Origin of the sequence: Gibbsiella greigii (genome assembly GCF_039540155.1) — a bacterium.
Classification (GTDB): domain Bacteria; phylum Pseudomonadota; class Gammaproteobacteria; order Enterobacterales; family Enterobacteriaceae; genus Gibbsiella; species Gibbsiella quercinecans.
On sequence record NZ_BAABEM010000052.1, the window covers coordinates 171418 to 218849 of the forward strand.

The 47432-nt window shown below is 57.0% G+C and carries 43 protein-coding genes (1 of these 43 running past the window's edge); 21 read left to right on the plus strand and 22 right to left on the minus strand.

Annotation, left to right across the window (positions count from 1 at the left end):
• The 8 genes from AC559G_RS24495 to AC559G_RS24530 form a co-directional block, all read left to right on the plus strand.
• Positions 1-449, plus strand: partial view of a lipoprotein gene (locus tag AC559G_RS24495; RefSeq protein ID WP_279023034.1) — the 3' portion only. It extends 130 nt beyond the left edge of the window; 449 of the gene's 579 nt are visible here — the last part of the coding sequence; the start codon falls outside the window, past its left edge; it ends in the stop codon at positions 447-449.
• A gap of 54 nt (positions 450-503) precedes the next feature.
• The gene (ampG, locus tag AC559G_RS24500; RefSeq protein WP_498915261.1) at positions 504-1982 is read left to right on the plus strand and encodes an MFS transporter; all 1479 of its coding nucleotides are present in this window, start codon (positions 504-506) and stop codon (positions 1980-1982) included.
• Between the two features lie 427 nt (positions 1983-2409).
• Positions 2410-3369 (plus strand): cytochrome ubiquinol oxidase subunit II, encoded by a 960-nt coding sequence (gene cyoA, locus AC559G_RS24505; RefSeq protein ID WP_498915263.1) that lies wholly within the window; start codon positions 2410-2412, stop codon positions 3367-3369.
• Positions 3370-3373: 4 nt separating this feature from the next.
• Positions 3374-5365 (plus strand): cytochrome o ubiquinol oxidase subunit I, encoded by a 1992-nt coding sequence (cyoB, locus tag AC559G_RS24510; protein WP_438599905.1) that lies wholly within the window; start codon positions 3374-3376, stop codon positions 5363-5365.
• Positions 5355-5969, plus strand: a complete 615-nt coding sequence (locus tag AC559G_RS24515) for a cytochrome o ubiquinol oxidase subunit III (protein WP_095845610.1) — start codon at positions 5355-5357, stop codon at positions 5967-5969. The genes cyoB and AC559G_RS24515 overlap by 11 nt, the downstream gene beginning before the upstream one ends.
• Positions 5969-6307 carry a cytochrome o ubiquinol oxidase subunit IV gene (locus tag AC559G_RS24520; protein WP_095845611.1) on the plus strand — a complete coding sequence of 113 codons (339 nt, stop codon included), beginning with the start codon at positions 5969-5971 and terminating at the stop codon, positions 6305-6307. Before AC559G_RS24515 ends, AC559G_RS24520 begins: the two co-directional genes overlap by 1 nt.
• A gap of 17 nt (positions 6308-6324) precedes the next feature.
• Positions 6325-7215, plus strand: coding sequence for a heme o synthase (cyoE, locus tag AC559G_RS24525; protein WP_438599906.1), 891 nt, complete (start codon positions 6325-6327; stop codon positions 7213-7215).
• 187 nt (positions 7216-7402) lie between these two features.
• Positions 7403-8767 carry an MFS transporter gene (locus AC559G_RS24530; protein WP_498915265.1) on the plus strand — a complete coding sequence of 455 codons (1365 nt, stop codon included), beginning with the start codon at positions 7403-7405 and terminating at the stop codon, positions 8765-8767.
• A 48-nt stretch (positions 8768-8815) separates the two neighbouring features.
• Here AC559G_RS24530 and AC559G_RS24535 read toward each other — a convergent pair whose 3' ends face one another.
• Positions 8816-9307 (minus strand): YajQ family cyclic di-GMP-binding protein, encoded by a 492-nt coding sequence (locus AC559G_RS24535; protein ID WP_438599908.1) that lies wholly within the window; start codon positions 9305-9307, stop codon positions 8816-8818.
• Between the two features lie 321 nt (positions 9308-9628).
• Here AC559G_RS24535 and panE point away from each other — a divergent pair, with 321 nt between their 5' ends.
• Positions 9629-10540: a 2-dehydropantoate 2-reductase gene (panE, locus tag AC559G_RS24540; protein WP_438599909.1), complete on the plus strand. Its 912-nt coding sequence runs from the start codon at positions 9629-9631 to the stop codon at positions 10538-10540.
• Positions 10503-11093 carry a protein deglycase YajL gene (yajL, locus tag AC559G_RS24545; RefSeq protein ID WP_346078768.1) on the plus strand — a complete coding sequence of 197 codons (591 nt, stop codon included), beginning with the start codon at positions 10503-10505 and terminating at the stop codon, positions 11091-11093. Before panE ends, yajL begins: the two co-directional genes overlap by 38 nt.
• A 56-nt stretch (positions 11094-11149) precedes the next feature.
• On the opposite strand, the gene thiI is transcribed toward yajL, so the two are convergent.
• Entirely contained in the window at positions 11150-12598 is a 1449-nt protein-coding gene (gene thiI / locus AC559G_RS24550) for a tRNA sulfurtransferase (RefSeq protein ID WP_498915267.1), read from the minus strand.
• 187 nt (positions 12599-12785) lie between these two features.
• Between thiI and xseB the strand changes: the two genes are divergently transcribed.
• The 3 genes from xseB to dxs all read left to right on the plus strand — a co-directional run bounded on the left by xseB (position 12786) and on the right by dxs (position 15949).
• Complete coding sequence (gene xseB / locus AC559G_RS24555) at positions 12786-13049, plus strand: exodeoxyribonuclease VII small subunit (protein WP_095845618.1); 264 nt, start codon at positions 12786-12788, stop codon at positions 13047-13049.
• A 5-nt stretch (positions 13050-13054) separates the two neighbouring features.
• Positions 13055-13957: a (2E,6E)-farnesyl diphosphate synthase gene (gene ispA, locus AC559G_RS24560; protein WP_498915269.1), complete on the plus strand. Its 903-nt coding sequence runs from the start codon at positions 13055-13057 to the stop codon at positions 13955-13957.
• 126 nt (positions 13958-14083) lie between these two features.
• Positions 14084-15949 carry a 1-deoxy-D-xylulose-5-phosphate synthase gene (dxs, locus tag AC559G_RS24565; RefSeq protein ID WP_498915271.1) on the plus strand — a complete coding sequence of 622 codons (1866 nt, stop codon included), beginning with the start codon at positions 14084-14086 and terminating at the stop codon, positions 15947-15949.
• A gap of 77 nt (positions 15950-16026) precedes the next feature.
• Here the strand turns inward: dxs and pgpA are convergent, their stop codons facing one another.
• The 6 genes from pgpA to nrdR all read right to left on the minus strand — a co-directional run bounded on the left by pgpA (position 16027) and on the right by nrdR (position 20145).
• Complete coding sequence (gene pgpA / locus AC559G_RS24570) at positions 16027-16521, minus strand: phosphatidylglycerophosphatase A (RefSeq protein WP_498915273.1); 495 nt, start codon at positions 16519-16521, stop codon at positions 16027-16029.
• Positions 16522-16529: 8 nt separating this feature from the next.
• On the minus strand, positions 16530-17507 hold the full coding sequence (thiL, locus tag AC559G_RS24575) for a thiamine-monophosphate kinase (protein ID WP_498915275.1): 978 nt from the start codon (positions 17505-17507) through the stop codon (positions 16530-16532).
• 51 nt (positions 17508-17558) lie between these two features.
• On the minus strand, positions 17559-17975 hold the full coding sequence (nusB, locus tag AC559G_RS24580) for a transcription antitermination factor NusB (RefSeq protein WP_095845623.1): 417 nt from the start codon (positions 17973-17975) through the stop codon (positions 17559-17561).
• A gap of 20 nt (positions 17976-17995) precedes the next feature.
• On the minus strand, positions 17996-18466 hold the full coding sequence (gene ribH / locus AC559G_RS24585) for a 6,7-dimethyl-8-ribityllumazine synthase (RefSeq protein WP_279023008.1): 471 nt from the start codon (positions 18464-18466) through the stop codon (positions 17996-17998).
• A gap of 107 nt (positions 18467-18573) precedes the next feature.
• Positions 18574-19683 (minus strand): bifunctional diaminohydroxyphosphoribosylaminopyrimidine deaminase/5-amino-6-(5-phosphoribosylamino)uracil reductase, encoded by a 1110-nt coding sequence (gene ribD, locus AC559G_RS24590; RefSeq protein ID WP_498915278.1) that lies wholly within the window; start codon positions 19681-19683, stop codon positions 18574-18576.
• A gap of 12 nt (positions 19684-19695) precedes the next feature.
• Positions 19696-20145, minus strand: a complete 450-nt coding sequence (nrdR, locus tag AC559G_RS24595) for a transcriptional regulator NrdR (protein WP_095845626.1) — start codon at positions 20143-20145, stop codon at positions 19696-19698.
• A gap of 189 nt (positions 20146-20334) precedes the next feature.
• On the opposite strand from nrdR, the gene AC559G_RS24600 reads away from it, so the two are divergent.
• Complete coding sequence (locus AC559G_RS24600; RefSeq protein ID WP_498915280.1) at positions 20335-20892, plus strand: SadB/YajI family lipoprotein; 558 nt, start codon at positions 20335-20337, stop codon at positions 20890-20892.
• A gap of 74 nt (positions 20893-20966) precedes the next feature.
• On the opposite strand, the gene secF is transcribed toward AC559G_RS24600, so the two are convergent.
• The 5 genes from secF to queA all read right to left on the minus strand — a co-directional run bounded on the left by secF (position 20967) and on the right by queA (position 26558).
• Positions 20967-21935, minus strand: a complete 969-nt coding sequence (secF, locus tag AC559G_RS24605) for a protein translocase subunit SecF (RefSeq protein ID WP_279023003.1) — start codon at positions 21933-21935, stop codon at positions 20967-20969.
• A 10-nt stretch (positions 21936-21945) separates the two neighbouring features.
• Complete coding sequence (gene secD, locus AC559G_RS24610) at positions 21946-23793, minus strand: protein translocase subunit SecD (protein WP_346078751.1); 1848 nt, start codon at positions 23791-23793, stop codon at positions 21946-21948.
• Between the two features lie 24 nt (positions 23794-23817).
• Entirely contained in the window at positions 23818-24150 is a 333-nt protein-coding gene (gene yajC, locus AC559G_RS24615; RefSeq protein WP_279022999.1) for a preprotein translocase subunit YajC, read from the minus strand.
• A 151-nt stretch (positions 24151-24301) separates the two neighbouring features.
• Entirely contained in the window at positions 24302-25426 is a 1125-nt protein-coding gene (tgt, locus tag AC559G_RS24620; RefSeq protein WP_438598263.1) for a tRNA guanosine(34) transglycosylase Tgt, read from the minus strand.
• A 61-nt stretch (positions 25427-25487) separates the two neighbouring features.
• A complete protein-coding gene (gene queA, locus AC559G_RS24625) occupies positions 25488-26558 on the minus strand; it encodes a tRNA preQ1(34) S-adenosylmethionine ribosyltransferase-isomerase QueA (RefSeq protein ID WP_438598264.1) in 1071 nt (356 codons plus the stop codon).
• Positions 26559-26678: 120 nt separating this feature from the next.
• Here queA and AC559G_RS24630 point away from each other — a divergent pair, with 120 nt between their 5' ends.
• The 3 genes from AC559G_RS24630 to ggt all read left to right on the plus strand — a co-directional run bounded on the left by AC559G_RS24630 (position 26679) and on the right by ggt (position 30076).
• The gene (locus tag AC559G_RS24630) at positions 26679-27260 is read left to right on the plus strand and encodes an acyl carrier protein phosphodiesterase (RefSeq protein WP_498915284.1); all 582 of its coding nucleotides are present in this window, start codon (positions 26679-26681) and stop codon (positions 27258-27260) included.
• A 232-nt stretch (positions 27261-27492) separates the two neighbouring features.
• A complete protein-coding gene (locus AC559G_RS24635; protein ID WP_095845634.1) occupies positions 27493-28095 on the plus strand; it encodes a peroxiredoxin C in 603 nt (200 codons plus the stop codon).
• 217 nt (positions 28096-28312) lie between these two features.
• Positions 28313-30076 (plus strand): gamma-glutamyltransferase family protein, encoded by a 1764-nt coding sequence (gene ggt, locus AC559G_RS24640; protein WP_498915286.1) that lies wholly within the window; start codon positions 28313-28315, stop codon positions 30074-30076.
• Positions 30077-30347: 271 nt separating this feature from the next.
• Here the strand turns inward: ggt and malZ are convergent, their stop codons facing one another.
• The 7 genes from malZ to phoB form a co-directional block, all read right to left on the minus strand.
• A complete protein-coding gene (gene malZ, locus AC559G_RS24645) occupies positions 30348-32228 on the minus strand; it encodes an alpha-glycosidase (protein WP_498915288.1) in 1881 nt (626 codons plus the stop codon).
• Positions 32229-32428: 200 nt separating this feature from the next.
• Positions 32429-33835: a proline-specific permease ProY gene (gene proY, locus AC559G_RS24650; protein WP_438597423.1), complete on the minus strand. Its 1407-nt coding sequence runs from the start codon at positions 33833-33835 to the stop codon at positions 32429-32431.
• Positions 33836-34004: 169 nt separating this feature from the next.
• Positions 34005-35324, minus strand: coding sequence for a branched-chain amino acid transport system II carrier protein (gene brnQ, locus AC559G_RS24655; protein WP_438597422.1), 1320 nt, complete (start codon positions 35322-35324; stop codon positions 34005-34007).
• Positions 35325-35772: 448 nt separating this feature from the next.
• Positions 35773-36879 (minus strand): cobalamin-independent methionine synthase II family protein, encoded by a 1107-nt coding sequence (locus AC559G_RS24660; protein WP_438597421.1) that lies wholly within the window; start codon positions 36877-36879, stop codon positions 35773-35775.
• A 174-nt stretch (positions 36880-37053) separates the two neighbouring features.
• Positions 37054-38031, minus strand: a complete 978-nt coding sequence (locus tag AC559G_RS24665) for a PstS family phosphate ABC transporter substrate-binding protein (RefSeq protein ID WP_498915291.1) — start codon at positions 38029-38031, stop codon at positions 37054-37056.
• 14 nt (positions 38032-38045) lie between these two features.
• Positions 38046-39362: a phosphate regulon sensor histidine kinase PhoR gene (phoR, locus tag AC559G_RS24670; RefSeq protein ID WP_498915293.1), complete on the minus strand. Its 1317-nt coding sequence runs from the start codon at positions 39360-39362 to the stop codon at positions 38046-38048.
• A 30-nt stretch (positions 39363-39392) separates the two neighbouring features.
• Positions 39393-40082 carry a phosphate response regulator transcription factor PhoB gene (phoB, locus tag AC559G_RS24675; protein ID WP_095845642.1) on the minus strand — a complete coding sequence of 230 codons (690 nt, stop codon included), beginning with the start codon at positions 40080-40082 and terminating at the stop codon, positions 39393-39395.
• Between the two features lie 281 nt (positions 40083-40363).
• Between phoB and sbcD the strand changes: the two genes are divergently transcribed.
• The 3 genes from sbcD to AC559G_RS24690 all read left to right on the plus strand — a co-directional run bounded on the left by sbcD (position 40364) and on the right by AC559G_RS24690 (position 45155).
• Positions 40364-41596: an exonuclease SbcCD subunit D gene (gene sbcD, locus AC559G_RS24680; RefSeq protein WP_498915294.1), complete on the plus strand. Its 1233-nt coding sequence runs from the start codon at positions 40364-40366 to the stop codon at positions 41594-41596.
• Positions 41593-44844, plus strand: a complete 3252-nt coding sequence (gene sbcC / locus AC559G_RS24685) for an exonuclease subunit SbcC (RefSeq protein WP_498915296.1) — start codon at positions 41593-41595, stop codon at positions 44842-44844. The genes sbcD and sbcC overlap by 4 nt, the downstream gene beginning before the upstream one ends.
• 62 nt (positions 44845-44906) lie before the next feature.
• On the plus strand, positions 44907-45155 hold the full coding sequence (locus tag AC559G_RS24690) for a hypothetical protein (protein WP_498915298.1): 249 nt from the start codon (positions 44907-44909) through the stop codon (positions 45153-45155).
• Here the strand turns inward: AC559G_RS24690 and AC559G_RS24695 are convergent.
• Both AC559G_RS24695 and AC559G_RS24700 read right to left on the minus strand, forming a co-directional pair.
• Entirely contained in the window at positions 45152-45601 is a 450-nt protein-coding gene (locus AC559G_RS24695) for a lysozyme inhibitor LprI family protein (RefSeq protein ID WP_498915300.1), read from the minus strand. The genes AC559G_RS24690 and AC559G_RS24695 overlap by 4 nt on opposite strands.
• Positions 45598-46506, minus strand: coding sequence for a DUF8812 domain-containing protein (locus AC559G_RS24700; RefSeq protein ID WP_498915302.1), 909 nt, complete (start codon positions 46504-46506; stop codon positions 45598-45600). Before AC559G_RS24700 ends, AC559G_RS24695 begins: the two co-directional genes overlap by 4 nt.
• A 347-nt stretch (positions 46507-46853) precedes the next feature.
• On the opposite strand from AC559G_RS24700, the gene AC559G_RS24705 reads away from it, so the two are divergent.
• A complete protein-coding gene (locus AC559G_RS24705; RefSeq protein ID WP_498915304.1) occupies positions 46854-47039 on the plus strand; it encodes a hypothetical protein in 186 nt (61 codons plus the stop codon).
• The last annotated feature ends 393 nt before the right edge of the window (positions 47040-47432 follow it).

Genomic DNA, 47432 nt, shown 5'->3' on the forward strand with positions numbered 1-47432 from the left:
CCATCAGCATTAACGGCGCAGACCAGCGCCCGGATCAGGCACTGGCGAAAGTTAACCGCGACGGCCAACTGATCACCCTGACGCCTTCGCGCGATCTGCGCTTCCTGTTGCAGGAAGTGCTGGAAAAACAAATGGGCGCACGCGGTTACATGATTGGCCCTGATGGGCAGGCCGATCTGCAAATCGTGGTGAACAACCTGTACGCTGACGTTTCTGAAGGGAACCTGCGCTACAACATCACCACCAAGGCGGATATTTCAATCATCGTTCAGGCGAAAAACGGCAGCAAACAGGTGAAAAACTACCGTTCAACCTATAACGTGCAGGGGGCCTTCACCGCCAACAACGACAAGATCACCAGCGCGGTCAATACCGTTCTGGGCGATGTCATCGCCGATATGGCGCAGGACACCAGCGTCAGCGATTTCATCAAGCAGAACGCGCGTTAATCAGTCAATGCCTTATTGCCGCCCGGCACATCGGGCGGCGCAGACAAGGATCCCATGTCGAAACAGTATCTGAATATCTTCACCCAGCGTAACTCCGCCATTCTTCTGCTGATGGGCTTTGCTTCAGGCCTGCCCCTGGCGCTGACCTCCGGCACGCTGCAAGCCTGGATGACCGTTGAAAACATCGATCTGAAGACCATCGGCATTTTCTCGCTGGTCGGGCAGGCGTATGTGTTCAAGTTCCTCTGGTCGCCCTTTATGGATCGCTACACGCCGCCGTTTCTCGGCCGGCGGCGCGGCTGGCTGCTGATCAGCCAACTGCTCCTGGTGGCGGCCATTGTGGCGATGGGCTTTATGCAGCCCGCTCAGCATCTGTGGTGGCTGGCGGCGCTGGCCGTGCTGGTGGCCTTCTGTTCCGCCTCGCAGGATATTGTGTTCGATGCTTATAAAACCGACCTGCTGAGCGCGGAAGCGCGCGGCGCCGGTGCGGCGATCTCGGTGCTGGGCTACCGGCTGGCCATGCTGGTGTCCGGCGGGTTGGCGCTTTGGCTGGCGGATCGCTACCTCGGCTGGCAGGCGACCTACTGGCTAATGGCCGCGCTGATGCTGATCGGCGTCGCCGCCACCCTGATGGCGCCCGAACCGGATGAGCAAGTGCCGGTGCCGCGCAGTATGGAACAGGCGGTGGTCGCGCCGCTGCGGGATTTTTTCGCCCGCAATAACGCCTGGCTCATCCTGCTGCTGATCGTCATGTATAAGATGGGGGATGCCTTCGCCGGCAGCCTGAGCACCACGTTTTTGATCCGCGGCGTCGGCTTCGACGCGGGGGAAGTGGGCCTGGTGAACAAAACCCTTGGGCTGTTCGCCACTATCGTCGGCGCGCTGTTCGGCGGGGTGCTGATGCAACGCCTGACGCTGTTCCGCGCCCTGATGCTATTCGGCATCCTGCAGGCGGTATCAAACGTGGGATATTGGATCCTGTCGGTGACCGATAAAAACATCATCACCATGGGCAGCGCCATCTTTCTGGAAAACCTGTGTGGCGGCATGGGCACGGCGGCCTTTGTCGCCTTGCTGATGACCCTGTGCAACAAATCCTTCTCCGCCACCCAGTTTGCTTTATTGTCCGCCCTTTCCGCCGTTGGCCGCGTTTACGTCGGGCCGATCGCCGGTTGGTTCGTTGAAGCGCACGGCTGGCCGCTGTTTTATCTGTTCTCTATCGTCGCCGCGCTGCCGGGGCTGTTCTTGCTGGCGGTATGCCGGCAAACACTGGAATACACCCAGAACACCGACAGCTTCCTGCCGCGCACCGAGTACCGCAACGCCTACCGTTGGGCGCTGCGCCTGCTCACCGCCGGGTGCGCCCTGCTGGGGCTTTGGCTGTTGCTGTTGATCGGCAACGCGCTGGGTTGGCTCAACCTACCGGCGCTCGCCGATAAAACGTTAGAGGCCGGCGCGCTCCTAAGCGTAGCCGGCATTGCAATGGGTAGCCTGCTCGACTATTTGGCGCTGCGCCGCACCCGCTTGGCGTAATACTGCGGCAGCCGGTTTTTTCCGGCTGCCGCAAAATATGTCGTAACCAAATTTATTTAAAAAGAATCGCCCTAATTATTTTCAGCCGCAAACGCCAGCAAAAAAATAAAAATAAATACACCTTTTAACTACATTTATTTTACATTAAATATACTTCCGTTTTTGTTTAAAACATGGTCGCTAAAGCGTATAGTCGCTCATAACCGTTGCTTTTCCAGAACATACGGCCAGAGTGCGGCAATGCACTACGGCAACACATTGTTGCCATTGGTAATTGTCACTCAGCAGTAACATCTGTGACCCCCTTAACAGAAAGTGTCAACAAGGCGCTGACACTCCTTGAAGCGTGTTTACAGTGTTGCAACCTTCCCGTAAAATGCCCGCACACATGAAACGACAATAGAGCCTTTGTAATTGAGGTCGTTAGATGAGACTTAAGAAATACAATAAAAGTATTGGGATGCTGTCATTAATTGCATCCACTGTATTGCTCAGTGGCTGTGATACCGTGTTGATGAATCCCAAGGGAGCAATAGGCGTTGAACAACGAACACTGATACTCACTGCGATCGCGTTGATGCTGATTGTCGTGATACCAGTTATCTTTATGGCGTTTGCCTTTGCCTGGAAGTATCGTTCCTCCAACAAAGACGCCAAGTACAGTCCTAACTGGTCGCACTCGAACAAGATTGAAGCTGTCGTCTGGACCATTCCTATCATTATCATCGCTATCCTGGGCACCATCACCTGGAAAACGACCCACGCGCTGGATCCGTTCAAGCCAATTGTCTCCGACAAGAAGCCGATGACGATCGAAGTGGTGTCGCTTGACTGGAAATGGCTGTTCATCTACCCGGAACAAGGGATTGCGACCGTTAATGAACTGGCTTTCCCGAAAGACGTTCCCGTCGAATTCAAGATCACCTCTAACTCGGTAATGAACTCGTTCTTTATTCCTCAGTTAGGTGGGCAAATTTATGCGATGGCCGGGATGCAGACCAAACTGCACCTGATCGGCAATGAAGCAGGCGAATACAAAGGTATTTCCAGCAGCTTCAGCGGCCGCGGGTTCTCCGGCATGAAATTCACCGCGATCGTCACCCCAACCGAAGGCGACTTCGACCAGTGGGTAGCCAAGGTGAAAGAATCGTCTAACAATCTTAATACCACCGACGACTTTAACAAACTGGCAGAGCCGAGTGAAAACAACCCGGTTGAGTACTTCTCCAGTGTCAAACCGAATTTGTTCAAAGAAACTATTGCCAAATTCATGGGCGACATGCACCAGCACCACGGCGCATCGGCTGAAGCCAACGCGCATGCAGGTATGGACATGAGCCAGGGTATGGACATGGGTGAACACGCTCACGCCGGAGCCGAGGAATAATCTGATGTTGGGAAAATTAACTCTTGATGCGGTTCCGTACCATGAACCGATCATCATGGTCACCGTTGCTGCAATTATTGTTGGAGGGCTGGCACTGCTGGCGCTGATAACGTATTTGGGCAAATGGAAGTGGTTGTGGAGCGAATGGTTGACCTCCGTTGACCATAAACGAATTGGTATCATGTACATCATCGTTGCGATGGTGATGCTGCTGCGTGGTTTCGCCGACGCCATCATGATGCGTAGCCAGCAAGCACTGGCCTCTGCCGGTGAAGCAGGCTTCCTGCCGCCTCACCACTACGATCAGATTTTCACCGCGCACGGCGTCATCATGATCTTCTTCATGGCGATGCCGTTTGTGGTCGGCCTGATGAACATCGTAGTGCCGCTGCAGATCGGCGCGCGTGACGTTGCCTTCCCGTTCCTGAACTCACTGAGCTTCTGGTTCTTTGTCGTCGGCGTGGTGCTGATCAACCTCTCCTTGGGGGTGGGTGAATTCGCTCAAACCGGCTGGCTGGCCTATCCGCCGCTGTCGGGCAAAGAGTACAGCCCCGGCGTTGGGGTCGATTACTGGATATGGAGCCTGCAGATCTCCGGCCTTGGCACCTTGCTGACCGGCGTGAACTTCTTCGCAACCATCATGAAAATGCGTGCCCCTGGCATGCCGATGATGAAAATGCCGGTGTTCACCTGGGCTGCGCTGTGCACTAACGTGCTGATTATCGTTTCGTTCCCTATTCTGACCGTTACCGTGGCGTTGCTGACCCTGGATCGCTATCTGGGCACCCATTTCTTCACCAATGATATGGGCGGCAACATGATGATGTACATCAACCTGGTTTGGGCCTGGGGCCACCCGGAAGTGTACATTCTGGTGCTGCCGGTCTTCGGGGTGTTCTCCGAAGTGACCGCCACCTTCTCGAAGAAACGCCTGTTCGGCTATACCTCTTTGGTATGGGCAACCATTGCGATTACCGTTCTGTCGTTCATCGTATGGCTGCACCACTTCTTCACCATGGGTTCCGGGGCGAACGTTAACGCCTTCTTCGGTATCGCCACGATGATCATTTCCATCCCGACCGGGGTGAAAATCTTCAACTGGCTGTTCACCATGTATCAGGGCCGCATTCAGTTCAACTCCGCCATGCTGTGGACCGTTGGCTTCATCATCACCTTCTCCATCGGTGGGATGACCGGCGTGCTGCTGGCCGTGCCGGGCGCAAACTTCGTGCTGCACAACAGCCTGTTCCTGATTGCGCACTTCCACAACGTTATCATCGGTGGCGTGGTGTTCGGCTGCTTCGCCGGCCTGACCTACTGGTTCCCGAAATCCTTCGGCTTCACGCTGAACGAAACCTGGGGCAAACGCGCATTCTGGTTCTGGATCATCGGTTTCTTCGTTGCCTTTATGCCGCTGTACGCGCTGGGCTTCATGGGGATGACCCGCCGTATCAGCCAGAACATCAACCCTGAGTTCCATCCGTTGCTGATGGTGGCTGCGGGCGGTGCGGCGCTGATTGCCTGCGGTATCCTGTGCCAGCTGATTCAGATCTTCGTCAGTATCCGCGATCGCGATCAGAACCGCGATCTGACCGGTGACCCATGGGGCGGCCGTACGCTGGAGTGGTCTACCTCTTCACCACCGCCGTTCTACAACTTCGCCATCACCCCGGAAATTCACGATCGTGACGCATTCTGGGATATGAAAGAAAAAGGCGAAGCGTACAAGAAACCGGCGAAATACGAACAGATTCATATGCCTAAGAACACCGGTGCCGGCGTGATCATCGCCTTCTTCAGCCTGGTATTCGGTTTCGCGATGATCTGGGAAATCTGGTGGATGGCGATCATCGGTTTCATCGGCATGATCGTGGTCTGGATTGCCAAGAGCTTCGATCAAGATGTTGATTACTATGTGCCTGTTGCCGAAATTGAGCGCATTGAGAACCAACACTATGAACAAATCAGCAAAGCAGGCGTGAAACATGTCAACTGATACTCTGACTAACCACAACGCGGCCCATGCAGAGCATGGGCACCACGAGGCGGGTGAGACCAAAGTCTTCGGATTTTGGATCTACCTGATGAGCGACTGTATTTTGTTTGCGAGCTTATTCGCAACTTATGCAGTACTGGTTAATGGGACCGCAGGCGGTCCCTCAGGCAAGGATATTTTCGATCTGAAGTTTGTGCTGGTCGAAACCTTCCTGCTGCTGTTTAGCTCCATTACCTACGGCATGGCGATGATCGCCATGAACAACGGTAAAGTGAGCGGCGTTAACCTCTGGCTGTTCCTGACCTTCCTGTTCGGCCTGGGCTTTATCGGTATGGAAATCTATGAATTCCATCACCTGATTACCGAAGGCTTTGGCCCGGATCGCAGCGCGTTTCTGTCCAGCTTCTTTGCGCTGGTGGGGACTCACGGGATTCACGTTGCCTCCGGCCTGATCTGGATCGTTGTGATGATGCTGCAGGTGGGCAAACGCGGCCTGACCAGCACCAACAAAACCCGCCTGATGTGCCTGAGCCTGTTCTGGCACTTCCTGGACGTGGTGTGGATCTGCGTATTTACCGTTGTTTACCTGCTGGGGGTTATGTAATGAGCCATTCATCCCATGAAACCTCTCACGGCGGCGCAAGCCACGGCAGCGTCAAGTCTTACCTGATCGGCTTTATTCTGTCGATCATCCTGACGGTGATCCCGTTTGCGATGGTAATGAACGGCGCGGCCTCTCATTCCACTATTCTGGCAGTTGTCGTCGGCATGGCGGTGATTCAGGTGATTGTTCACCTGGTTTACTTCCTGCACATGAATACCTCATCGGAAGAGCGCTGGAACCTGGTGGCATTGCTGTTTACCGCTATGATCATCGGTATTGTTGTGGTGGGTTCACTCTGGATTATGTACAACCTCAACGTCAATATGATGGTCAGTTAAGAGCCGAGCCACACGTGATGATTAAGCAATACCTGCAAGTAACGAAACCAGGAATTATTTTCGGCAATTTAATTTCTGTCGTCGGGGGATTTCTGCTCGCGTCCAAAGGGAGCATCGACTATCCCCTGTTTCTCGCCACCCTGGTCGGGGTTTCGTTGGTGGTCGCATCGGGTTGTGTTTTCAACAACTATATCGATCGCGACATCGACAAAAAAATGGAGAGAACGAAGAATCGGGTGCTGGTAAAAGGCCTGATCGCGCCGAGTGCCAGCCTGGTTTACGCTACCGTCCTGGGTATTGCCGGCTTTGCCCTGCTGTATACCGCGGCCAACCCGCTGGCCATGTGGCTGGCGGTGATGGGCTTTGTGGTTTATGTTGGCCTTTATAGCCTGTACATGAAACGCCACTCGGTCTACGGCACGCTGATCGGCAGCCTGTCCGGCGCTGCGCCGCCGGTGATCGGCTACTGCGCCGTCACCAACGAGTTCGACACCGGGGCACTTATCCTGCTGGCGATTTTCAGCCTGTGGCAGATGCCGCATTCCTATGCGATTGCCATTTTCCGCTTCAAGGATTACCAGGCAGCCAATATCCCGGTGTTGCCGGTGGTGAAAGGCATTTCCGTCGCCAAAAACCACATCACGGTCTACATACTGGCGTTTATGATCGCCACGCTGATGTTGGCCCTGAGCGGTTATGCCGGCTACAAATACCTGATTGTCGCCGCGGCAGTGAGCGTATGGTGGTTGGGTATGGCGTTGCGCGGCTATAAGGCTGAAAACGACAGTATCTGGGCGCGTAAGCTGTTTGTGTTTTCGATCGTCGCCATCACCTCACTGAGCGTGATGATGTCAATCGACTTCAGCGCCAGCACGGCGCAGGAAGCGCTGCTGACCTACGTGTGGTAAGCCATAAACACCGCCGTAATGTATGGGCCGCTTTTGCGGCCCATTTAATTTCCACCGGTAATATCTGTTAAACAACATTCGATTTACCCTCCCTGCCCCACACACTAAAATGCTCCCACTATTTTAGAAACCATTCGGCAGGCCGTGCAGCGCAATCGCCTGCCGAATGGTTTTTACCGAGGTAACAATGAACGACAATACCATGACTCCACAGGAACGGCGGGCAACCTGGGGGCTCGGCGTAGTCTTCTCGCTGCGCATGCTCGGCATGTTTATGGTGCTGCCGGTCCTCACCACCTATGGGATGGCGCTGCAAGGCGCCAGTGAGGCGCTTATCGGCTTCGCCATCGGCATTTACGGTTTGGCGCAGGCCGTGTTCCAGATCCCCTTCGGATTGGTTTCCGATCGTATCGGCCGTAAACCGCTGATTGTCGGCGGCCTGCTGCTGTTTACCCTTGGCAGCGTCATTGCGGCCGTGACTGATTCCATCTGGGGGATCATTCTTGGCCGTGCTCTGCAGGGATCCGGCGCCATCGCCGCGGCGGTGATGGCGCTGCTGTCCGATCTGACCCGCGAGCAGAACCGCACCAAAGCCATGGCCTTCATCGGTGTCAGTTTCGGCATTACCTTTTCCATCGCCATGGTGATCGGCCCGATTGTCACCCACGCCTTTGGCCTGCACGCGCTGTTCTGGATGATCGCCGTGCTGGCGCTGGCCGGGATCGCCATCACGCTGTTGGTGGTGCCCAATGCGAACAGCCACGTGCTGAACCGCGAATCGAGCATCGTCAGCGGCAGCTTTCACAAAGTGCTGCGCAACCCCAGCCTGCTGAAGCTCAACCTCGGCATCATGTGCCTGCATATTCTGTTGATGTCGAGCTTCGTGGCCTTACCGCTGGCGATGGAACAGGCAGGGCTGGCAGCGCAACAGCATTGGGTTGTTTATCTGGTCACCATGCTGGTGTCGTTTGCCGCCGTCGTGCCTTTCATCATCTATGCCGAGAAAAAACGCCGTATGAAGCGGGTTTTCACCGGCTGCGTGGTGGTTTTATTCTGCGCCGAGATTGTGCTGTGGTTTTCCGGCGCCCACCTGTGGGGCATTATTGCCGGCGTGCAGCTCTTCTTCGTCGCCTTTAATGTAATGGAAGCGATTCTGCCTTCGTTAATCAGCAAGGAATCCCCGGCAGGTTATAAAGGCACGGCGATGGGGGTGTACTCCACCAGCCAATTTATCGGCGTGGCGATCGGCGGCAGCGCCGGCGGCTGGCTGTATGGCCTGTTTGGCGCGGGTGGCGTATTCATAGCCGGGGCGTTGGTGGCCGCACTGTGGTTCCTGGTATGCCGCACGATGAAAGAGCCGCCGTACGTCAGCAGCCTGCGCATTACGCTGTCTGAACTGGCAGTGAAGGATTCAGCGCTGGAATCGCGTTTGAAAGCGCAACCGGGCGTGGCGGAAGCGATCGTGGTGGCGGATGAACGCAGCGCCTATGTGAAAGTGGATACCCAGCAGACGAATCGCCGGCAGTTGGAAGCGTTAGTCAATTCGCTGTAAAGCAAAGGGCCAGCTTGCTGGCCCTTGACACGACGGTTGGCGGGAAAGTTAATCGCGGAAGTTCTTGAACTGGAACGGCTGCCCCAGATTCCCGCCGCGCACCAGCGCCATCACGCTTTGCAGATCGTCACGCGATTTACCGGTCACGCGCACTTCATCGCCCTGAATTTGTACCTGCACCTTCAATTTGCTGTCTTTGATCAGCTTCACCAGCTTCTTGGCCTGCGAGGTTTCAATCCCCTGCTTGAGCTTAGCCTCAACGCTGTAGGTTTTCCCGCTGTGCTCCAGCGCATCCGGGATCTCCAGCGCCGCGCCGTCGATGCCGCGCTTGGCCAGCTTCTCACGCAAAATATCCAGCAACTGCTTCACCTGGAAATCAGATTCGCTGGCTACTTTGATGCTTTCGTTTTTTTCGTTCAGCTCAAAACTGGCCGGCACGTTGCGAAAATCCCAACGGGTGCCGAGATCACGTGACGCATTGTCAACGGCGTTACGGACTTCCTGCATATCAATTTCAGAAACGATGTCAAAAGATGGCATACTTCCTCCTTCTGAATACAACCTATCCCAGTAGGCGCATTGGTCATCGCCACCCAGAGCGCTTACGGGCCCGCATGGCAAATAAATTTAGCCTAAAGCAACGTTAGGCTATTCGATGGCGAGCATAATAACCGCTTTGCGCGGGAAGACAAAACCCTACGGATCGCCGTGGGGAGCCCGGCAACGCGAAAGTCTATACTGATAAGACCGCCGTTGAGCGGAACCCCGAACACCAGGGCAGAGCCCCGCAGTAGGCCGTAGCGCCCAATGACCGCCAGAGGCGCTGGCGTACTATGACGGGACACCGCCGAGGGAGGCAAGATGAAAATAACGGTTCTTGGTTGCGGCGCGCTTGGCCAGCTGTGGCTCGCCCAACTTTATCGACAAGGGCACGAGGTGCAGGGATGGCTCCGTGTGCCCCAGCCCTTTTGCCCAGTGAATGTCATTGCCCCCGACGGCAGCGTATTTAACCACAATCTCCCGGCTAACGATCCCACGCACCTGGCGCAAAGTGAACTCCTGCTGGTCACGCTGAAAGCCTGGCAGGTTTCCGGCGCGGTCAACGCCCTGCTGCCGCACCTCAACCCCCAATGCGCCGTGCTGCTTTTGCATAATGGCATGGGCACCCAGGATGAGCTGGACGCCAACAACCAGCCGATCCTGCAAGGCACCACCACTCACGCAGCGCGCCGTGACGGCACGACCATTATTCATGTGGCTAACGGCACCACCCACATCGGCCCCACCTCGCCAGGCGCCATGCACCTCAGCAGCCTGGCCGAAGTGCTGCATCAGGCGCTGCCGGACGTTGCCTGGCACAACAACATCACGGCGGCCAACTGGCGCAAGCTGGCGGTGAACTGCGTGATTAATCCACTCACCGCGCTGTATGACTGCCGTAACGGCGCGCTGCGCCAACACCTGCCGGAAGTCGAAGCCGTCTGCAACGAAGTTGCCGCCGTCATGGAGATGGAAGGTCTGCACACCTCCAGCGAAGGGTTGCTGCTGTATGTGCTGCAAGTGATCGACAGCACCGCAGACAATATTTCCTCTATGCTGCAAGACATTCGCGCCCAGCGGCACACCGAGATTGATTACATCAACGGTTACGTGCTGCGCAAGGCGCGCAGCCACGGCCGTGTGCTGGCGGAAAATACCCGATTATTCGAACTGATTAAGAAAAAGGAAAATGATTATGAGCGTATCGGCGTTGGTATGCCTGGCACCTGGTAGCGAAGAAACCGAAGCCGTCACGGCGATCGATCTGTTGGTGCGGGCCGGCGTTAAGGTCACCACCGCCAGCGTGGCGGGGGACGGCGGGCTGACCATTACCTGTTCGCGCGGCGTCAAACTGCTGGCGGATGCACCGCTGGTGACGATTGTGGATGAGCCGTTTGACGCCATTGTGTTGCCCGGCGGCCTGAAAGGGGCCGAATGCTTCCGCGATAGCCCGCTGCTGGTGGAAAAAGTCCGCCGCATGCACCTGCAAGGCAAAATCGTCGCCGCCATCTGCGCGGCGCCGGCGCTGGTGCTACAACATCACGATCTGTTCCCGGTGGGTAACATGACCGGCTTCCCCGGGCTAAAAGACAAGATTCCGCAGGATAAATGGATGGAGCGCCGCGTGGTGTTTGACCCACGGGTCAACTTGCTGACCAGCCAAGGGCCGGGCACCGCCATGGAGTTCAGCCTGAAGCTGATCGATTTACTGTTGGGGAAAGCGAAAGCGGCGGAAGTGGCGGCGCAGTTGGTGCTGATCCCGGGGATGTACGATTTCAGCGACTGATCCCTTCAAGCCGCAGCGTTGCCGGCTGCGGCCTGAAAGCGGTTCATCGTAAAGCGTTAAGGGCGATACACTTTAACGTTGGTGTAGCCTTGCTCCAGCAGGTACAGCGCCTGCAGGCGGCTCATCACCCCGCGTTCGCAGTACAGCAAATAGGTTTTGCTCTGGTCCAGATCGCCAAACTGGCTGCCAAGCTTGTAGAACGGCAGCGATTTCACTTCAACCTGCGCCAACTGCAGCGGCTTTTCATCCTGCTCGTCAATCGCGCGGATATCCAAGACCACATCGCTGGCAGCGAACGCCGCCACGGTCTCGACTTCCATTACCTGTTCCTGAACTTCGCTGGCGATAGTGCGGATATCGATGTTTTTCGCCTCGCGCACCACGCGATCGAGGATAGTGAAGTCGAACTTGCCCTCCTCCTCTTCGATCTTTTCTTTAACCGCCTTCACCGTTGGACTTTTGGAAATCACACCGCAGTATTCCGGCATGGTTTTGGCGAAGTCTTCGGTGCCGATCGTCCGTGCGATATTGATGATGTGCTCTTTATCATGGGAGATCAGCGGGCGCAGAATCAGCGTGTCTGACGCATTGTCAATCAAACGCAGATTGGTCAGCGTTTGGCTGGATACCTGGCCCAGCGCCTCGCCGGTGACCAGCGCCTGCACGCCGTAACGCTCCGCCACCTGGGAAGCGGCACGCACCATCATGCGTTTCAGCACCACGCCCATCTGGCCGTCATCAACTTTTTCCAGGATCTCGCCCACCACCGGTTCAAAATCAACCGCCACAAAACGCACTTTGTGCGAGCTGCCAAAGCAATTCCACAGGTAGTGCGCCACCTGCTTAACGCCGATTTCATGCGCCGAGCCGCCGAGGTTAAAGAAGCAATAGTGCACACGGCAGCCACGGCGCATCAGCATGTAGCTGGAAACGCCGGAATCAAAGCCGCCGGAAATCAGCGACATGACATCTTCCTGCGTACCGATCGGGTAACCGCCGATCCCTTCACGCCGCGCTTTCACCAGCATCAACTTATCGTCTTCGATCTCTAGGTTAACCGTCACCTGCGGGTGCGTCAGTTTGACCCGCGCACTGGCGATATGTTGGTTTAAGCCGCCGCCGACGTAGCGCTCCACATCCTGGGAATTAAAGTCCTGTTTGCCGCGGCGCTTAACGCGCACGCAGAAGGTTTTCCCTTCCAACTGATCGCGGTAGGCTTCCAATGTTTGTTCGAAGATATGGTGAATATCGGTATAGGCACGGTCTTCCACCTCGAGAATATGGTGGATACCGGGAATGCGCGTCAGGGCATCGGCAATCGCCGGGCGCTGGTTTTCGTCTTTAGCGCGCACCTCAATGAAATCCCAGTGCCGCACCACCGCCAGCGTTTCATCATACTGCTTCAAGACGTTACGAATGTTGGTCGTCAGGATCTTGATGAAGCGTAAACGCACAGATTGACTTTTTATGGTGATTTCAGGGAACAATTTAATGATAAACTTCATGGCGGTCTTTATAGTCAGATAAGATTTCGGGGGAAAAAGAGTCACAATATCTTCGGCGGGCGGAGTATATCATCTTCTGGTGCCGCTCTGCGCGCAAAACCATACATGCGCGCCATGATTTACTGTTCAAAATCCGCTACGATAGTCTTTCGCCCTACTGTTCATATGATGATGTAAAAAGAAAATTATGCCGAAAAAACCTGCACAATCAGGCAGTACCGAGCAAACCCTTAGCTTTGAAAGCGCATTGCAGGAGCTGGAAGGGATCGTCACTCGTCTGGAAACGGGCGAACTGCCGCTGGAAGACGCGTTGAACGAATTCGAGCGCGGTGTTCAACTGGCGCGCCAAGGCCAGCAAAAGCTACAGCAAGCGGAACAACGCGTGCAGATCCTGCTTAACGACGGCACCGATGAAGCGCCTCTGGCGCCTTTTACCCCGGATGCCGAGTAATTGCTATGACTGACTTCAACAGCCAGTTACAGACCTATCGCCAACGGGTCGATAACGCACTGACGGATTTTCTTGCCCCCTTGCCCTTCAATGACAGCAGCCTGGTGGAAGCCATGCGCTACGGCGCGTTGCTGGGCGGCAAACGGCTGCGCCCGTTTCTGGTGTATGCGACCGGGCAAATGTTTGGTCTGCAGCCAGGCAGCCTGGATGCTCCGGCTGCGGCCGTTGAGTGCATTCATGCCTATTCGCTGATTCATGACGATCTGCCGGCGATGGACAATGACGATCTACGCCGCGGCCTGCCGACCTGCCACATCAAATTTGGCGAAGCGAATGCTATTCTGGCCGGCGACGCGCTGCAAACGCTGGCGTTCACTATCCTGGCGGATACCGAGATGCCCGATGTCGCCCTGCGCGATCGTCTGGCGATGGTTTCCGAACTCGCCAGCGCCAGCGGCGTAGCCGGCATGTGCGGCGGCCAGGCGCTGGATCTGGCCGCGGAAGGCCTTCAGATTAATCTGGAAGCACTGGAGCAGGTTCACAACCATAAAACCGGCGCATTGATCCGCGCAGCGGTGCGCCTGGGCGCGCTGGCTGCGGGTGACAGGGGCCGCGCCGCCCTGCCGTTGCTCGATCGCTACGCCGCGGCCATCGGGCTGGCGTTTCAGGTTCAGGATGACATTCTTGATGTCATCGGTGAAACTGCCAAGATAGGTAAACGTCAGGGCGCCGATCAACAGCATGGTAAAAGCACCTACCCGGCCTTACTCGGGCTTGACAGTGCGAAGGCAAAAGCGTGGGATCTCTACCAGGAAGCGTTAGCTGCCCTGGATGCCCTGGCAGCGCAATCTTATAACACCGCGCCACTACGAGCGTTAGCCAGCTTCATTATTGAACGCGATAATTAATGTGTAACGAACGTTATACCCCATAGATTTCAAGGTGCGGCTGGCCACATCGCTCAGTGGCCGGGCTACGTGATGGCCGCTGCACCCTGGAAGATAAAGGGCATACTCCTCTGATATGAGCATCGAATGAGTCTTGATATAGCCAAATACCCAACATTGGCGCTGGCGGAAAACCCCGAGGAACTCCGCTCCCTGCCGAAAGAAAGCCTGCCGAAACTGTGTGACGAACTGCGGCAATACCTGCTGGACAGCGTCAGCCGCTCCAGCGGGCATTTTGCTTCCGGGCTGGGTACCGTCGAACTGACGGTGGCGTTGCACTACGTCTATAACACGCCGTTCGACCACCTGATATGGGACGTGGGGCACCAGGCCTATCCGCACAAGATCCTCACCGGTCGGCGCGATCGCATCGCGACCATCCGGCAGAAAAACGGTCTGCACCCTTTCCCGTGGCGCGCGGAAAGCGAGTATGACGTGCTGTCCGTGGGCCACTCGTCCACCTCGATCAGCGCCGGGCTCGGCATGGCGGTAGCCGCCGAGCGCGAAGCCAAAGGCCGCCGCACGGTGTGCGTGATCGGCGACGGCGCCATTACCGCCGGCATGGCATTCGAAGCCATGAACCACGCCGGCGATATCAACCCGGATATGCTGGTGGTGCTCAACGACAACGAGATGTCGATTTCCGAGAACGTCGGCGCGCTCAATAACCACCTGGCGCAGTTGCTGTCCGGCAAGCTGTATTCCACGCTGCGCGAAGGCGGCAAAAAGGTGCTTTCCGGCCTGCCGCCGTTTAAAGAGTTGGTAAAACGCACCGAAGAACACCTGAAAGGCATGGTGGTACCGGGCACGCTGTTCGAAGAGCTGGGGTTCAATTACATCGGCCCGGTAGACGGGCATGACGTGCAGGGGCTGGTCGCCACGTTGAAAAACATGCGCGATCTAAAAGGCCCGCAGTTGCTGCATATCATGACCAAAAAGGGCCGTGGTTACGCCCCGGCGGAGAAAGATCCGATCAGCTTCCACGCGGTGCCGAAGTTCGATCCAGCCAGCGGTACGCTGCCCAAGAGCGCCGGCGGCCTGCCGACCTATTCAAAGATTTTTGGCGAATGGCTCTGTGAAACCGCCGCCAAAGACAGCACGCTGATGGCAATCACCCCGGCGATGCGCGAAGGCTCCGGCATGGTGCAGTTCTCGCGTGAATATCCGCAGCAGTATTTCGACGTGGCGATCGCCGAACAGCATGCGGTGACCTTTGCCGCAGGGCTGGCGATCGGCGGTTACAAACCGGTGGTGGCCATTTACTCCACGTTCCTGCAGCGCGCCTACGATCAGGTGATCCATGACGTGGCGATCCAGAACCTGCCGGTGCTGTTCGCGATCGATCGCGGCGGCATCGTCGGCGCCGACGGTCAAACCCATCAGGGCGCGTTCGATCTCTCTTTCCTGCGTTGCGTTCCGAACATGGTGATCATGACGCCGAGCGATGAAAACGAATGCCGCCAGATGTTGTACACCGGTTACCATTACAGCGGCGGTCCTAGCGCGGTGCGCTACCCACGCGGCAACGGCACCGGTGCCAAACTTGAACCCCTGGCGGCTCTGCCGCTGGGTAAAGGCGTGGTGCGCCGCCAGGGCGAGAATATCGCGATCCTCAACTTCGGCACGCTGTTGCCTGCGGCGCAGGCCGCGGCCGAAGCGCTGAACGCCACGCTGGTGGACATGCGCTTTGTCAAACCGCTGGATGAACAATTGGTGTTAAAAATGGCGGCCAGCCACAGTGCGCTGGTTACAGTGGAAGAGAACGCCGTTATGGGCGGCGCCGGCAGCGGCGTGAATGAACTACTGATGGCGAAGCGCCAATGGGTGCCGGTGCTTAATATCGGCCTGCCGGATCGTTTCATTCCGCAGGGCAGCCAGGAAGAAATACGCAGCGATCTGGGCCTGGATGCGGCCGGGATCCAGCGGCAAATTGAAACCTGGCTGGCAGAATAATCAACCGTAAGAAAGCGCCGCCAACGCTAAAGCAACAACGATTGCGCTAAACCGGCGGCGCCATCTCAGCAAACCGCTTAAAACAACGCCACCGGCCAGTGATGGCCGATGGCATAAATAACCCCCGCCCCTATCACCCCGGCCACGATATCATCAATCATAATGCCCATACCGCCGTGCACATTACGATCGAACCAGCGAATCGGCCATGGCTTCCAGATATCCAGGACGCGGAAAATCACAAAACCGGCGACGACCCACTGCCAATCGTTAACCGGCAGCGCCATCAGGGTAATCCACATCCCGACAAACTCGTCCCAGACGATGCTGCCGTGATCGTGCACACGCATATCTTTGGCCGTCTGGTGGCACAGGTACACGCCAATACAGATGCTGAACATCACCAACAGCGAATAGAGTTGCCACGGCAACTGTATCAACAGCAACCAGAAAGGGATCGCCGCCAGCGATCCCATCGTGCCGGGCATCACCGGCGACAGGCCGCTGCCAAAACCGGTCGCCAGCAGGTGCCACGGGTTGCGCAGCCGCAACCGGCGTTTTGCTTCATCCATGTGGCAATTTACTCCCCGCGGAAATGATCAAAACCCGCCCAGGGCAGTTCGACAACCTGCTCTGCACGATGGAAGGTAATGCCTTCGGAAAGCGGGCCAACCTGGCCGATACAGGTGTAATCGGTACCGAGATGGTCCAGCGCCACTTCCAGCGCGCCGCGGTTGATTTCCGGCACGGTGAAGCACAGCTCGTAGTCCTCGCCGCCGGTCAGCGCCCAGCGCAATGCCTGCTCGGCGTCACCCAGGCCGACCAGCGCCGGGGAAAGCGGCAATGCATCCAGATCAATGCGCGCGCCGCACTCGGAAGCCTTGAGCACGTGTTTCAGATCGGAAATCAGCCCATCGGAAAGATCGATAGCCGCACTGGCCAGATCGCGCAGCGCCTGCCCTTGCAGCACGCGCGCATGCGGGCGCAAATGGCGGCCCAGCAGATAGTTGCACGCCGCCGCATCGTTCACCGCCAGGCGCTGTTGCAGAATGGCCAGGCCAGCGGCGCTGTCACCCAGCGAACCGGTCACGTAGATCCAGTCGCCCACGCGGGCGCCTGAACGCGTTAAGGCGCGCCCAGTCGGCACCAGGCCGTGAATAGTGAGCGTCATGCTCAACGGGCCGCGGGTGGTATCGCCGCCAATCAACTGCATGCCGTAGTAATTAAGCTGTTCGAACAGGCTGTCGCTGAACGCCTTCAGCCAGGGTTCGTTAACTTCAGGGAAGGTCAGGGCCAATGAAAGCCAGGCGGGATCGGCGCCCATAGCAGCCAGATCGCTTAGGTTCACCGCCAGCGCTTTATAGCCGAGATCGGCCGGATCGATATCCGGCAGGAAATGCACGCCCGCAACCAGCGTATCAGTACTGACGGCCAACAGTTGTTTCTCTGGCACTGCCAGCAGTGCGCAGTCATCGCCGATGCCTAACTGAACATCCCGGCGCACACTCTTGAACCGGTCAAAATAGCGGGCAATGAGGTCAAATTCGCCACATGCCATGGTCGATATTCCAGATAAATGAATTTAAGGCCGGTCGCCCGGCCTTAATTTTTATTTTTTCTTGCGAATGGTCGGCGCTGCTTTATCCAGCACGCCATTCACAAACTTGTGGCTATCTTCAGCACCGAAGGTTTTCGCCAGTTCGATCGCTTCATTGATAGCCACTTTGTAAGGCACATCTTCGCGCATTTTCAGCTCAAACAGCGCCAGGCGCAGAATGGCTCTTTCCACCTGACCAAGCTCTTCGAGCTGGCGCGACAGGAAAGGCTTCATCAGGGCATCCAGAGTACCTGCATTCACCGCCACACCGGACAGCAGTTCGCGAAAATAGGCAACGTCAACATCTTTGACGTCCTGCTCCGTCAGGAACTGTAATTCAACATCAGCAATGTCATTTTTAGACAACTGCCAAGAGTAAAGCGCTTGAACAGCGCACTCACGAGCGCGGCGACGAGCAGCAGGTTTCACGGAATTCCCCTTAACTAAATTCAGGCTTTAATAGCTTCGATAACATTAATCATTTCAAGCGCGGTCAGGGCAGCTTCTGCACCTTTGTTACCCGCCTTGGTACCGGCACGTTCAATCGCCTGTTCGATGCTTTCTGTCGTCAGCACGCCGAAGGCAACCGGAACTTCAGTGTTCAAAGAAACACTGCCCAGGCCGGAGCTGGCTTCGCCCGCCACATATTCAAAGTGTGCGGTGCCCCCACGGATCACCGTACCCAGAGCGATAACCGCGTCGTATTTACCGGTGTTGGCCAGCACGCGCGCCGTCAGCGGCAGCTCATAGGCACCAGGCACCCAGACAACGGTGATGTTGTCATCCGCCACCTGGCCGATACGCGTTAGCGCGTCGACGGCGCCAGACAGCAGGCTATCGTTGATGAAATTGTTAAAACGCGCGATGGCGATCGCCACACGGGCTTTAGGAGTAGCAACAACACCTTCGATCACTTTCATGGGCTTTCCTTAAAAATGAGTTCAATACCCCGCAGGGGGGCGGATTCTATCATATTCTTCATCCGCCTGCGCGGCGGTTTTGTAAAACGGCCGGCAGGCGTTCAGATTTAGGCTTTCGCCTTCAGGCACAGGCGTAAATCGGGGCCGATCTGCCGCACTTCGCTAAACACCAGCTCCGGCGCATCGGCCAGCGCCTGCAGCCCAGGCAGGTGGCAAAGCCCCCGGCCATTATCACCCAATAATTTCGGCGCAATATACACAATGAGCTCATCCACCAACCCGGCCTGCAACAACGCGCCGGCCAAGTGAGCGCCCGCTTCTACCCAAACGCTGTTTATCTGGCTCTGAGCCAGCTGCATCATCATCACCACCAGATCGATACCGCCGCCGTGCGCCGGGAAAATACGCTGCTCCACCCCCTGCGGCCAGTTTTGCGTATCCGGCTGCAGGCGCGCCAGCCAGGTAGCGCCCGGTTGGTTCACCACCCGGTGCTGCGGCGTCACGCGGTTTTGGCTATCGAGGATAATGCGCAGAGGTTGGCGCAGATTTTCACGGGGATAAACGCGCTGCGTGCCGCTGTCCAGTTCATCCCAGCGCACGGTCAGGGACGGATCGTCCGCCAGCACCGTGGCGCTGGTGCTGAGAATGGCGGCGCTTTGCGCCCGCAGCCGCTGCACATCCTGCCGGGCCTGCGGGGAAGTGATCCACTGGCTCTCGCCAGAGGCCATGGCGGTGCGCCCGTCAAGCGAAGCGCCTATTTTCAGCTGCACATAGGGAAAACCGGTGCGCATCCGTTTAAGGAAGCCAGGGTTGATCGCCTCGGCCTCCGCCAGCATCAGGCCATGGCGCACCTCAATGCCGGCCTGTTGCAGCCGGTACAAACCGCGGCCGGCGACCTGCGGGTTGGGATCCTGCATGGCGGCCACTACCCGGCGCACGCCAGCGGCGGCCAGCGCATCGGCGCAGGGCGGCGTGCGCCCATGATGGCTGCACGGCTCAAGCGTCACATACGCGGTGGCGCCGCGCGCCAGCTCCCCGGCCATGCGCAACGCATGCACTTCCGCATGCGGCTCACCGGCACGCAGGTGGTAACCTTCGCCGACAATCTGGCCATCACGCACGATCACACAGCCAACGTTCGGATTCGGCGCCGTGGTAAAACGCCCCAGCCGCGCCAGTTCAAAGGCGCGGGCCAGGTAAAATTCATCGTTATGCATAAAAAAAACCTGTTAATCCTGCAACTTGGCGATCTCTTCGCCAAACTCGCGGATATCCTCAAAGCTGCGGTATACCGAAGCAAAGCGAATGTACGCCACCTTATCCAGCTTTTTCAGCTCGTCCATCACCAGGTTACCCACCAGTTTGGTCGGCACTTCGCGCTCACCGGTGGCGCGCAGCTGCGATTTGATATGATTAATGGCGTTTTCCACGTCGTCGGAGCTGACAGGGCGTTTTTCCAACGCTTTGAGCATGCCCCGGCGCAGTTTGTCTTCATTGAACGGTTCACGCACTTCGTCGCTTTTAATCACCCGCGGCATCACCAGTTCCGCCACTTCGAAGGTGGTAAAACGTTCATTACAAACCAGGCACTGGCGGCGACGGCGCACCTGGGAACCATCGCCAACCAGGCGGGAATCAATGACTTTGGTATCAACGGCGGCGCAGAAAGGGCAATGCATAACACGTCCTGATAAACAATCTGAGAATTAATACAGTGTAACCTGAACTCCGGTTACAACAAAAGCGAGCGCTGATTTGTTGCGATCCGCTTCTCAGGCCGGCATCACCCTGTTCAGGCACTAAAACATGACTTTCCACCTGCAGCTGGCTAAGCTGGGCACCAGCGTTATTGCAAAGGAAACGGCACCATGTCTTCTACCCGTTATCGCCCAGCCTGCCTGCTGGCTACCGCAGTGCTACTGGCCGGCTGCGCGCAACAAACAGAAATACCCAAGCTGCATAATCAGGTGGTTGAGCTAAAACAGAAGCTGAGTACGCTGACCAACCAGGCCACGGCGCTGGAACAGCAAAATCAGCTGAACCAAAACTCCACCCGCGGCGTTTACCTGCTGCCGGCCGCCGACAGCCCGGCCAAATTGCAGAGCAGCATTGGCGAGTTGAACATCGCGCTTACGCAGATCCGCGCCGAAGCCGGCGGCGCCCAGGCCGTACTGCAACTGCAGGCGTCGCCCGGCCACACGCTGCCGCCGTTCCATGCCGTGGTGGAATGGGGGCAGTTGGATAGCGCCAGCGGGAAACCGCTCAGCGCAGGCTCACTGTCGCAACCCATCGCCGTGGGCGATACGCCGCCGGCAAGTAGCGAGCGCCAGGTTGAACTGCGTTTCAACGGGGTCACGCCGGCGCAGTTGGGCTATGTCCGCCTGCACAGTATTATGCCACGTGATGCGCAAAGCCCTGCGCCATAGCGGGAGCGGCACAAAAAAAGAGCGCAGCCGGCATGCCGGACTGCGCTCTTTTTACTGCGTGAGACGACTGCAGATTAAGGCAGAATCGAGGGCTGGTCGGCGCCTTCTTTTTCCACTTTCTGCTGCAGCATGTGCTCGCGTTTCATCCCCAGTTTCAACGCCAGCGCGGACGCGACGTAGATAGAGGAAACGGTACCGATCGACACACCGATCAACATCGCCAGCGAGAAGCCTTGCAGCATCGCGCCACCGAAGATGTACAGCATCAGCACCACCACCAGCGTCGTCCCGGACGTCATCAGGGTACGGCTCAGGGTCTGGGTCAACGACACGTTCATGATTTCGTAAGGCGTGCCGCGGCGGATCTTGCGGAAGTTCTCACGAATACGGTCAGAAACCACGATGCTGTCGTTCAACGAGTAACCGATAACCGACATCAGCGAAGCGATGATGGTCAGATCGATCTCGATATGAAATAGCGACAGCACGCCCATGGTAATGATCACGTCGTGCGCCAGGGCGATAACCGCCCCCAACGCCAGGCGCCATTCAAAACGAAAGCCGACGTAAACCAGGATACAAATCAGCGCAACCAGCAGCGCCATGCCGCCGGTCTGCGCCAGTTCGCTACCCACGCTTGGGCCAACGAATTCAATGCGCTTCACCGTGGCGCTTTTGTCCACCGATTCATTCAGCACGCTGATAACTTTATTACCCAGCTCCTGGCCCGCCTGCCCGGAAACCGGTGGCATGCGCACCATCACATCGCGGCTGCTGCCAAAGTTCTGCAGAACCGGATCCTGGAAGCCGGCCTTTTCCAGCGTATCGCGCATCAGATCGAGATCGGCCGGTTTATCCAGGCTGATCTCAATGACAGTGCCGCCGGTAAAGTCCAGGCCCCAGTTAAAGCCGCGCACCGACATGATGGCAATGGACGCGATCAATAGCACCAGCGAGATGCCAAAGGCCACGTAGTCCCAGCGCATAAAGTCGATGACTTTACGGCCGTAGTTGAGTTGCTCAACAGTATAATCCTGTGCCACAACGCACTCCTCAGATAGACAGCTTGTTAATGCGTTTGCCGCCGTAAAGCAGGTTGACGATGGCACGGGTACCGACAATCGCGGTGAACATGGACGTCGCCACGCCGATGGCGGTGGTTATCGCAAAACCTTTGATCGAACCGGTGCCTACCGCATACAAAATCACCGCAGTGATCAGCGTGGTAATGTTGGCGTCGACGATACTGGAAAACGCGCCTTTATAACCTTCATGAATCGCTTGCTGAACGGAACGCCCGTTCCTCAGCTCTTCCTTGATACGCTCGTTAATCAGTACGTTGGCGTCAACCGCCACCGCCAGCGTCAGCACGATACCGGCAATCCCCGGCATGGTGAGCGTGGCGCCCGGCAACAGCGACATCACGCCGACAATCAGCACCAGGTTGGCCACCAGCGCGCTGGTAGCGATAACGCCGAATTTACGGTACCAAACCACCATGAAGACGATGGATGCCACCAGGCCCCACAGACACGCTTCCAGCCCTTGGGTAATGTTCTGTTGCCCCAGGGTTGGGCCAATGGTGCGCTCTTCCACAATCTGGATAGGCGCAATCAATGCGCCCGCCCGCAGCAGCAGCGACAGTTGGCGCGCTTCGTTCGGGTTACCGATACCGGTGATGCGGAAGCTGTTGCCCAGACGCGACTGAATATTCGCCACGTTGATCACTTCTTCCTGCTTCACCAGAATCGCACGGCCATTGGCATCTTTTTTACCGCTGTCCTTGTACTCCACGAACAGGGTCGCCATTGGCTTGCCGATGTTGTCCTTGGTGAAGTTGGACATGGTCGTACCGCCGGCGCTGTCCAGCGAGATATTCACCTGCGGCTGGTTGTACTCGTCGGTGCTGGAGGTGGAATCCGTAATATGGTCGCCGGTCAGAATCACCCGTTTGTACAGCACGATCGGCTGCCCTTCACGGGTGTATTTCACCTCGGAGTCGCCCGGCACACGGCCGTTGGCGGCTGCCGTGCTGTCGGCGTTGGTGTTCACCAGGCGGAATTCCAGGGTGGCGGTAGCGCCAAGGATTTCTTTCGCGCGCGCGGTATCCTGGATACCCGGCAGCTCAACCACAATGCGGTCTGCGCCCTGGCGCTGCACCAAGGGTTCGGCAACGCCGAGCTGGTTGACGCGGTTGCGCAGGATGGTGATGTTCTGCTGGACGGCGTATTCACGCGCTTCGCTCAGGCGTGCATCGGTCAGCGTAGCCTTCAGCGTGTTGGTGCCGTTGGCGGAGAGCACCAGATCGCGCTGGCGCGGGGTCATGTAACTGATGGCCTCATCGCGCGCGGCATTGTCGCGGAAACGCACTTCGACGCCGTTGTTGTCGAGCTTGCGGATGGTGGCGTAAGGAATGCCCTTCTCACGCAGCTCGCTGCGCAGGGTATCCATGGTCTGCTCTTGCAGCTTGCCCAGGGCGGTGTCCATGTCCACTTCCATCAGGAAGTGCACGCCGCCGCGCAAATCAAGGCCGAGCTTCATCGGCTCAGCCCCCAGCATGGTCAGCCACATTGGCGTCGCCGGGGCAAGGTTCAGTGCCACAACGTACTTATCGCCCAATGCCTCAAGCAAGGCTTCGCGGGCACGCAGTTGCACATCGGGATCTTTAAAGCGAGCAAGGATGGCGCCATCTTCCAGCGCGATAGACTTGCTTGCGATGTTGTCTTTTTCTAATACGGTACGGACCTGGTCCAGCGTAGCTTCACTGGCGGCGACGCCGCGCGCGCCAGTGATTTGTACGGCCGGATCCTCACCGTAGATGTTGGGAAGCGCATAAAGCAAACCGATGATGATCACAACGATCAGCATCAGATACTTCCACAAAGGATAACGGTTTAGCACGGCAATTCCCTTCGGGAAAAATAATTACAGGGCCTTCATGGTACCTTTCGGCAGAACGGCCGCCACGAAGTCACGCTTGATCATCACTTCCGTGGTGTCGTTAAGCGCAATGGCGATAATACCGGTTTCACCCACTTTGGTTACGCGGCCAATCAGCCCGCCGGTGGTCAACACTTCATCACCTTTACCGATCGAGTCCATCAGCTTCTTGTGCTCTTTGGCACGTTTCTGCTGCGGGCGCAGGATCATGAAATAGAAAATCAGACCAAACACCACCAGCATAATGACCAGAGAGTACGGGCTTCCCTGAGCCGGGGCTCCAGCGGATGCGACGGCGTCGGAAATGAAAAAGCTCATTGAAATTCCCTCATTAAGTTATCAATTATTTAATCAAGCGTTTCTTGCCCTTCAACGGCCAAAGCGCAGCGCCGCCAGCCCTACTGAACCCCGAAGCAGTGAATACGCCTGGGGTGCATTGGCCGGCCGCCGTGCCGCGCGTTGACGCTTATCAGGCCTTTAAAGGTGGAACCGGCTTGCCGATCCGACCGTAGAAATCAGCAACGAACAGCTCTAATTTACCCTCTTCAATGGCTTGGCGTAAACCCGCCATCAGGCGTTGGTAATAGCGCAGGTTATGGATGGTGTTCAAACGGGCACCCAGTATTTCATTGCAACGATCAAGATGGTGCAGGTAGGCGCGGCTGTAATGACGGCACGTATAGCAATCACACTCGGGATCCAGCGGGGAAGTATCATCCTTGTGCTTGGCATTGCGGATTTTTACCACGCCGTCGGTCACGAACAGGTGGCCGTTACGGGCATTACGCGTTGGCATCACACAGTCAAACATATCGATGCCGCGCCGCACGCCTTCCACCAGATCCTCCGGTTTACCCACCCCCATCAGGTAGCGGGGCTTATCCTGCGGGATTTGCGGGCAAACATGTTCGAGAATACGATGCATGTCCTCTTTCGGCTCGCCTACCGCCAAGCCGCCCACAGCGTAACCATCAAAGCCGATATCCACCAGCCCTTTTACTGAAACATCGCGTAAATCTTCGTAAACACCGCCCTGGATAATGCCAAACAGTGCATTTTTGTTGTTCAGTTCGTCAAAACGCTGGCGGCTGCGTTTCGCCCAGCGCAACGACATTTCCATCGAACGCTTGGCGTAATCCCAATCCGCCGGGTATGGCGTGCACTCGTCAAAGATCATCACGATATCAGAGCCGAGATCATACTGGATCTCCATCGATTTTTCCGGGCTGAGGAATATCTTGTCGCCGTTGATCGGATTACGGAAGTAAACGCCCTCTTCCTTTATCTTGCGCATCGCCCCCAGGCTAAACACCTGAAAACCGCCGGAATCGGTGAGAATCGGCCCGTGCCACTGCATAAAATCATGCAGATCGCCGTGCAGCTTCATGATTTCCTGGCCGGGGCGCAGCCACAAGTGGAAGGTGTTGCCCAGCAGAATCTGTGCGCCGGTTTCTTTGACTTCTTCCGGCGTCATGCCTTTTACCGTGCCGTAGGTGCCGACAGGCATAAAGGCCGGCGTCTCGACCACGCCGCGCTCAAACACCATCCGGCCGCGCCGTGCGCGGCCATCGGTTTTTTGTAATTCGTACTTCACTCAGCCTCCAGCATCAGAGAAAAGAAACAGTCTGATGTCGTTTAACAGGGATATCGGGGAGTTAAGCGCCGACGGTTTCTTGTTCCGCCAGCGGGTTACGGCTGATGAACATCGCATCGCCATAACTGAAAAATCGATATTGCTCGGCCACCGCCTGCCGATAGGCATGCATGGTGTGCCGGTAACCGGCAAACGCCGAAACCAGCATGATCAGCGTGGACTCCGGCAAATGGAAGTTGGTCACCAGCGCGTCAATCACCTGATAGTGATAACCGGGATAAATAAAGATGCGGGTATCGCCGAAAAACGGCGCGATCAGCGCATCCTGGCTGGCCGCCGCGGCGCTTTCCAGCGAACGCACCGAGGTGGTGCCCACGGCGACCACCCGTTTACCGCGCGCCTTGCAGGCCAGCACCGCATCCACCACGTCTTGCGGCACTTCAGCGTATTCGGCGTGCATCACGTGGTCTTCAATGGTGTCCACCCGCACCGGCTGGAAAGTGCCGGCGCCAACGTGCAGGGTGACAAACGCCATCTCCACGCCCTTTTCACGCAGCGCCGCCAGCAGCGGTTCATCGAAATGCAGCCCAGCGGTCGGTGCCGCCACTGCGCCCGGCTTTTCACTGTAAACGGTTTGGTACAGTTCGCGATCGGCATCTTCATCCGGGCGATCGATATATGGCGGCAACGGCATATGGCCGACGGCGTTGAGCAGAGTGAAAACATCGCGATCGTCATTAAAGCGCAGCTCAAACAGCGTATCGTGACGCGCCACCATGGTGGCATTGATGCTTTCGTCATCCCCCAGCAGCAGCTCGGCCCCCGCCTTCGGCGCTTTCGATGCACGCACGTGCGCCAAAACGCGGTGTTCGTCCAGCACACGCTCTACCAGCACTTCAATCTTGCCGCCGCTGGCCTTGCGGCCAAAAACCCGCGCCGGGATCACCCGGGTGTTGTTAAATACCAGCAGATCGCCCGCTTCCAGTTGGTTCAGCAGATCGGTGAATACACCGTGCGTCAGCTCGCCCGTTGGCCCGTCCAACTGCAGCAGACGGCAGGCGCTGCGTTCAGCTTGTGGATAACGGGCGATCAGTGATTCGGGGAGTTCAAAAGAAAAATCGGCGACGCGCATGAATATTCACTTCTTCAGTATTTAGTAGGTTGGTAAAAAACAGGCGGCCTAGTCTAAAGCGGTGAGCGTTCAGCAGCAAGAAATAAGGAGGATTTGCCCACGTTGAGGTATAGTTGCCGCATGAATTTTCTCGCGCATCTCCATTTGGCCCAGTTGGCGGAAAGCTCCCTGTTGGGCAATCTGCTGGCCGACTTTGTCCGCGGCAACCCGGCGGGTGACTATCCCGCCGCCGTGGTCGGCGGCATTATGCTGCACCGCCGCATCGATGTGCTGACCGATTCACTACCGCAGGTTAAAGCCTGCCGTTGCTATTTCAGCCCTGAACACCGCCGCGTAGCGCCGATCACGCTGGATGTGGTGTGGGATCACTTCCTGGCGCGCCATTGGCAGCAGATCGAACCGGCAATCAGCCTGGCCCACTTTAGCCAGGCGGCACGCCGCCAGATCGTCCCACACCTGCCGCACACGCCGGCGCGCTTCCAAAACCTGAACAATTACCTGTGGCAAGAGCGCTGGCTGGAACGCTATGCCGAGCTGCCCTTTATCGCCAACGTGCTGGCGGGCATGGCCAAACGCCGCCCGCGCCTGACGGCGCTGGCAGGCTCCTTTCATGATGTGGAGCGTCACTATCATCAGCTTGAAACACATTTCTGGCAGTTTTACCCACAGATGATGCAGATGGCGAAAGAAAAAACGCTGTAATTAGGGGCGTGCAGACCACGGACCCACCGGCTTTACCGCAGAGGGGCATCGCCGGCTTGCCCTTTGCTATAAAGAGGTTATTTTTAATCTTCGACAAGTTTTACTGATTGCTTCGATAGGTAAAAGCTATCTCATCGATTGGTCGTTTTACCCTTTATTCACCAACACATGGCCCCTATACTTGCGGCCGTCTTTTACATCAATCACTTACCAACTATTACAGGAGTAATTCATGGTCCTGGTAACTCGTCAAGCCCCTGACTTCACTGCAGCAGCCGTACTGGGCAACGGCGAAATCGTTGAAAATTTCAACCTGAAAAAACACCTGAACGGCAAACCAGCCGTCCTGTTTTTCTGGCCAATGGATTTCACCTTTGTATGCCCTTCAGAGCTGATCGCCTTCGATCACCGTTATGAAGAATTCCAGAAACGTGGCGTTGAAGTGGTCGGTGTCTCTTTCGATTCTGAATTCGTCCACAATGCATGGCGTAACACCCCTGTCGATAAAGGCGGCATTGGTGAAGTGAAATACGCAATGGTTGCCGACGTTAAGCGCGAAATTCAAAAAGCCTACGGCATTGAGCACCCGGAAGCCGGCGTTGCCCTGCGCGGTTCTTTCCTGATCGACGCCAACGGCGTTGTGCGCCACCAGGTGGTGAACGATCTGCCGCTGGGCCGCAACATCGATGAAATGCTGCGTATGGTCGACGCGCTGCAGTTCCACGAAGAGCACGGCGAAGTCTGCCCTGCACAGTGGGAAAAAGGCAAAGAAGGGATGGGCGCCTCTCCGGATGGCGTTGCTAAATACCTGTCTGAAAACGCCGCCAAGCTGTAATTCTCTGCGAATGTCAGCCGGCCGGCCAGCGGATCTCCGCTGGCCGTTTTTTTTTGCCCGCCAGCCGCACCTTGCTTTACTTCCTTGTTTTCTCTTTATTTTTTCCTCAATATTTTGCGTGTGTCCCATTCTGTGGTAACTATTATCACGCTGGTAAATTATTTATGGCATGTGAAAAACAACCAACACAATAAAAACTGACAGGGCAGGTAAGACTATGTTTTTACAAAAATGGGGCAAGCCGCTCACCATGGCGGCCATGCTGGTGAGCAGCAGCCTGTACGCCGCCTCGAACCCGGCGGTCGAAGCTCGCAACGGTATGGTGGTGACGTCGCAACATCTGGCTTCGCAGGTTGGCGTCGATATTCTCAAAATGGGTGGTAACGCCATCGATGCCGCCGTCGCCGTCGGCTATGCGCAGGCGGTGGTCAACCCGTGCTGCGGTAACATCGGCGGTGGCGGCTTTATGACCGTACACCTGGCGGACGGCACCGATACCTTTATCAACTTCCGTGAAACCGCGCCGGCTGGCGCCAGCGCCAACATGTATCTGGACGCCGACGGCAAGGTGAAAAAAGGCGCCAGCCTGTATGGCTACCTGGCGGCCGGCGTGCCGGGCACGGTGCTGGGGATGGAAACCGCGCGGCAGAAATACGGCAAACTGAGCCGCGAACAGGTCATGGCGCCAGCGATCAAACTGGCTCGCGAAGGGTTTATTCTGACGCGCGCCGATACTGACATTCTTGATACCACCGTCGCCCGCTTTAAGCAGGATCCCGAGGCGGCGCGGATTTTCCTGCGTAAAGACGGTTCGGCGCTGCAGCCGGGCGATCGTCTGGTGCAAACCGATCTTGCGCATACGCTAGAAGCGATCGCCAAAGCGGGCCCAGATGCGTTTTATCACGGCAAAATCCCGCAGGCAGTGGAAGCCGCGGCGAAAAAGGGCGGCGGCGTTCTGACGGCGGCCGACTTCGCCAACTATAAGGTCACCGAAACGGCGCCGATCACCTGTAGCTACCGCGGCTATAAGTTTGTTTCCTCGCCGCCGCCAAGCTCCGGCGGCGTTGCGCTGTGTGAAACGCTCAACATTCTTGAAGGTTACAACCTGCAAAGCATGGGCTTTAACTCGGCAGCGGCGATACACACCATGGCCGAAGCCATGCGCCACGCCTATATGGACCGCAATACCTACCTAGGCGATCCGGCGTTTATCAATAACCCGATCGATCGGCTGTTGAGTAAAAGCTACGCCGAACAGATCCGGGCGAAAATCGTTCCGGGCAAGGCAACACCTTCTGAAAACGTGCAGCCAGGAATGGAACCGCATGAAAAACCGGAAACCACCCACTATTCGATCGTCGATCATGAAGGCAACGCGGTTTCCACCACCTATACCGTCAACGGCCGCTTCGGCGCCGTGGTGATCGCCCCGGGCACCGGTTTCTTCCTCAATGATGAAATGGACGACTTCACCGTGAAGGTGGGCGAGAAAAACCTGTACGGACTGGTGCAAGGCACGGCTAATGCCATCGCCCCCGGTAAGCGCCCACTATCATCAATGAGCCCGACGTTGGTGACCAAGGATAATAAAATCTTTATGGTGCTCGGCTCACCGGGCGGTTCACGTATTATCACCATCACCCTGCAAACCGCGCTGAACGTGATCGATCACGATATGGCGCCGCAGGAGGCGGTAGATGCGCCGCGCATCCACCAGCAGTGGTTGCCGGATGAGGTGTATTACGAGCAGAGGGGCGTTTCCGCTGATTCGCTGAAAATCCTCAACGACATGGGCTACAAGATGGTGGAGCAAACCCCATGGGGCGCTGCGGAGCTGATTTTGGTCGGTCTGCCTGGCGCTGCAGGCGTAACGCCGGCCAACTCGGGCAACGATTCGGCGGTGTCCGGCAAGGTGCGTGAAGGCTATCTGTACGGCGCCAACGACGTCCGCCGCCCAGCCGGTTCTGCCATCGGGTATTAAGCCCTCGCCCTCACCCCCCCCCTCTCCCGCAGGGAGAGGGAGCAGAGCCCGCCCGGTATGTCCGTTGGGCAAGCTTCTTTATGCTTCAACCGCCCTCACCCCACCCCTCTCCCGCAGGGAGAGGGAGTAGAGCCCGCCCGGTATGTCCGTTGGGCAAGCTTCTTTATGCTTCAACCGCCCTCACCCTAGCCCTCTCCCGCAGGGAGAGGGGACAGAGCCTGCCCAGAAGGCCAGTTGATCAGCCAACACTGAATTTCGCGCCAGACGATATTTAGTCACCCTGCTCATCAACAACGCCGGGCTGCTCCCTCTCCCTGCGGGAGAGGGTTGGTGTGAGGGAGCACCACACCGCCACTGACTCCTCCGCCAACCGCAGCCGCACGCCCCCTTCTTCCGCCATTAGCAGGCTTTCGCCTTCTTCCTGCTGCCACGCACACGGCGTCAGCAACGGGCTGTACGGCAAAACCACCTCGCCGCCGCCATTGCGCTGCAACGCCACCAAAATGCGTTCCTGATGGTAAGCACGTACAAACACCAGCGTTTCACCGGCGGCGTACAGCACCTGGCAGCCGCCGCGGCGCAGGGCCTGGCTGCGTTTACGTAGCGCCGCCAGCCGTGGCACCTGCGCCAGTAAAACCGGATTCCAACGGCTTTCATCCCACGGGAATGGCTTGCGGCAGAAAGGATCGTTCGCGCCATCTAGGCCAATTTCATCGCCGTAATACAGGCAAGGGGCCCCTATCCAGCAAAACAGCCATGCCAACGCCATCTGCATGCGCGGTACATTGTGGCCAAGCAGCGTGATGAAACGGGCGGTATCGTGACTATCCAACTGATTAAACAGAATAAGCTGGCGCCCATGCGGCAAGCCGGCACGGTATTCATCCATCCAACTGGCGCAGGCGGCGGCATCGATCTGCACCGGATGGTGCGCCACATCCAAACCGGCCAAAAAGGCGCGTACCGGCAGAGCAAACCCCATGTAGTTCATCGCCGCATCTTCCACCCCGGCATGCAGCCAGCGGCGAGCATCGCCAAAGTGTTCACCCAGCACATAAGCCTGCGGGTTTTCCTGTTTGATCGCCTGATACATTCCGGCCAGATGGCGCAAGTTACCGGCCGCGCCGCCATTTTCGCCCAGCATATGCACCACATCCAGCCGCCAGCCGTCGATACTGTACGGCGGCCGCAGCCAGTGGCGCACCACGCTGTCTTCTCCCTGATAAATCACGCTGGCCACCTGCGGCGCGGCAAAGTTCAGCTTCGGCAGGCTGGTATGTCCTTTCCAACTGAGCGCCTGCCCGTCCGGGTAGAAATTAAACCAGCCCCGGTACGGGGAAGCCGGGTTATGGCAAGCGCCATCGTCATGAGTTTGGTAGCGATCAAACCACGGATGCGAATCGCCGGTGTGGTTAAACACCCCATCCAGCACCAGCTTCATACCCACCTTGCGAGTACTCACTCGCAAACGCAGTAAGGCCTCATTGCCGCCGAAGTACGGATCCACCTGGTAATAGTCTTCGGTATCGTATTTGTGCACGCTGGGGGCGGTGAAAATCGGGTTAAGATACAGCGCCGTCACCCCCAGGTGCCGCAGGTAAGGGAGCTTTTGGCGTATGCCGTCCAGATCACCGCCATAAAAGGTCGAGGCGGCATGGTTATCTTCCAGTGGATAGTGCCAATCGCGGCGGATCACATCGCTTGCCGCCGCATGATGGTAGTAACTGCCGTTCTGAATACCGTGGCTGCCGCCGCTGCTGGCGAAGCGATCGGGAAATATTTGGTAAAACACCTGATCGGCCACCCACGCCGGGCTGCTGTCCGGCACATCCAGCGCAAACTGCGCCAGTTGCCCCGGCGGCATGGTTGCCCATCCCAATGGGCCAAACCAACGTTGGCTATGCGCCCATACCAGCTTAAAGCAATAGCGGCGCGTTGCTTCCCCTTCGTTTAAGGTCAGGCGGGCCTGGTAACGCCAAAGCCCCCCGCTGGCCCGCGCTTTCATCGGCAGCAGCCATTCTTCATTATCCGGTTCTGCGCGCAAAAACACCCGTTCGGGCAGTTCCGCCCCCTGCAACCAGAGCGTGATGTACAGATTCTGCCCTTTCTGGGCCACAAATGGCGGGGCCGCGAGATGCCAGGCATTGAGCATGAGGTTTCTCCTGTGGTACGAAACAAAACGGGCGAATGATTTACAGTGCCACAGTGGATCGCATTCCCCCTCCTCTTTTACCGGCAATCACAGGGAGGAGCCAAGGGGTGGAGACAGGATGCGCTTTGCGGGTTACAAGCAGGCGGCGGTAAACAGGCAGGCATTAGAAATGCGCCGGCACAAGGCCGGCGCTTACGGGGTTACTCTTGCTGGGCGGCCGGTACGGCCTGTTTTTTCTGGCGATTAATCTTGATGTAATACCCGGCCAGCAGCAGCGCCACCCATACCAGGCCGGCGTACAACGAAACGCGGGTGGTCGGGAAGTAGCCAATCAGGCCGATGATAAACACCAGGAAAACGATCGCCACCGCCGAGGTCAACACACCGCCGCGCAGTGGAAACTCCAGCGCTTTAACCTGCTCCGGCTTCAGCTTGCGGCGAAACGCAATCTGCGAGCACAGGATCATGATCCACACCCACACGGTAGCGAAAGTGGCCAGGGAAGCAATCACCAAAAAGACGCTTTCCGGCATGATGTAGTTAAGGTAAACCGCCACCAACAGCGCGGCCATCATGACGACCACCGTCACCCACGGGATACCGCGTTTGGAAACCCGGCTGAAAATCTGCGGCGCATGGCCTTGTTCTGCCATACCGTGCAGCATACGGCCAACCCCGAACACATCGCTGTTAATTGCCGACAGCGAAGCGGTGATCACCACAAAGTTAAGGATGCCGGCCGCCACCGTGATGCCCATATGCTGGAAGGTCAGCACAAATGGGCTACCGTTGGTGCCCACCTGGTTCCACGGATAAATCGACATAATGACGAACAGCGTGCCCACATAGAACACCAGAATACGCCACGGTACGGAGTTGATGGCTTTCGGAATCGATTTTTTCGGATCTTTGGCTTCACCGGCGGTAATACCGATAATCTCGATGCCGCCATAGGCAAACATCACCAGTTGCAGCGACAGAATCGTCCCCATAATGCCGTTGCTGAAGAAGCCGCCGTTGGCCCACAGGTTGTGGATACCGGTTGGCTGCCCGCCGTTGCCGATGCCCCAGATGATGATGCCGATACCGGCAAGGATCATGATGATGATGGTGGCCACTTTGAAGAACGAGAACCAAAACTCCAGTTCACCAAAAACCTTCACGCTCATCAGGTTGATGCCGCCGAGAATCAGCACCACGCTCAACACCCAGATCCAATGCGGCACTTCGGGGAACCAGACGCCCATATAGATACCGAAGGCGGTTACGTCGGCAATCGCCACGATCAGGATTTCAAAACAGTAGGTCCAGCCGGTGATGTAGCCCGCCATCGGCCCCAGATAATCCTGCGCATAGCGTGAGAACGAACTGGCCTGCGGGTTATTGACCGACATCTCCCCCAGTGCGCGCATAATGATGAAGGCAACGATGCCGCCAATCAGATACGCCAGCAGCACGCTGGGGCCGGCCATTTTGATCGCGTCCGCCGAGCCGTAAAACAGACCGGTGCCAATCGCGGAACCAAGCGCCATAAAGCGAATATGGCGGGTGCTCAGGCCGCGTTTGAGCTTATTGATCGGTTGCTGTGTAGATGATTCCTGTTGCATACAAAAAAACCTGTTTTCTGCGAGCCGTTCCCAACCCATGGTGTTGCCGATTCAGCCCGTTGCGCCGGGAACAGCGCCGCGGGTCGGATAAATCAATGCCTATTGGGGCAGGCTCTAATACGCAAAAAAGCCACGGACGTGTCCGTGGCCCAAAACTCAGACCGGGGAGTTACTGATGCACCGTCACTTCAGCCCGTGAGCAGATACGGTCATAAATCGCGACCATAACCAGCATCAACAACGAAGGCGGCAACCAGGCCAGCCCTTGCTCAGCCAGCGGCAAATGGTTAGTCCAGGCCGGCAAGAACGGTTTGAAGTTAGACGCCTTGACGGCGTCAAGGATACCAAATAACAGGCTGACCAGCATAACCGGCGCCACAATACGCTTGGCGCTGTTCCACCAACGCAGGGTGAAGCTCATCAGCACCAGCACAATGCACGGCGGATAAATGGCGGTCAACACCGGAATCGAGATCTGGATCAGGTGGCTCAGCCCCAGGTTGGACACCACCATCGAGAACAGGCCCAGAATAAACACCAGCGTTTTATACGAGAACGGCAGATATTGCGCGAAAAATTCGGCACAAGCGCAGGTCAGGCCGACCGCCGTGACCATACAGGCAATGAAAATCAACGCCGCCAGGAAGGCGCTGCCCGGGCTGCCGAAGGTATGCTGCACATAGGCATGCAGGATCACCGCGCCGTTAGTGGCCTCCGGTACCAGCACACCACTGCCGGAACCCAGTTTAAACAGGCTCAGGTAAACCAGCGTCAGGCCAACACCGGCGATCAAACCGGCAAGGATGGTGTAACGGGTCAACAGGCCGGCATTTTTTACACCGCGAGAACGCGCAGCGTTAACGATAACGATGCCGAATACCAGCGCGCCCAGGGTATCCATCGTCAGATAGCCGTTGATAAAGCCGGAAGAGAACGGCACGCCTTCATAGGCTTCAATCGCAGGAATCGGGGTGCCCACCGGCCAGAACACCGCGGCAACGCCCAGGATACCCAGCGCGATGATTTTCAGCGGCGCCAGGAAACGGCCCACGGTATCAAGCAGGCGCCCAGGATAAAGCGAAATGGCGATCACCAGCGCAAAGTAGATCAGGCTATAGACCAGCAGTGGCGCGGCGCCTTCGCCGGTCAGCGGTGCAATACCCACTTCAAAGGAAACGGTGGCGGTACGCGGCGTGGCAAACAGCGGGCCGACGGCCAAATAGCACACGGTGGCCAGCACCAGGCCGGCCTTACGGCCAATCGGCGTGCTGAGCGCATCGATCCCGCCGCCCACGCGCGCCAGCGCGATCACGGTGATCACCGGTAGCCCGACCGCTGTCAGCAAGAAACCGAGTGCGGCAGTCCAAACGTGTTCGCCGGATTGCAAACCCACCATCGGCGGGAAAATAATATTCCCCGCGCCGACGAATAAGGCAAAGGTCATAAAGCCCAATGCCATGATGTCTTTTGACGTTAAACGATGACTCATAAGGTGTCGTGTTGCCTGTTAAATAAAAAATTGCCTGTTGTGTGGTGGCGAAACGCCCCACCCGGGTTGCCGGCTTGCCGCGCCATCGTCGTTGCCCGAAACCATAGAAAAAACGCACCCAGGTGGGGCTTTATTCCTTGAATAACGGTAACCACTGTTGATGATGGGCTGGACTTTAGAAGTTATAAAAATAGAGGATTAGTCCGACAACGGGGACTAAGTAAAACGTTTATAGCGCAGAAAGGCAAGGCGAGGATTATAAAGCAGAGCAATAAACCAGATAATATTTAACATCCAGTTGATCGTGCCGAACTTTATGAAATATACACTACATGATTTGTATTATTTTTGAGCAACAGCCTCACAAAATGTGAAACATCGCGCCGTTCACCGCGCAAAACACACAATTCCTTCGTTGTTTATGCGCGGTTCACTCTTGGGCCGGCCGCTAGCGCCAAACCTGCCCGGCAATATCCACCACGCTGCGCAGTTTATCCCACTGCTGCTGTTCGCTTAGGCTATTGCCCTCTTCCGTTGACGCAAACCCGCACTGCGTGCTGAGGCAAAGCTGCTTCAGATCGACATACTGCGCGGCTTCCGCAATGCGCGCTTTCACCACTTGCGGATCTTCCAGCTCGCCGGTTTTAGTGGTGATCAGGCCCAACACCACCTGCTGTTTGCCCGGCTTGATAAAGCGCAGCGGCTCAAAACCACCAGAACGTTCGTTGTCATATTCCAGGAAGAAGGCATCGATGTTCACTTCGCCGAACAGGATCTCAGCAACCGGTTCATAACCGCCTTCAGAGATCCAGGTGGAGCGGAAATTGCCGCGGCACACATGCAGCCCCACGGTCAGATCTTCCGGTTTGCCTTCCAGCGCCTTGTTCAGCACATCGGCATAGGTGCGCGCCAGCTGCGCCGGATCTTCGCCACGCTCACGGATCTGGCGTTTCTGATCTTCAGAACACAAATAGGCCCACACCGTGTCGTCCAACTGCAGATAGCGGCAACCGGCGTCGTAGAATGCCTTGATCACATCGCGATAGGTTTGCGCCAGATCGGCGAAATACTGGCCGAGATCCGGGTAAACCTGGTGGTCGATCGATTGGCGGCCGCCACGGAAATGCAGCACGCTCGGGCTTGGGATGGTCATTTTAGGCACCGCATCGCCGGCCACGCTCTTCAGAAAACGGAAATCGTCCAGCATCGGGTGCGAGCTGAACCCCAGCTTGCCGGTCACCTTGATGCCGCGCGCCGCGGTCTGCACGCCATTAAACTGGATGCCCTGTGTGGCCTGGTAGCCTTCCACGCCATCCAGCCCTTCCAGAAAATCAAAGTGCCACCAGGCGCGGCGGAACTCCCCGTCGGTCACGACCTTCAGGCCAATTTCCCGCTGCTTGGCGACAACGTAGCGGATCTGTTCGTCTTCAACGGCCCGCAATTGCGCCGCGTCAATCTCGCCGCGCTGAAATTGCTGGCGCGCCGCTTTCAACGGCGCAGGGCGCAACAGGCTGCCGACGACATCGGCATGGAATGCATGACTGGATTTGGACATGTCTGCTCCTGGTTAAATGCAGGCGGCACCGGCCGCCAGCCCAAATAGTTTACACGATGAATTATTACGCCGCGTTATTTTCAGACTTCTAGACGGCTAAATCTGTAGGAAAGCATCCTGTCATGCCGCATCAAAAGCAGCAATTGAGGAATTTTCATGTGTATTGAGGAAAATTCATGATCCCGATGCGCTCGGCGATAGCGTGCCGCGAGTGAGTGGTTGCAGCCCCAACGCGGCGCGCGTTTTGCGCAGCGTATCCGGCGGCAACGGCAGATAGCCATCATGGTTGATCAGGCTTTGCCCCTGGCTGGAGAGCACCCGGTCGAGAAACGCTGCGGTCAGCGGTTCCAGCGGCTGGTTGGGCGCTTTGTTGATATAGATATACAGGTAACGCGCCAGCGGGTAGCTGCCATTGCGCACGTTGTCTTCCGTTGGCGGAATATAATCATCACCGCGTTCGGCCAGCGGCAGCAGGCGCACGCCGCTGGCGCGAAAGCCAATGCTGGCGTAACCGATGCTGTTGAGCGAACCGGCCACCGCCTGCACCACGGAAGCCGAACCGGGCAACTCATTCACCCGCGCCATGAAATCACCGCCGCACAGGGCGCGTAATTTAAAGTAGCCATAGGTGCCGGAAGCGGAATTGCGCCCGAACCGCTGAATACTGCGTTGCACCCAATCCCCGGTCATGCCCAGTTGCCCCCAACGCTGCAACGGCGGTTGCTCGCTGCAGCGGCGGGTGGCGGAAAACAGCCGATCAAGCTGCGCCAGATTGAGCCCGCGCAGCGGGTTATCCTGGTGCACCAGCACCACCAGCGCATCGACAGCCACCGGCACCGCCAGCGGCGCATAACCATAACGGTGTTCAAACGCCGAAACTTCCGCCGCCTTCATCGGGCGGCTCATCGGGCCAAGCTGCGCCGCCCCGGCCGCCAGCGCCGTAGGGGCGGTGGAGGAGCCGGCGGCCTGAATCTGCAGGTTGACGTTCGGGTAGTGCTGGCTGAAATCCTGCCCCCACAACACCATCAGGTTAGCCAGCGTATCGGAACCGACGCTGGACAGGTTGCCCGACAGCATACCGTCGGGTTGCGCCAACAGACTGCGGCCAACCAACAACAAGCCAAGCAGCCCCCAGCGGGTAAATCGGATCATAGCGGGCCCATGCGTTAATGTTTCACCGCATTCTCTGATAAAGCCGCCGGCACAATCAACCGATTAGGCAGGGTGAAGATAAAACGGGTGCCGATACCGGGTTCGCTAAGCACTTCCAGCCGCGCATCGTGGTGGCTCAGGGCATGCTTGACGATCGCCAGCCCCAGCCCGCTGCCGCCGGTCTGGCGCGAACGAGCTTTGTCCACCCGGTAAAAACGTTCGGTCAAGCGCGGAATGTGCTCGGCGGCGATGCCGGGCCCATCGTCGCTCACCTGGAACTCGGCGCCGTGCGGGGTTTGCTGCCAGCTCACTTCGATATGGGTACCCGACGGCGTATGGTTGACCGCGTTATACACCAGGTTGGAAACGGCGCTGCGCAACTGATCTTCGTTGCCAAACACGCTCAACTGTTCATTCACCCGGAAGTTTATCTCGTGGTTGCCGTGGCTTAGCGACTGCGCCTCACGCTGCAATACGCGCAGCAACAGCGGCATATCGACTTTCTCGTGCATATCCACCAGCGGCGCCGCTTCAATACGCGACAGGGTCAACAATTGTTTGACCAGGCCATCCATCCGCTTGGTCTGTTCCTGCATGGTGGCCAGCGCTTTGCCGCGCATCGAGCCGCCCGGCTCGGCGTCGCTCATCATTTCCAGATAGCCCTGCAGCACCGTCAGCGGCGTACGCAACTCATGGCTGACGTTGGCGAAGAAGTTGCGCCGCGTGCCTTCCAACTGGCGCATCTGGGTGACGTCGCGCGCCACCATCAGCAGTTGCCCTTCGGCGTAGGGCATCACGCGGAACTCCACGTAATGCTCGTTATTCAATTGCAACGTCAATGGTTTACTGAATTCCTGCTGCTGCAGATAGTGGGTGAACTCCGGGTAGCGCAGCAGGTTAAGGATGTGCTGGCCGCTATCTTCGGGCCAGCGGAAGCCCAGCAAATGCTGCGCCAGGCCGTTACACCAGAAGATATTGCCCTCTTCCGTGGTCATCACCAGTGCATCCGGCAGCGATTCGGCCCCACTACGAAAGCGTTTGATCAGCAGCGCCAGTTCGCGCCGGCGGCGGCGATTGCGCTGCTGCATTTGATACAGGCCATAAAACAGCGGTTCCCAGCTCCAGCGGCCGGGCGGCGGCGTCATGCTGCGATCCACCCACAGCCAGTGGGAAAGTTTGAGTTGGTTAGAGTAGTTCCAGACCAGCGCCGCCAGTACGGCAATCAACAATAGCCAGGGCAAATAGCCGACGATCAAACCCAACAGCAAGGCGGGAAGACAAAAAAGGGCCAGCTCCAGCGCCAGCCGCTTCCAGGATAGGTTTTCTAGCACGCTATGTTCTCCTGTGCGTTACCAATGAGTCTAGTAGCGCGTTGAGAACCGATAGCCAGTACCGCGAACGGTTTGAACCATTTTGTCATGACCACTGCTCTCCAGCGCCTTACGCAGCCGGCGGATATGCACGTCAACGGTGCGGTCTTCTACATACACGTTAGTGCCCCAGACATGATTAAGCAATTGTTCACGGCTATAAACACGTTCGGGATGAGTCATGAAAAAGTGTAGCAGCTTGAATTCGGTCGGGCCCATATCCAGAGCCAGCTCATTGGCCATAACACGGTGCGATGAGGGATCCAGGCTCAGCCCTTGCATTTCGATCATATCATCCACCGCCATCGGGGAGATACGGCGCATAACCGCTTTGATGCGCGCCACCAGCTCTTTCGGTGAAAACGGCTTGGTGATGTAGTCATCAGCCCCCACCTCCAGGCCCCGCACCCGGTCTTCCTCTTCCCCGCGGGCGGTCAGCATCATCACAGGAATATCGCGGGTCAGCGCTTCGCGCTTCATATGTTTGATAAATTGGATACCGGAGCCGCCGGGCAACATCCAGTCAAGTAACACTAAATCAGGGAACGGCTCAGACAGGCGCGTCACGGCGCTGTCATAATCCTCGGCTTCCAACGGTTGGTAACCATTTTGCTCCAACACAAAGCACACCATCTCGCGGATCGGCGCTTCGTCTTCCACCACCAATATGCGTCTTGCCATCGTCAATCCTGCTAATGTGTTAACGTTCTGTGAGGCCGCGTGCCATCATTTTGCAGTTGCGCATAAACGCCACCGGCAGCCACGTAGCATAAATTCAGCCTTGTTTGCGGGCGCCATTATGCGTCAGTTTTATGACAGATTTATGAAACAAATCGCCATAGCAACCGCATTGCGGGGTCAGGATAAGCATAGCGATTATTACAATTTACACAGAAATATCATACTTCTGCCCTATTCCTCTTATAATCACCGCCAGGATGATATCGCCACGGGAGAGCCGCATGCGCCTGATTCACACGTCTGATTGGCACTTGGGCCAGTTTTTTTTCACCAAAACCCGCGCCGCGGAGCACCAGGCTTTTCTGCACTGGCTGATCGCCCAGGTGGAACAACAGCAGGTGGATGCGTTGATCGTCGCCGGCGATCTGTTCGACAGCGGCTCGCCCCCCAGCTATGCGCGCGAGCTGTACAACCGCTTCGTGGTCGAGCTGCAGCGCACCGGCTGCCAGTTGGTGGTATTAGGCGGCAACCATGATTCCGTGGCGACGCTTAATGAATCGCGCGAGCTGCTTTCCTGCCTGAATACCACCGTGGTGGCCAACGCACAGGCCGATCCGGCGCGGCAGATCGTGGTACTACACCAGCGGGACGGCCGCCCCGGCGCGGTGCTGTGCGCCATCCCCTTCCTGCGCCCGCGCGATCTGCTCACCAGCCAGGCGGGGGAATCCGGCGCGCAAAAACAGCTCGCCCTGCAAGACGCCATTACCCACCACTACCAGGCGCTGTACCAGGCCGCCTGCGACCGCCGCACCGAATTGGGCGTTCCGCTGCCGATCGTCGCCACCGGGCACCTGACCACCGTCGGCGTCACCACCTCCGACTCGGTGCGCGACATTTATATCGGCACGCTGGATGCCTTCCCGGCCCAGCACTTCCCGGCGGCGGATTATATCGCCCTGGGCCATATTCACCGGGCGCAAACGGTAGCCAAGAGCGAACACATCCGTTACAGCGGCTCGCCGATCCCGCTCAGCTTTGATGAGCTAGGCACGGGCAAAAGCGTCTACCTGGTGGACTTCGCCGACGGCCAGTTGCAACAGGTGACGCCGCTGGCGATCCCGAGCTTCCAGCCGATGCAGCTGATTAAAGGCGATTTGCAGCAGATCGAGCAGCAGTTGCAGCCGTTCGCCGATTATCTGGGGGAACTGCCGGTATGGCTGGATATTGAGGTGGCAACCCAGGATTACCTCAGCGATATTCAGCGGCGCATTCAGCAAATGACGGAAGCGCTGCCGGTGGAAGTGCTGCTGCTGCGCCGTAGCAAGGAGCAGCGTCGGTTGGCGATCGCCCAGCAGGACAAAGAAACGCTGAACGAATTGAGCGTCGACGAGGTCTTTGAACGGCGGCTGGCGCTGGAGCCGGAAATGGATGAATCGCGCCAACAACGTATCCGCCTGCTGTTTCAGCAGACGGTGGCCAGCCTGGCGCAGCCCGATGAGGAGCCTTCCGCATGAAAATCCTGAGCCTGCGTTTAAAAAACCTTAACTCGCTGCAGGGTGAGTGGAAAATCGATTTTAGCGCCGAGCCGTTCGCCAGCAACGGGCTGTTCGCCATCACCGGGCCGACCGGGGCCGGCAAAACCACGCTGCTGGACGCCATTTGCCTGGCGTTATACCACCAGACGCCGCGCCTGCACGTCTCCCCCAGCCAAAACGAACTGATGACGCGCCACACCGCCGAATCGCTGGCCGAAGTGGAGTTTGAAGTGAAAGGTATCGGCTACCGCGCCTTCTGGAGCCAGCGCCGCGCCAAAAACCAGGCGGAAGGCAACCTGCAGGCGCCGAAGGTTGAACTGGCGCTGCTGGCGGACGGCAAAATCATCGCCGACAAAGTGCGCGACAAGCTGGATTTGATCGCCACCATCACCGGGCTGGACTTCGGCCGCTTCACCAAATCCATGATGTTGTCACAGGGGCAATTTGCCGCCTTTTTGAATGCCGACGCCAACGATCGCGCCGAACTGCTGGAAGAGCTGACCGGCACCGAAATTTACGGCCGGCTGTCCGAACAGGTGTTTGAGCGCCACAAACAGGCACGCATCGATTTAGACGCCCTGCACCAGCGCGCCAGCGGCATTGAACTGCTGAACGACGAACAGCGCCTGGCGCTCGAAAACCAGCGCGCCGAACTGGGCGAGCAAGAAGCCGCCCTTAGCCAACAAACGCAGCGCCAGCAGTTGGCGTTGAACTGGCTACAGCAGTGGCGGCAGGCGCAGCAGCAGCAACAAACTGCCCAGGCCCGGCTGGCGGCCGTGCAGCAGGAACTCCGCCAGGCCGAACCGCAATTGCAACGCCTGGCGCGCAGCGTACCAGCGGAAAAATTGCGCCCCTTAATGGATCAACGCGCGCGCTGCCGCCAGGAAGCGGCGGCAATGCAGCAGCACATCGCACAGCTTACGCAGCAACAGCAACAGCAGTTGGCACAGCTTGCGCCACTGCAACAGGCGTTGGAAAAAGCCCGCGCCGAACAGCAAGCGCATGCCGCGCATCAGCAGCAGCAAGTCACACTGATTGACGAACAGGTGGTGCCGCTCGACGGCCGTATCGCCCTACTGCAGCAAACCCTGACGGAAACGCAGCAGGCCTGCGACACTCAGGCGCAACAGTGCAGCCAACAGCAGCAACAGTTAACGCAGCTTGATGCTGAACGCGCCCGATTGGCGGCGCAGACCGAACAATATCAGGCCAAACAAGCACAGCTTGCAAGCGCGCTGGCACAGCAGCAACAGCAGCAGCAGGCGCTGGAAGCCGCCTCCCCGCTGGCCGCGCTGCGCCAGCATCAGGCCAGGTTGGCCGAGCAGCGCCCCACCCGCCAGCGCTTATACACGCTCGCCTCTCTGGCGCGGCAAATCGCCCAGCGCCTGGAACCGCAACGGCAGGAATTCAGCGAACGCCAAACCCAGCTTGCCAAGCTACAACAACAGCTCGAGCTGGCCCGCCAGCAGTTCAAACAACACCGGGCGCTTGAACAGGAGGTGGAAAAGCGGTGGGAACTGGAAAAACGCATCGTCAGCCTGGAAGCCGAGCGCGCGCATTTGCAAAGCGGCGAGCCGTGCCCGCTGTGCGGCGCCACCCAGCACCCGGCAATTGCGCAGTACCAGGCGGCTAAACCTTCGGAAACCGAACGGCGCCTGCTGGAAATGCGCCAAACCACCGAAGATTTGCAACGCCAGGGCACCGAGCTGCGCACCCGCAGCGAAAGCCTGCAAGAACAGCAGCAGCGCCTGCAGCAGGCCATTGCACAGGACGAACGGCAGCAGGCGGAACATGCCAACGATTGGCAAGCCCTCAGCGCGCCGTTGGATCTGGGCTTCGGCCTGCATGACGGCACACAGCTGGAAGCCTGGCTGGCAAGCTGCGAAGCCGAGGAACGCCAGTGTCAGCACCAGTTGCAACAGCACGAACAGGCGCTCCAGGCAGTGCAGCAGGCCAAAGACGCGCTGGCGGCGTTGCAACAGGAACAGCAGCGCAGCCAACAGCAACAGTTGTTGCTGGACGAACGCCGCAGCCAGTTGGAGAAGAACCTCATTGAGGCACAAAGCCAGCAGCAACGCCTGCAGCAGCAATGTCAGGAAAGCACGCGAGCGCTGGGCGAACTGCATGCACAACGCCGGGCGCTGTTTGGCGAACAGCAGGTCGCACAGGTGCGCGAGCAGTTGCGCCGCCGCCAGGCGTTGTGCGAACAAACCAGCAGCCAGGCGGCGGAGCGATTACAGCAGGCCCAGGCGCAAAGCGATCGCCTGGCCGGGCAGCTTGCCGAATTGGAAAAACAGCAACGGCAATGGGCCGAGCGTCTGCAACAGGCTGAACAACACTGGCAGCAAGCGCTGGCGGCCAGCGAGTTTGATGATGAAGCGGCATTTACCGCCGCCTTGCTGGATGACGCACAGCGCCAACAGCTACAACAGTTGAAAGAAAGGCTGCAGCAACAGCAGGCCGAGGCCCAGGCGCTGCTGGCGCAAGCCCAGCAAACGCTGGAACAGCATGCGCAAACCCGGCCGCAAGACATGGATGAAGCCAATGCCGACGCCGGCGCGTTAGCCGAGGCATTGGCGGATCTGGGGCAACGGTTGAAAACGCTGCAGCAGCGCCAGGGCGAAGTGCAAAGCCAGTTGGCAAGCGACGCCGCACGGCGCATCAGCCAACAGGCGCTGTTTGAGCAGATCGCCCAAAGCCAGCAGTATTGCGACGACTGGAGCTACCTCAACCAGCTTATCGGCTCGAAAGAAGGCGACAAGTTCCGCAAGTTCGCCCAAGGGCTGACGCTCGATCATCTGGTGTATCTGGCCAACCTGCAGTTGGCCAGGTTGCACGGCCGCTATCTGCTGCAGCGTAAAACCAGCGATGCGCTGGAGCTGCAGGTGATGGATACCTGGCAAGCGGATGCGGTGCGCGATACCCGCACGCTGTCGGGCGGTGAGAGCTTTCTGGTCAGCCTGGCGCTGGCGCTGGCGTTGTCCGATTTGGTCAGCCACAAGACCAGCATCGATTCGCTGTTTCTGGATGAAGGCTTCGGCACGCTGGATGCCGAAACGCTGGATACCGCGCTGGACGCCCTCGACAGTTTGAATGCATCCGGGAAAACCATTGGCGTGATCAGCCACGTCGAGGCAATGAAGGAGCGCATTCCGGTGCAGATAAAGGTGAAAAAGATCAATGGGCTGGGAGTCAGCAAACTCGAGAGCCAGTTCCGGGTGGCGTAATACCTATCAAACCATTGGTTTTGACACGATTAAAGGCCATTCAATGGGTGAGTGGAGCACATATGCAGGAGCCGCGCCCCTCGGGCGCGGGCTACGTTGTTACAAAAAACGACTGTGTTATCGCCACCAAAACCCTTCCAGAACCCGACAAAGAACGTTGCTTAAACAGTAATCTACCGACGCGGATCTCAACGGCAGTTGCCTTAATCACCCCGCGTTTATCTGCAACAATTGCACATGGCACCGCTGGCGTGATAACGGGCTTTGAACACAAAGACGGCACCACGACTTATTTGCGAAACACAGCCTAAGGTGTTATCCCCATCATATTAATTTCTTCCATGTGCCGCTTGTTGAGATTTATTTCACACTGAGCTATAAATGATTGGTAATCATAGGCATCTTCGTTAATTTCTGTTGCTACAGCAAGGCATAATCTTTCCCTATACTTCCTCCACTGGTTTTGCGCGTCTAAAAAACGTTTGCTGTAAACATCCCCTGATGTTTCATCTGAATCATTTTTACCATTAAAAGAACCCATATTATTGGCCTTAATTCTTTTATTTGTTTCAGCAATGAAATTTTCCATCTTTAATTCACTCTGCTTTTTTTTCTGTTGAAGGCATTTTTCTTGTTGCCTTGGTTCAGCGTGCTCGGTAAAACATGCTTTTGCCTCTGGGCCCTCATACAATACAGCTGAGGCCACCAGAGGAAAACAAGAAAAAAAAACAAAGAAACTTAAAAAATTTTTTTTCATTTTAAATATCTCAATCTTTGGCGATGGTTTTCAAATCTCATATAATACATATCACTTTTAATATGTAAACTTAGTTCTTTTCTGCCGGCAATGGCTGCTTGAAAAAGCCCACGAGCGTCATGTACTCCTTGATAAAAAATATCAATAATTACATCCTTTACATTTGAGTCAAGCTTCTCCCATGATGGAGCATTAGGTATAGTACGAGATACTCTTCTGTAAAGGTTCTTCACTTCTCCCAATTTTATTCCGTAAGCTATTTCAAATAATCTAATCTGCTGTAAGTGAGTGATTTCACCAACCAATGCCCCATATGCCTTCACAAAACTATGGGCCTGACGTCCAATAAGGCCTGCAGCCTTAGAGCAAATTCTCGCCTTATATTCTTCAATTGCCGCCTGCCTAAAATGTGTCAAAATTTCCCCAGCACTACGATCCTTCATATCGTAGCCGCGTCCAATTGTTACGCCCGATAATCCAGCAGGCCAGTGAAGAACACGCGAGAAGTTTTTTAAGCTCTTCGGCTGGTTGAATGGCTCTGGGCCGTTTAAATAATCTACCCCTTCAGCATCAAAGGTGACCTGCCCTTCACGAACGTGAAGTGGGCCGGTATCACGCGGCCGCCAGTGTGGGGCCATAGCCTGGCTGAACATAGTGAAAAACCACGTTTCCTGGGGATGCATCAGGCCGGAGGGCGACATATTCAGTAAGCGCTGATACCAGATAATCGCCGCTTTGGTTTCCGGGTCACAATGGCCGGTAACGCGGAGGTTGTTACCGCGAATGTTGTTGTAACCAGCGTTGATCATCATCTTCTGTAGCGTTTTTACCTCTTCCGGAGTATTGGCGCCAAAGACGCCAATAGACCCAGTGGGGCGAAATACACAGGGTGGGTGGTATGACACGATGTATGGCTCCTTTCTGACAACCGCGCCACTGGGCGCAGTATGTATTCCATTACATTTCGCAGTTTTCTTTGGTATTCCGGCCAGTAGATACTTCCTGCCATTTTTATATTACTTACAGAAATCCCAGTCAAGCCGATAAGCAATATTACCCGGCTATGCACCGCATAATATGCCCTAACACTTTCTATGATGAATTCTATTTTTAGCAGAAGCTGTTACCTGCTTCTATTAATTATACTGTTCATTGCTGAAATATATGGGGCCATACTCTAAATAATTTAAGTTACAGGAAGACAGCGCCGCAGCGAGTCCCCGAGAGTTTACTCAGGTAATTGATGAGGTGAGTGACAAATCTGCCGGGTATGGAACCGAAAGTGCAGATCTTACTGGTGGTTGATGGGCCGTTGCCACTAAGCTGTAACGGTTCGCACCATCCGTGGCCGATTGCCCCTGGCAACGGTGCCTTGCTCGGCAACCCAAGATGCGCGCTAAACGTCACCCCCCCAATCTATCGCCACCGGGCAATCTAACCACCGGTTTCGACACAATCAAAGACAATATCATTGGTGAGTGGAGCACGGGTATTAAAGCCATTGAAGGCGCCGAACGGCGGAACGTAGCATAGGCGAAACCGCCAGGACGGCGGTTTCAGGCGAGACAGGCAGGGACGCCTGCTACGCCTTCCGTTAATGCGAAGTGACACAGTGAGGGCAGCCGCACAGCGGCCGCCTGATATGGCGCAGGCGCGGGTCGTTAGGGCTGATGGTTCCCCACAAAAATGCAGACAGGCATAGCAGGATATGATCTACTTCGTGCGCCAACAAAAAGTAAAGGACCCCGCTATGCCTGTTACACAAGTCTGCCAGAAATTTCTTCAGAAATCTCTCTCAAATACCCATGCCTATCGTCGTGACGCCTTAATC

Coding starts and splice junctions, on each gene's coding strand:
- ampG (WP_498915261.1), top strand. CDS start 504: ATGTCGAAACAGTATCTGAATATCTTCACCCAGCGTAACTCCGCCATT.
- cyoA (WP_498915263.1), top strand. CDS start 2,410: ATGAGACTTAAGAAATACAATAAAAGTATTGGGATGCTGTCATTAATT.
- cyoB (WP_438599905.1), top strand. CDS start 3,374: ATGTTGGGAAAATTAACTCTTGATGCGGTTCCGTACCATGAACCGATC.
- AC559G_RS24515 (WP_095845610.1), top strand. CDS start 5,355: ATGTCAACTGATACTCTGACTAACCACAACGCGGCCCATGCAGAGCAT.
- AC559G_RS24520 (WP_095845611.1), top strand. CDS start 5,969: ATGAGCCATTCATCCCATGAAACCTCTCACGGCGGCGCAAGCCACGGC.
- cyoE (WP_438599906.1), top strand. CDS start 6,325: ATGATTAAGCAATACCTGCAAGTAACGAAACCAGGAATTATTTTCGGC.
- AC559G_RS24530 (WP_498915265.1), top strand. CDS start 7,403: ATGAACGACAATACCATGACTCCACAGGAACGGCGGGCAACCTGGGGG.
- AC559G_RS24535 (WP_438599908.1), bottom strand. CDS start 9,307: ATGCCATCTTTTGACATCGTTTCTGAAATTGATATGCAGGAAGTCCGT.
- panE (WP_438599909.1), top strand. CDS start 9,629: ATGAAAATAACGGTTCTTGGTTGCGGCGCGCTTGGCCAGCTGTGGCTC.
- yajL (WP_346078768.1), top strand. CDS start 10,503: ATGAGCGTATCGGCGTTGGTATGCCTGGCACCTGGTAGCGAAGAAACC.
- thiI (WP_498915267.1), bottom strand. CDS start 12,598: ATGAAGTTTATCATTAAATTGTTCCCTGAAATCACCATAAAAAGTCAA.
- xseB (WP_095845618.1), top strand. CDS start 12,786: ATGCCGAAAAAACCTGCACAATCAGGCAGTACCGAGCAAACCCTTAGC.
- ispA (WP_498915269.1), top strand. CDS start 13,055: ATGACTGACTTCAACAGCCAGTTACAGACCTATCGCCAACGGGTCGAT.
- dxs (WP_498915271.1), top strand. CDS start 14,084: ATGAGTCTTGATATAGCCAAATACCCAACATTGGCGCTGGCGGAAAAC.
- pgpA (WP_498915273.1), bottom strand. CDS start 16,521: ATGGATGAAGCAAAACGCCGGTTGCGGCTGCGCAACCCGTGGCACCTG.
- thiL (WP_498915275.1), bottom strand. CDS start 17,507: ATGGCATGTGGCGAATTTGACCTCATTGCCCGCTATTTTGACCGGTTC.
- ribH (WP_279023008.1), bottom strand. CDS start 18,466: ATGAAAGTGATCGAAGGTGTTGTTGCTACTCCTAAAGCCCGTGTGGCG.
- ribD (WP_498915278.1), bottom strand. CDS start 19,683: ATGCATAACGATGAATTTTACCTGGCCCGCGCCTTTGAACTGGCGCGG.
- nrdR (WP_095845626.1), bottom strand. CDS start 20,145: ATGCATTGCCCTTTCTGCGCCGCCGTTGATACCAAAGTCATTGATTCC.
- AC559G_RS24600 (WP_498915280.1), top strand. CDS start 20,335: ATGTCTTCTACCCGTTATCGCCCAGCCTGCCTGCTGGCTACCGCAGTG.
- yajC (WP_279022999.1), bottom strand. CDS start 24,150: ATGAGCTTTTTCATTTCCGACGCCGTCGCATCCGCTGGAGCCCCGGCT.
- queA (WP_438598264.1), bottom strand. CDS start 26,558: ATGCGCGTCGCCGATTTTTCTTTTGAACTCCCCGAATCACTGATCGCC.
- AC559G_RS24630 (WP_498915284.1), top strand. CDS start 26,679: ATGAATTTTCTCGCGCATCTCCATTTGGCCCAGTTGGCGGAAAGCTCC.
- AC559G_RS24635 (WP_095845634.1), top strand. CDS start 27,493: ATGGTCCTGGTAACTCGTCAAGCCCCTGACTTCACTGCAGCAGCCGTA.
- ggt (WP_498915286.1), top strand. CDS start 28,313: ATGTTTTTACAAAAATGGGGCAAGCCGCTCACCATGGCGGCCATGCTG.
- malZ (WP_498915288.1), bottom strand. CDS start 32,228: ATGCTCAATGCCTGGCATCTCGCGGCCCCGCCATTTGTGGCCCAGAAA.
- proY (WP_438597423.1), bottom strand. CDS start 33,835: ATGCAACAGGAATCATCTACACAGCAACCGATCAATAAGCTCAAACGC.
- brnQ (WP_438597422.1), bottom strand. CDS start 35,324: ATGAGTCATCGTTTAACGTCAAAAGACATCATGGCATTGGGCTTTATG.
- AC559G_RS24660 (WP_438597421.1), bottom strand. CDS start 36,879: ATGTCCAAATCCAGTCATGCATTCCATGCCGATGTCGTCGGCAGCCTG.
- AC559G_RS24665 (WP_498915291.1), bottom strand. CDS start 38,031: ATGATCCGATTTACCCGCTGGGGGCTGCTTGGCTTGTTGTTGGTTGGC.
- phoB (WP_095845642.1), bottom strand. CDS start 40,082: ATGGCAAGACGCATATTGGTGGTGGAAGACGAAGCGCCGATCCGCGAG.
- sbcD (WP_498915294.1), top strand. CDS start 40,364: ATGCGCCTGATTCACACGTCTGATTGGCACTTGGGCCAGTTTTTTTTC.
- sbcC (WP_498915296.1), top strand. CDS start 41,593: ATGAAAATCCTGAGCCTGCGTTTAAAAAACCTTAACTCGCTGCAGGGT.
- AC559G_RS24690 (WP_498915298.1), top strand. CDS start 44,907: ATGCAGGAGCCGCGCCCCTCGGGCGCGGGCTACGTTGTTACAAAAAAC.
- AC559G_RS24695 (WP_498915300.1), bottom strand. CDS start 45,601: ATGAAAAAAAATTTTTTAAGTTTCTTTGTTTTTTTTTCTTGTTTTCCT.